General features: G+C 55.3%; 45 protein-coding genes. 18 read left to right on the forward strand and 27 right to left on the reverse strand.

Annotated elements, in window-relative coordinates; all coding sequences use genetic code 11:
- Positions 1 to 324: hypothetical protein (locus HQL52_09075; GenBank protein MBF0369592.1), on the reverse strand; the 324-nt coding region annotated here is incomplete at its 3' end.
- Positions 325 to 587: 263 nt separating this feature from the next.
- On the opposite strand from HQL52_09075, the gene HQL52_09080 reads away from it, so the two are divergent.
- From HQL52_09080 to HQL52_09095, 4 genes are all read left to right on the forward strand, one after another.
- Positions 588 to 1,241 (forward strand): HAD family hydrolase, encoded by a 654-nt coding sequence (locus tag HQL52_09080; GenBank protein MBF0369593.1) that lies wholly within the window; start codon positions 588 to 590, stop codon positions 1,239 to 1,241.
- A 551-nt stretch (positions 1,242 to 1,792) separates the two neighbouring features.
- Positions 1,793 to 2,233, forward strand: a complete 441-nt coding sequence (locus HQL52_09085) for an Hsp20/alpha crystallin family protein (protein ID MBF0369594.1) — start codon at positions 1,793 to 1,795, stop codon at positions 2,231 to 2,233.
- Positions 2,234 to 2,753: 520 nt separating this feature from the next.
- Complete coding sequence (locus tag HQL52_09090) at positions 2,754 to 5,201, forward strand: hypothetical protein (GenBank protein MBF0369595.1); 2,448 nt, start codon at positions 2,754 to 2,756, stop codon at positions 5,199 to 5,201.
- A 294-nt stretch (positions 5,202 to 5,495) separates the two neighbouring features.
- Entirely contained in the window at positions 5,496 to 8,645 is a 3,150-nt protein-coding gene (locus HQL52_09095) for a PAS domain S-box protein (protein MBF0369596.1), read from the forward strand.
- Between the two features lie 150 nt (positions 8,646 to 8,795).
- Here HQL52_09095 and HQL52_09100 read toward each other — a convergent pair whose 3' ends face one another.
- The 4 genes from HQL52_09100 to HQL52_09115 all read right to left on the reverse strand — a co-directional run bounded on the left by HQL52_09100 (position 8,796) and on the right by HQL52_09115 (position 13,982).
- Positions 8,796 to 9,773 (reverse strand): tyrosine-type recombinase/integrase, encoded by a 978-nt coding sequence (locus HQL52_09100; GenBank protein ID MBF0369597.1) that lies wholly within the window; start codon positions 9,771 to 9,773, stop codon positions 8,796 to 8,798.
- Positions 9,774 to 10,021: 248 nt separating this feature from the next.
- Complete coding sequence (locus tag HQL52_09105; GenBank protein ID MBF0369598.1) at positions 10,022 to 10,516, reverse strand: class I SAM-dependent methyltransferase; 495 nt, start codon at positions 10,514 to 10,516, stop codon at positions 10,022 to 10,024.
- 14 nt (positions 10,517 to 10,530) lie between these two features.
- Positions 10,531 to 12,126, reverse strand: coding sequence for an NAD(P)/FAD-dependent oxidoreductase (locus HQL52_09110; GenBank protein ID MBF0369599.1), 1,596 nt, complete (start codon positions 12,124 to 12,126; stop codon positions 10,531 to 10,533).
- Between the two features lie 302 nt (positions 12,127 to 12,428).
- Positions 12,429 to 13,982 (reverse strand): B12-binding domain-containing radical SAM protein, encoded by a 1,554-nt coding sequence (locus HQL52_09115; protein MBF0369600.1) that lies wholly within the window; start codon positions 13,980 to 13,982, stop codon positions 12,429 to 12,431.
- 755 nt (positions 13,983 to 14,737) lie between these two features.
- Here HQL52_09115 and HQL52_09120 point away from each other — a divergent pair.
- Positions 14,738 to 16,096, forward strand: a complete 1,359-nt coding sequence (locus HQL52_09120) for a metallophosphoesterase (protein ID MBF0369601.1) — start codon at positions 14,738 to 14,740, stop codon at positions 16,094 to 16,096.
- A 154-nt stretch (positions 16,097 to 16,250) separates the two neighbouring features.
- On the opposite strand, the gene mnmA is transcribed toward HQL52_09120, so the two are convergent.
- From mnmA to rpoE, 7 genes are all read right to left on the reverse strand, one after another.
- On the reverse strand, positions 16,251 to 17,330 hold the full coding sequence (gene mnmA / locus HQL52_09125) for a tRNA 2-thiouridine(34) synthase MnmA (GenBank protein MBF0369602.1): 1,080 nt from the start codon (positions 17,328 to 17,330) through the stop codon (positions 16,251 to 16,253).
- A gap of 16 nt (positions 17,331 to 17,346) precedes the next feature.
- On the reverse strand, positions 17,347 to 19,185 hold the full coding sequence (locus HQL52_09130) for a glycosyltransferase family 39 protein (protein MBF0369603.1): 1,839 nt from the start codon (positions 19,183 to 19,185) through the stop codon (positions 17,347 to 17,349).
- A 921-nt stretch (positions 19,186 to 20,106) separates the two neighbouring features.
- Positions 20,107 to 20,310, reverse strand: a complete 204-nt coding sequence (locus HQL52_09135; GenBank protein ID MBF0369604.1) for a 30S ribosomal protein S21 — start codon at positions 20,308 to 20,310, stop codon at positions 20,107 to 20,109.
- Between the two features lie 319 nt (positions 20,311 to 20,629).
- A complete protein-coding gene (locus tag HQL52_09140; protein MBF0369605.1) occupies positions 20,630 to 22,039 on the reverse strand; it encodes a DegQ family serine endoprotease in 1,410 nt (469 codons plus the stop codon).
- Positions 22,040 to 22,047: 8 nt separating this feature from the next.
- Positions 22,048 to 22,557, reverse strand: coding sequence for a SoxR reducing system RseC family protein (locus tag HQL52_09145; protein MBF0369606.1), 510 nt, complete (start codon positions 22,555 to 22,557; stop codon positions 22,048 to 22,050).
- A 68-nt stretch (positions 22,558 to 22,625) separates the two neighbouring features.
- The gene (locus HQL52_09150; protein MBF0369607.1) at positions 22,626 to 23,018 is read right to left on the reverse strand and encodes a hypothetical protein; all 393 of its coding nucleotides are present in this window, start codon (positions 23,016 to 23,018) and stop codon (positions 22,626 to 22,628) included.
- A 53-nt stretch (positions 23,019 to 23,071) separates the two neighbouring features.
- Positions 23,072 to 23,656 carry an RNA polymerase sigma factor RpoE gene (gene rpoE, locus HQL52_09155; protein ID MBF0369608.1) on the reverse strand — a complete coding sequence of 195 codons (585 nt, stop codon included), beginning with the start codon at positions 23,654 to 23,656 and terminating at the stop codon, positions 23,072 to 23,074.
- Between the two features lie 169 nt (positions 23,657 to 23,825).
- Between rpoE and nadB the strand changes: the two genes are divergently transcribed.
- On the forward strand, positions 23,826 to 25,442 hold the full coding sequence (gene nadB / locus HQL52_09160) for an L-aspartate oxidase (GenBank protein MBF0369609.1): 1,617 nt from the start codon (positions 23,826 to 23,828) through the stop codon (positions 25,440 to 25,442).
- A 26-nt stretch (positions 25,443 to 25,468) separates the two neighbouring features.
- Positions 25,469 to 25,759, forward strand: coding sequence for an acylphosphatase (locus HQL52_09165; protein ID MBF0369610.1), 291 nt, complete (start codon positions 25,469 to 25,471; stop codon positions 25,757 to 25,759).
- A 180-nt stretch (positions 25,760 to 25,939) separates the two neighbouring features.
- Here the strand turns inward: HQL52_09165 and HQL52_09170 are convergent, their stop codons facing one another.
- From HQL52_09170 to HQL52_09180, 3 genes are all read right to left on the reverse strand, one after another.
- Positions 25,940 to 26,800: a chemotaxis protein CheX gene (locus HQL52_09170; protein ID MBF0369611.1), complete on the reverse strand. Its 861-nt coding sequence runs from the start codon at positions 26,798 to 26,800 to the stop codon at positions 25,940 to 25,942.
- 621 nt (positions 26,801 to 27,421) lie between these two features.
- Positions 27,422 to 29,146: a proline--tRNA ligase gene (locus HQL52_09175; protein MBF0369612.1), complete on the reverse strand. Its 1,725-nt coding sequence runs from the start codon at positions 29,144 to 29,146 to the stop codon at positions 27,422 to 27,424.
- A gap of 6 nt (positions 29,147 to 29,152) precedes the next feature.
- Positions 29,153 to 29,989 carry a GTP cyclohydrolase I FolE2 gene (locus HQL52_09180; protein MBF0369613.1) on the reverse strand — a complete coding sequence of 279 codons (837 nt, stop codon included), beginning with the start codon at positions 29,987 to 29,989 and terminating at the stop codon, positions 29,153 to 29,155.
- A gap of 238 nt (positions 29,990 to 30,227) precedes the next feature.
- Between HQL52_09180 and HQL52_09185 the strand changes: the two genes are divergently transcribed.
- The 6 genes from HQL52_09185 to clpA all read left to right on the forward strand — a co-directional run bounded on the left by HQL52_09185 (position 30,228) and on the right by clpA (position 37,339).
- Positions 30,228 to 31,019, forward strand: coding sequence for an ATP-binding protein (locus tag HQL52_09185; GenBank protein MBF0369614.1), 792 nt, complete (start codon positions 30,228 to 30,230; stop codon positions 31,017 to 31,019).
- Positions 31,020 to 31,113: 94 nt separating this feature from the next.
- Positions 31,114 to 32,058 carry an NAD(+)/NADH kinase gene (locus HQL52_09190; protein MBF0369615.1) on the forward strand — a complete coding sequence of 315 codons (945 nt, stop codon included), beginning with the start codon at positions 31,114 to 31,116 and terminating at the stop codon, positions 32,056 to 32,058.
- A 300-nt stretch (positions 32,059 to 32,358) separates the two neighbouring features.
- Positions 32,359 to 32,781: a response regulator gene (locus HQL52_09195; protein ID MBF0369616.1), complete on the forward strand. Its 423-nt coding sequence runs from the start codon at positions 32,359 to 32,361 to the stop codon at positions 32,779 to 32,781.
- Between the two features lie 53 nt (positions 32,782 to 32,834).
- Positions 32,835 to 34,520 (forward strand): DNA repair protein RecN, encoded by a 1,686-nt coding sequence (gene recN / locus HQL52_09200; protein ID MBF0369617.1) that lies wholly within the window; start codon positions 32,835 to 32,837, stop codon positions 34,518 to 34,520.
- Positions 34,521 to 34,733: 213 nt separating this feature from the next.
- On the forward strand, positions 34,734 to 35,051 hold the full coding sequence (clpS, locus tag HQL52_09205) for an ATP-dependent Clp protease adapter ClpS (protein ID MBF0369618.1): 318 nt from the start codon (positions 34,734 to 34,736) through the stop codon (positions 35,049 to 35,051).
- A complete protein-coding gene (gene clpA / locus HQL52_09210) occupies positions 35,048 to 37,339 on the forward strand; it encodes an ATP-dependent Clp protease ATP-binding subunit ClpA (GenBank protein ID MBF0369619.1) in 2,292 nt (763 codons plus the stop codon). The genes clpS and clpA overlap by 4 nt, the downstream gene beginning before the upstream one ends.
- A 499-nt stretch (positions 37,340 to 37,838) precedes the next feature.
- Here clpA and HQL52_09215 read toward each other — a convergent pair whose 3' ends face one another.
- Positions 37,839 to 39,974, reverse strand: a complete 2,136-nt coding sequence (locus HQL52_09215) for an FAD-dependent oxidoreductase (protein MBF0369620.1) — start codon at positions 39,972 to 39,974, stop codon at positions 37,839 to 37,841.
- 478 nt (positions 39,975 to 40,452) lie between these two features.
- Between HQL52_09215 and HQL52_09220 the strand changes: the two genes are divergently transcribed.
- Complete coding sequence (locus HQL52_09220) at positions 40,453 to 41,040, forward strand: hypothetical protein (GenBank protein MBF0369621.1); 588 nt, start codon at positions 40,453 to 40,455, stop codon at positions 41,038 to 41,040.
- A 338-nt stretch (positions 41,041 to 41,378) separates the two neighbouring features.
- Here HQL52_09220 and HQL52_09225 read toward each other — a convergent pair whose 3' ends face one another.
- The 11 genes from HQL52_09225 to HQL52_09275 form a co-directional block, all read right to left on the reverse strand.
- Complete coding sequence (locus tag HQL52_09225) at positions 41,379 to 42,455, reverse strand: ParB/Srx family N-terminal domain-containing protein (GenBank protein ID MBF0369622.1); 1,077 nt, start codon at positions 42,453 to 42,455, stop codon at positions 41,379 to 41,381.
- A 272-nt stretch (positions 42,456 to 42,727) separates the two neighbouring features.
- Complete coding sequence (locus HQL52_09230; protein MBF0369623.1) at positions 42,728 to 43,735, reverse strand: hypothetical protein; 1,008 nt, start codon at positions 43,733 to 43,735, stop codon at positions 42,728 to 42,730.
- Positions 43,736 to 43,900: 165 nt separating this feature from the next.
- Positions 43,901 to 45,013, reverse strand: coding sequence for a TRAP transporter substrate-binding protein (locus HQL52_09235; protein ID MBF0369624.1), 1,113 nt, complete (start codon positions 45,011 to 45,013; stop codon positions 43,901 to 43,903).
- Positions 45,014 to 45,123: 110 nt separating this feature from the next.
- Positions 45,124 to 46,491, reverse strand: coding sequence for a Do family serine endopeptidase (locus HQL52_09240; protein ID MBF0369625.1), 1,368 nt, complete (start codon positions 46,489 to 46,491; stop codon positions 45,124 to 45,126).
- 1 nt (position 46,492) lies between these two features.
- Positions 46,493 to 46,936 carry an NUDIX hydrolase gene (locus tag HQL52_09245; protein MBF0369626.1) on the reverse strand — a complete coding sequence of 148 codons (444 nt, stop codon included), beginning with the start codon at positions 46,934 to 46,936 and terminating at the stop codon, positions 46,493 to 46,495.
- Between the two features lie 9 nt (positions 46,937 to 46,945).
- On the reverse strand, positions 46,946 to 47,308 hold the full coding sequence (locus HQL52_09250) for a nucleotidyltransferase family protein (protein MBF0369627.1): 363 nt from the start codon (positions 47,306 to 47,308) through the stop codon (positions 46,946 to 46,948).
- Between the two features lie 28 nt (positions 47,309 to 47,336).
- Positions 47,337 to 47,972: a lipoyl(octanoyl) transferase LipB gene (gene lipB / locus HQL52_09255; GenBank protein ID MBF0369628.1), complete on the reverse strand. Its 636-nt coding sequence runs from the start codon at positions 47,970 to 47,972 to the stop codon at positions 47,337 to 47,339.
- Positions 47,969 to 49,222 carry a tetratricopeptide repeat protein gene (locus HQL52_09260; GenBank protein ID MBF0369629.1) on the reverse strand — a complete coding sequence of 418 codons (1,254 nt, stop codon included), beginning with the start codon at positions 49,220 to 49,222 and terminating at the stop codon, positions 47,969 to 47,971. Before HQL52_09260 ends, lipB begins: the two co-directional genes overlap by 4 nt.
- On the reverse strand, positions 49,215 to 50,564 hold the full coding sequence (locus HQL52_09265) for a hypothetical protein (GenBank protein MBF0369630.1): 1,350 nt from the start codon (positions 50,562 to 50,564) through the stop codon (positions 49,215 to 49,217). Before HQL52_09265 ends, HQL52_09260 begins: the two co-directional genes overlap by 8 nt.
- A 75-nt stretch (positions 50,565 to 50,639) precedes the next feature.
- Entirely contained in the window at positions 50,640 to 51,530 is an 891-nt protein-coding gene (gene lipA / locus HQL52_09270) for a lipoyl synthase (GenBank protein ID MBF0369631.1), read from the reverse strand.
- Positions 51,531 to 52,640, reverse strand: coding sequence for a bifunctional oligoribonuclease/PAP phosphatase NrnA (locus HQL52_09275; protein ID MBF0369632.1), 1,110 nt, complete (start codon positions 52,638 to 52,640; stop codon positions 51,531 to 51,533).
- 183 nt (positions 52,641 to 52,823) lie between these two features.
- Between HQL52_09275 and HQL52_09280 the strand changes: the two genes are divergently transcribed.
- From HQL52_09280 to HQL52_09295, 4 genes are read left to right on the forward strand one after another with little or no spacing between them, the layout of a single operon-like run.
- Positions 52,824 to 53,249: an OsmC family protein gene (locus HQL52_09280; GenBank protein ID MBF0369633.1), complete on the forward strand. Its 426-nt coding sequence runs from the start codon at positions 52,824 to 52,826 to the stop codon at positions 53,247 to 53,249.
- A 34-nt stretch (positions 53,250 to 53,283) separates the two neighbouring features.
- On the forward strand, positions 53,284 to 53,916 hold the full coding sequence (locus HQL52_09285) for a thiol:disulfide interchange protein DsbA/DsbL (GenBank protein MBF0369634.1): 633 nt from the start codon (positions 53,284 to 53,286) through the stop codon (positions 53,914 to 53,916).
- Positions 53,913 to 54,671 (forward strand): electron transfer flavoprotein subunit beta/FixA family protein, encoded by a 759-nt coding sequence (locus tag HQL52_09290; GenBank protein ID MBF0369635.1) that lies wholly within the window; start codon positions 53,913 to 53,915, stop codon positions 54,669 to 54,671. Before HQL52_09285 ends, HQL52_09290 begins: the two co-directional genes overlap by 4 nt.
- Entirely contained in the window at positions 54,668 to 55,627 is a 960-nt protein-coding gene (locus tag HQL52_09295; GenBank protein ID MBF0369636.1) for an electron transfer flavoprotein subunit alpha/FixB family protein, read from the forward strand. Before HQL52_09290 ends, HQL52_09295 begins: the two co-directional genes overlap by 4 nt.
- The last annotated feature ends 153 nt before the right edge of the window (positions 55,628 to 55,780 follow it).

The following is a 55,780-nucleotide window of genomic DNA, read 5'->3' on the forward strand; positions in this document are numbered from 1 at the left end:
GGGGGGGGGGGCACTGGGGGGGCTCAGAGTGCCCACGGCTGGCTGTCCCCGATTCCGGGATACCGTTCCATTTTCGGGGGGGGGGGCCAGGGGCATACCGGGTGGGGGTGGCGCCTCCGGAGGGGGAGCCACTTCCTGCTCCTCCGACAGATTGCCCCGCACTGGGCGGTTGGCCGACTGTTCCTGCATCTCCTGCACCGGACGCTGTTCCAGCTGTTCCCCGTCGTTGGTCTTGATCTCCTGGGGGGCCTGGGTGTGAGCTGTTTGCTCCACCAGAGGATTGTTGAGACCGAGAACAGTGCCGGCTGGTATGGGATTGAGCATTTTCCATTCTCCACGGCGTTAATGAGGGCGTACGCACGCCTTCTTAATCTATCTATCGACAGTGGCAAGAAGAGAGTTAAGCATTTTTTTCGTTTTGGGTGATTTTTTTTGCGAAATCCTTTTCAAGGAGCGTCCAATTCCTTGAAAAACAATCTGTAACCCGCTTAAATAAAAGAAAATTCAGCTGATTTTTCTCTGGCCCGGCCCAGAAATCAAAAGCCACCTTCAACCCTCCCCTTTACCGTCCAACGACTGGAGCCACCATGTCCCTCGCCCTGTTTGACCTGGATGACACCTTGATCGCCGGAGACAGCGATTATCTCTGGGGCCGTTTTTTGGTGGATCACAAAGTAGTGGAAGAAGCCCACTATGAGCGGGAAAACAGGCGTTTCTATGACGATTATCTCCAGGGCAGCCTCGATATCCAGGCCTATCTACGTTTTCAGCTGGGTTATCTGGCAAAACACGACATGGAAACGCTCAACCGATGGCATACCGCCTTCATGGCAGATAAAATCACTCCCATCATGCTCCCCAAAGGGCGTGCTCTGCTGGAGCACCATCGTCAGCAAGGGGACACCCTGATGATCATCACTGCCACCAACCGCTTCGTCACCGGCCCCATTGCCCAAGCCTTTGGTGTCGATCATATTCTCGCAACCGAGCTGGAAGTAGCCGATAACCGCTTCACAGGCCACCCTCAAGGGATACCCTGCTTTCGGGAAGGCAAGGTGACCCGTCTGCAAGCCTGGCTGCAAGAGAGCGATCTCTCCCTGGCAGGCAGCCACTTTTACAGCGACTCCCACAACGACCTGCCCCTTCTGGAGATGGTAACCCACCCGATAGCAGTGGACCCGGACGACAAGCTCCGCAAGGTGGCCCAAGAACGGGGCTGGGAAATTCGCTCCCTGCGCTGACGCTCTCATCTGCTTCAGCTAAACCCTTCACACCACCTCTCGACCCGGATCATCCCATCAGGATCACCCCTCTTTTGGCCCACACATCACCGGCCAGATGAAGCGGGTATCGGCTGGGATGATCTCTCCTGTGGTGGCTTTATAAGGCAGGTTAACCCGTTTTTGTACCTCTGACAGCTTCTTGATCACATGGCTGCCAGCTGCGGCCCCTCCAGATAAAGCGCCAGGGGATGGATAGAACGGGCATAAGGGGGAAACATGGATGGATTCTCCTAAAAAACAGAAACGTCTTTTGGATGGCAATGAAGCCCCCATCATCCCCTACCCCAACCCGCTTCTGCAACAACCCGATGGCCCGATAAGCCGACCGCACCCATTTTTTTCTATCCGCCTCCCCCCCTCGGTTCACCTCTGACCTCCCCTGCCCTCTGAAAAAAAAATGGAATCCGTGGGGTTGCAAATTTCTGGAATCGATCCCATCTGTCAGGGTGAGCGGCCACTCACATCGACCAAAACGCCCAAGAGGCTTAATGACAGACAGGAGAAATGACATGGCACGCATCCACTACACCCCGTTTCAATCCGTTCGCGCCCTGCAAGGGGAACTGAATCGCTTTTTCGAGGCTTCCGCCAGTGGCTGCAACGCCCACCGGATGGCCACCGAACTCCCCCTGAAGGTGGATATCCTGGAAAATGAAAACCAGGTCATCCTCCAAGCGGATGTGCCGGGGTTGGAGCAGAAGGATATTCGCATCAACGTCGAAAATGGTCTCCTCACCATCAGTGGTGAGCGTCGACAGGAAGAGGAACAAAAATCTGCCGGGATGCATCGTCAGGAGCGGGCCTTCGGCCAATTCAGCCGCACCTTCCGGCTCCCCAATGTGACCGATCTGGATAATATTCGGGCCAGCTGTAAAAATGGCGAACTGCAAGTCATCCTGCCCAAGCGGGAAGAGGCCAAAGCCCGGGAAATTCCGGTAACCGTCCACTAAGTCCTCAGGCTTCGAGGAATCAAGATAGCCCTACATAAACCGGACGCCACCCCAACAAGATCCAAATATTCAAACAGATTTCTCCCTCCTCCGGCGCTTGCCTCTTGATGCTGAAATCAGGTCGGCAACTGCTGGAGAGGGGGAGAGAGGTCCCCTCCCCTTTCATACCTCACGTTGACACAACCCGCCCCAAGGCAGCTTCCAAACTCATCTTTTCCAGACACCAAAAAAACCAGATTGAAGCCACCCCTGGTCATCCCTTTCCCTCCCCCAGGGACGACTCTTCCCGCACCCCGTCAAGACCCCCTGTTTATTACCGGACAGATGGCTGGAAAACAGTATCTGGAGCTGGATTTACATGTTAGAATTCAAGTCGCTTTTCAAATTTGGGAGGGACGAATATTCATCTCCCGCCGGTGATGTGGATCCATGGGGGAAAAATCCCGGTTTTTCCCTGCACGGGGATGGTTTTCGTCACTCTGGCTTTCAGAGGAAGAAGGGGGGGAGGGTGGCATTTCCGATGACCATTCAAAAAAAATTGCTCACCAGTGGCATTTTGATGGGGTTTTTGCTGTTCTGTGTTCTGGGTCTCACCCTCTTTTTCTTTCATCGGCTCGAAGCAGGCTTTGAATCCATCGTTGAATCGTCCGGCATCGGCCTGAGAGATTCCGCCACCGCCGCTGCCACCATCGATACCGTGGATCAAGACCTGGCCGCCGCCACCAAACGAATGGTCAACATCTCGGATGAGATCGCCCGGACCAACATGACGGTGCGCATTACTGAACGAAAAGTGCGTGCCATCTCCAATACTCTGACGGAACTGACGGATGTCGTAGAAGATTTTTATGAGGATCTCCCCGATGGAGAGGCCCGCTACACCCTGGAGGATGTCGCCGACAGTGTGTCCGATCTTCAGGATTCCACCAAACGGGAAGCTTTGGTGGGCTTGGGAATATCGGTCAACCGGATGAAGCAATTTACTGAGGAGCTTGCCCTGGAAGCGGCCCGACTGGAAAAGCTCTCCAGCGAACTCAATCGTAGTGGCGCCCTCAGTCAAACCGTCAGCACCGCCAACACCCGAATCCGCGATCTTTCCCAGGATTTCGGTGGCCGTATTCAATCCAACCGCAACTTTATCGCCGGTATCCTGATTCTTTTTCTCATCGCTCTCATCTCGGTCACCGTCTATCTCACTCGCAGCGTTGTCCGCTCCACCAAGGCTTCCGCTCAAAGAACCTTCGATCTCAGCGAAGGAGAAGCAGACCTGACCAAGCGGATTCCCATCGAAAATGAAGACGAAATGGGTGTGGTCGCCCACAACGTCAACCGCTTCATCGAAAAACTCCTGGGTATCGTCTGGGAAATCACCTATCAGGTACACGCCATCGAAGCCGCCTCCGAAGAGTTGGACGAAACCAAGGACCGCTTCAAAAAAGGTATTCAAAAACTAAAAAACCAATTCGACACAGTCCAGGAGCATGCCAATCTGCTGATGGCAGAATTGCGGCAGATCGAACAGGCTGTGGAGAGCACCGTCGGCCAAACCCAAACCTTGGCTACATCAGCCCAGGAGTTGGACAACAACCTGGCCCAGATGGCCGCCGCCACCGAGGAGGCCTCCACCAACCTCTATTCCGTCGCCTCCTCTGCCGAGGGGATGACCGGCAACATTGCCGAGGTCAATGAAAGCCTGACCCACGTCCATTCAGCGGTTACCCGGGTATCCGGAGCGGTGGACGGCCTGACCAGTGGTCTGGACGGCACCCGACAACGGTGCGTCTCCGCCACCCAACAAGCATTGGAGGCTGAAGGCCATGCCCAGGAAACCCTGAACGTAATGGATCAATTGGCCGGCTCCGCCATGGAAATCGATGAGGTGATCCAACTGATCAACTCCATCGCCGATCAAACCAACATGCTCGCCTTGAACGCCTCCATCGAAGCGGCTGGCGCTGGAGAGGCGGGCAAGGGGTTTGCGGTGGTGGCCAACGAAGTAAAAGAGCTGGCCCAACAGACTGCTGACGCCACTCGGATGATCGAAAACAAAACCTCCGAGATCCAACAAAATGTCGGCCTGGCCGGGGAAGCCACCCGGCAGGTCTCAAGCCTGGTCAGCTCCATCAATATCGCCAACAACAACATCACCCAATCGGTCAACGAACAGATGGCCGCCGTGGAAGAGATTTCCCGCTCCATGGGAGAGGTCGCCCAAGCCACCGACAGCGTCACCACCAACTCCCACGACCTGGAACAGGCGGCAGGGGATGTCGCCCGGGCTGCTCGGGAAGTGGGACTCGGGGTGGAAGAGGTCTCCAAGGGGAACAATGCCGTAAAAAATGTCGCTTTGCAGGTCTCCGAAGCCGCTGTTCACGTCAAGGAGGAGACCGAAAAGGTCAACTATTCCTCCAAACAGGTCGGCAACCTCTCCTCCCGGGTGATGGATGAGATGAACATCGCCTCGGTCTCCACCAATCGCCTGACCACCAGCATCAATTTTTCCTTTGTGGAACTGGTCACAAGCATCGCCAACTCCATCGACGAGCTTAATCAGGCTGTCGCCCAGTTCAAGATCGGCACCGAGCCCTTCAATCTGGAAAACCTGATGCAAAACTATTTCCGTTCCATTCTAATCCTGCAACACGCCATCGACCGCTGTGAAGGAGAGCAGTTTCTGGACAGTATCGAACTCCCCCCCTTCGAAGAGTCGGAATTTTATCAATGGTGGGAGACAGATGGACGAAAACGTTTTTCCGATTTGGGGGGAGAGGAGTGTTTTGCCATGGAACAGATCCTCCACCAGGAAGCGGCGGCGGCTCTGGAACGGGCCAAAGCCTGCACCACTCGGGAGGATTACGGCAATCTAATCAAATCATTGGAAATTTTTGGTGGTGAGCTACGTCCGAAAATTTTTAATAATCTGAAAAATCTCTACATTCGGGCCGCCATGAAGGAGCCTGTTGAATAGTTGAATAATCGTCGTGCGCCTCATAAACGCCCTCCCCTTTGATAAACGCCCTGCCCAGGAGAAGAATAATCCCTGGGCAGGTTCGAAACACCACGCCCCCCTGCCCTCTATCTCTTAAAAACCGTTCCTCCCCCCTGAATTTGTCCCCCTCATCCCCCTGCTCTCCACTCCTTAAATCAGCCCTTTGATCCTGTCTGGTGCGTTTTTGGCTTGAGAATGGTAAAAAGAGCCTGGAACTGACAACCGACTGTTTAACCCAACTCAATCATCCCCGTCATGGGGAACAGGCAACCCATGAAACGTTTTCGCTACGGCGTTGGTTTTCGGATATTCATGAGCATTGCGGCGATGGCCTTTTTGACCATCATTGCCAGTGCCGTGGGTATCCATACTTTTCGAGTATTCCAGGATGGTCTCAAGCAGATCACTGTAGAAGAGATGGAAAAGATGGCTGCAGCCTATGAGGCTGCCCGACTGAGTGAAGCCATCGTCACCTCCTCCACCAACCTGGCCACTGCCAATAGCCAGTCAGCACGGCAAATCCGAATGCTCAGGCTCACCGATCAGGTGGCCGATATGAAGGCACTCACCCAGCGGCTGGTCAAGTTGGGCATCGGCCAGGAAAAGCTGGCTACCATCCGGGAAAACCGTCGGGATCTGGCCAAAAATCTGGAACGGCTCAACGCCCTCATTGAAGGCCGTCTCCAAAGCCGCGACCTCCACAAAAAGCAACTGGAGGAGGTGCTGGCCTTGAAAAACCGGCTTTTCGAGCTGGCCGGCCAATCCCTTTTTGCCCCATCCAGCCATTCCTTGCCTCCCGCTCTGGAAAACAGCTCCCAGGCCGATAGCGATTCCCTGAATTCCAGCAACACCCTCACCCCCTGGGGATCGGCCCTGGACCGGGTATTCGAACTGATTCTGGAGGGATTTACTGCCACCGATGTACAAAAAATCCGTGAGCTTTCCCTCTTGGCTGCACTGGCTCTGGAAGAGGTGGAACCTCTGCTGCAAAGCGCTCCAGGTGAGCAGGGGGCTGAACTTTGGACCTCTTTTCAGGATTTGCGCCAACTGGTGACCGGCAACAACAATGTTTTCCAGCTGGGCAAAAGCCAACTGCTTCTTGAAAGGCGAGGGCAGGCGGTCTTAAGCCGCAACAAGTTTTTTTCCGACCGCTTTGTCACCACCCTCCATCAATTTCGTGATGAAGTGCGCAATCAGATTGCCGGGCATAACCAATCCCTGGTTAAATTCGCCTCCTCCCGGGCCAATCTTCTGGCCTTGATCGCCCTGGCCTGTAGCGGCACCGCCATCTGGCTGCTTTTTTTCGTCACTCGCGGCATCATCAACCGCCTGGGAGAGTTGCAGGAGGCCATGAGCCGTCATGCCCGGGGTGAAGAGGCCCCCATGCCCCAGCTTGCTGAGGATGAAATTGGTGAGATGGCCCACTCTCTGGGCTGCTTTGTGGAGGCGATCCGCAAACGGGAGGCCGCACTCAGTCAGAGTGAACAACGCCTGCGCCTGGCGATGGAGGTGAGTGGGGCCGGGGTTTACGAGCACGCCATTCCCTTTACCAAGGCAGGTTATTTCAGCGATCGCTGGCAGGATATTTTGGGTTCACCTCCCAACCCCGACCAAGAGAGCCTGGAGGAGTGGACCACCAAAGTTCTTCATCCGGAAGATTGGGAAATTTTTTCCACCGCCTATGGGGCTTTGGTGAGTGGTCGTCAGGCCAGTATCAACATGGATCTTCGGTTTGGCCCATCAACTGACAACACCCACCACGTTCAGTGGCGAGCCATGGCGGTCACCCATCAAGAAGACGGCGAGGAGCGCGTCAAAGGGGTGGTGGGGCTCATCCTCGACATTACCGAACGCAAAAAAATTGAAAATGAACTCCGCCTGGGCCGTTTTTCCTTCGAAAACATTCACGATGCCGTCTTCTGGATCACTCCCGAGGGCAAGCTTTCCTTCGTCAACAAGGCAGCCTGCCGCCTTTTGGGTTATAGCCGAAAGGAGTTGATCGGCATGGGGATCTCGGAAATGGGGTCCAAACTGCCCAAAAGAATTTGGCCCAAGCACTGGCCGGAGATGGGTGGCCGGGAAAAAATATTTTTCGAGACCGTTGCCCGACGCAAAGATGGTTCGGTCTTTCCGGTGGAGGTGAACGCCAGCCTGTTGGAGCAACCCAACCAGGCGTTTCATCTGGCTTTTATCCGGGATATCAGCGAACGCAAACGCAACGAGGGATTGCGGGAGGCCAAACTGGAGGTGGAGGCCGCCAGCCAAGCCAAAACAGCCATTTTGGGAACCCTGGGCCACGAAATTCGCGCCCCCATGGATACCATTATCAATACCGGTCAGCTCCTTTCCGAAGCCAAGCTCCCCACCGCGCATAAAATGCTCGTCGAGCGCCTCATGCGCCACAGCGAGGTTCTCTTTTCACGCATCAACAACATTCTCGACTTTTCCAAGATTACCAGTGGTGAAATCTCCCTGGAACAGGTGCCTTTCGATCTCACCGAACTGGTCCGGGAGGTCAAAACCGGATTTCAGTTGATGGTCCGGGATTCCGGAGTCACCTTCAGTGAATCCATCGACCCGAATCTCAGGGCCATGCGCTTGGGGGATCCCAGCCGGTTGCGGCAGGTGCTCTTGAACCTGGTGAGTAACGGCATCAAGTTTGCCCCTGAAGGCCGTGTTGAGTTTCGGCTGGAGTCCGACCCCGGCTATCCCGACGGGGTGCGCTTTTCGGTGCTCGATTCAGGCCCCGGTATTCCCCAGGAGTTGCGGGGGACCATTTTTACCTCCTTTTCCCAGACTGGGCCGGAACTCACCCATCGATTGGAGGGTGGTTTGGGGTTGGTCATCTGCAAGGGGCTGGTAGAGCAGATGGGTGGACGGATTTGGGCGGAAAGCGAAGAGGGCAAGGGAAGTGGCTTTTTTGTCAGCCTGCCCCTGGAAACCATCGTGATCAAGGGCAAACGCAAAGAGGATCGCAAGGAAAAGGAGCGCGCTGAAAAAAAACTGAAGAGCCCCCCCATGCAAATTCTCATGGCGGAAGATTCCGAGGGGGATGCCCTGCTCTTTCAGAATCATCTCAAAAAAATTCACCACCATCTGGTATGGGTCGAAGATGGCATGCAGGCAGTGGAGCATTTTAAAACCCAGGCGTTTGATCTGATTTTGATGGACATTGAAATGCCCCAGATGGATGGTCTGGCCGCCGTGCAGGAGATCCGCCGTCTGGAGCAGGAGCTGGGTCGATCGCCTGCTCCCATTGCGGCAGTCACCGCCAACGCCACTGAGGCTGATCGAAAAAAATGTCTGGATGCGGGTTTTACCATGCACATGGCTAAACCCATCAAGAAAAAACAGTTTCTACGAAATCTGGGGCGCCTGACCCACCAGTTTCGCCGCAAGCGGACGCACAAAAAAGACAATTGAGTTGAGGTGGCGGGGAGTAATGGTATAGCCGTGCTGTTTAAAAAAATGGACACACTCTCCTGACTCGCCATCCTGGCAAAGATGGGAGTCTGGAGAGAAAAAGTTTGCACTCAAGAATAATTCATACCTGATCCCAATCGGTTATCTCTTTCAGGCAGTGGGAGAGTGCTCTCCATGCTGCTGCCTGGTATAGCGGGCCACCATGATGGGAGAACGCCAGCCTCCAGCTGCCATCACCCGGTCAAACTCCACCCCTTCACCCACCATGTCTTGAACCGCGCCTACCCGGCAAGAGAGACCTGAAATCCCCGCAGGATCGAGCCCAGCCTGACGAGCCAACCGTTGGAAAGCCCGTGCAACCCCCCGATCACTCAACCGCCCCCCTACCCGGCTCGCCTTGTCGATGGAACGAAACAGAGGACCGTTGTGGATGGCGCCATCCGCTATCCAGCGCTTGAGTAGCGAGACTGTTTTGGCATCCATGTGGCGGATGTTACCGGGCTCCTCGCCGGCAAAATCGAGAACCACCCAGGCGGTGCCGTCATCACGAAAATCGATGGCCTCCAGATCCAGATTGGCCAGTTCAGTGCGGCGCAACAGGGTATCGTAAGCCACGGTCACCATGGCCAGATCCCGACGATCCCGCAAATGACCGTGATCGTTGGCCAACATTTTATTGATGGTGTTGCGACGAATGGGCCGAACCCGCTGCACCTGGCTCCCTTTGACCCGTCCGGCATCCCGAAGAACCTGTTTGATTTCAGGGGAACGAACCGGATTTTCGACTCCGGCTTCCCGGTGGAGGGTAGAGATGGTGGAGACGTAGCGGCGTACCGTAGAGAGTGCCCGGATTTCCAGCATGGCTCGGATAAATGAGCGCACCGTCCCCACCGAAGCCGGAAGAGGAGTCAATTCCCGCTCCTGACACCATTTAAAAAAAAGCCCGGCATCCGCCTGTCTGGCCCGAAGAGTGGAAGGAGAGGATGGGGAGGTTTCCAGCAGCTTGTCTGAAATCGTGGAGCCTGAAGATGATTTCAGAGAGTTGTCCGGAATCGAGGGATCCAAAGTTGATTCCAAAAGATTGAGGGTGGTTTCCCCAGTCGATGATTCCGCGCTAAAAAAATCCATTTTAACCTCCACCCGGTGACGCACACTGTTGTCGATGGTGGGAGGATAAAATATATTTCAAACGAATTAGCGACTTTTATGTAAAGATTCGGTCACAATCAGGCCTTTCCATAAACAACAATCATTCGCAACAGCGATTCAAACGCCAATAGTGCCATGCATACACTTGAATTCAAAGGATATTACAAGGCAACAACTGGAAAGATGGCGGGAGGTAAATCGATTAAAACAGGGGTTCGGTGAGACATTTATTTGGTAAAGATGCCCCACTGGGAGAGAAAAGCGATCACGCGGATCTGTTTGTCAGTGAATTGGGAAACATGTTTGAAATAGACCAGATGATCGTGGGGGCTGGTGCGTTTTTGATTGAGGCCTGTTTTTTCCAGAAAGGCCATAAACCAGTCAAAATGGGGAACGGGAGAGGTGAGGAGCAGCTTGCCACCGGGTTTTAACAGGTCGTGACAGGCCTGAAAACAGTCCACATGCTCCACCACCTCAAAAGCCACGATCACATCGAAAGATTCAGCCGCCAGGCCCAGCTGCTGCCACTGGTTGATATCCCCCACCACCTGGGCCGGGGGAGAGATATCGAGGCCTGTGTGGTGAATAAAGCCATTCTCCCGCAGCCATTCTCCCACCCAGCCCGAGCCGCTTCCCACCTCCAAAATCCGGGCATCCCGAGGAAGATTTCTGAAAAAATAGTCGATTTTCTTTTTTTGGGCGATATCGCTCAACAGGGGCATGACCGCCCTCTCTTTTACTCTTCGGAGCCGCTCTCTTCGTGATAGTCGGTCTCGGTGTTGACGCTCCAGATCTCTCCCCGGGGATCCCGGCCCGCAGCGATGCCGTCCACAGCCACCATGGCGGTCAACATGGAGTGATCCATATTATTGTAGCGATGCAAGCCGTTACGGCCCAGAAGATAGAGATTTTCGAAGCTGTCCACGGTTTTGCGAATTTCACTAAACTGGTCGTAGGTGCCAAAATAGGCTGGATAGGCCTTGGGAACCCGGATGACGGTGGTGTCGAGCACATCCGCTGGATCCACCCAGCCGATCTGCCCCATCTCCCGAATGGCAAGGGCAGCCATCTCTTCATCAGGGAGGGTCCAAAGTTCGTCACCGACGTTGACAAAAAATTCAGTTCCGATCCAGATGGTATTGGGATCCCGCACCATGAAGGGGCTCCAGTTGTTGTAAACCTGAAACCGCCCCACCATGAGATCCGGCTCCTGGACATAGATCCAGTTGTCGGGGAGTTTTTCACGCAGGTTATCGCCGTTAACCCCCCCCCGCAGTGTGAGCCCCTTGAGCAGTATCCCCACAGTCAGAAAATCCCGAAAAACGAGGCCACCAGCCACATCACGAACCTCTTTTGGGGGAGGTGGGCTTAAACTGGCGATCAATTCGTTGACCGGAATGGTGGAAAAAAAGAGCTCTCCTGATATCTCTTCCCGCCCCTTTTCCACAGATTCCACAGTGACGCTCTGTACCTGCCCCTGATCGGTGGTGATGCCCACCACCCGGTGTTGCATGCGCACTTCCCCCCCATGTTCCGTAACCAGACGAGCGGCTTTTTCCCACAGCTGGCCGGGACCAAATTTAGGATAGAGAAATTGATTGATCAGAGAGGTCTCCCCCTCCTTTTGGGCGTCGAGTTCCTTGCTGCGCCAGAGGGAGCGGATGGCATGCTTGAAGATTTCAGTAAGGGAGAGCCCCTTGACCCGCTGAGCCCCCCATTTGGCGGGTATTTTTTCACAGGGGATACCCCACACCTTTTCGGTATATTTTTCAAAAAAGGTGGCATAAAGCTCCCGCCCAAAGCGGTTGACGAAAAACTCCTCCAGGGTATTTTCCGGCTTGATTTGGGAGAAGCGCGCTTTGAGAAAACTCAAGATAATCTTGACGGAGTTCCAAAGCCCCAGTTTGGCCAAGGTCTGGAGATTGGGGGAGATGGGATAGTCGAAGAGCTGCTGGCGATAGAGAATTCGGGAGACCCGGGGACGCAGCAACATCACCTCGTCCTCTGGGCTCGATACCGACTCCGGCAGTGGCTCCCCGTTCCGCCCCGCCTGACGGCGTTTTTCCAGCAGGGCTTCATCCGCCTGGGTCAGCTCTGCCAGGGGAAGCAGTTCCCCCCACCAATCCATCACCCGATCGGACTTGGAAAAAAAACGGTGTCCACCGATATCGATGCGATTGCCCTTGAAATTGACCGTGCGGGAGATTCCACCCACCTGGGTGGAAGCTTCCAGGACGATGGGGTGAATATCGGTGCGACGGGCGAGCTCCAGGGCTGCGGTCAAACCGGCGGGGCCTCCCCCCATGATGATGGCGGTGCGTTTTTTTTCCATCTTGCAATCAACCTCGGGATGGTTGGGTTCGGATACCTCTGCCCCCAACCGTGATCCATCTGAATGATGATGGTTTGCCCCTCAACCGTAGTCCATCAAGGGAAAGTGCAAAACCGGTTTAACGGATAAACGGTTTCATGTGCTTGAGCCGTCCGGGTTTATTTTTAAGATCCGATTCAGCCTAGCCAACTTTGCCCGGGATGTAAATCCACACCCCATCGGACTTTCCTGAAGAAATCCGAGCGGTTTGGATCCATATTCATTGGGCTCTCTTGGCATACCCAATATGCATGTTAGTGCCATCACCGCTGCTTTTTTCTGACCAGGATACGCAAACGCTGTTCCAGGGCCGTCTCCGCCCGGTTATTAAAATAGATATTGCGAATGGTGCGAACGATCCGGGAGGGATGGAACAGGTAGCCGATCACGATGCCCATGGACATGAAAAAAAACCGGTAGATTCCCAACTCCAGTCGATCAATATGCTTACTGACAGTAAAGGGTTTAAGGTCGGTAAAGGCGCTGTTCAAGGCGTTCAGGCGCAGGAGATAGGCATCGTCGATAATGATCTTTTTTTTCGCCAGCAGCCGGTTGAAAAATTCACTTCCCGGATAAGGGGAAAAGACCCCCACCAGCACCTCATCCACCCCTTTGGCAGCCATGCGCAAGCCATAGAGCAGGGTGCGCCACATCTCCTTCCGGCTTTCATCCGGAAAACCAATAATCAGATTGAGCCGGGAGATCATCCCCACATCCCGAGCCGTGAGAATGGCATCGTTGAGGTGGTCGAGATTGACCCGCTTGCGGACTTGATCAAGGGTCACCTGGGAGGCGCTTTCGGGAGCCAGGCAGATAAAATCGCAGCCGGTTTTTTTCAACAGTGTGAGCACCTCCCGGTCCAGGGATTCACAGCGGGTACCAGAGGGGATCGACCATTTGATATCGATGCCCTGCTCCAGCATCTTGGTGCAAAATTCCACCACCCACGACTTTTTAATGATGGCGGTGAGGTCGTAGAGCTGCACCGAAGTGATCTGCCAGGTTTTGATATAGTGGTGAATCTCCTCCAGCACCTCATCCACATCCCGCAAGGTGTAACGGGTCGTCCACATGTTGGGGTTGGAGCAAAAAGCACACTGGAACGGGCAGCCACGGGAGATCATCAGAGGCATGTCTCGACCGGTATATTGCCCACCATAAGAGCGCTCTGCATCCCAAAAACGTTGCAGATATCCTTCAGGCCAGTAAGGCCAGGGAATGTTATCGATATCCCGAATGCGGGTGACACTGCTGGTCTGGATAAAACGACTCCCCTCATCGAGCAGGGCGGTACCCGGCATATCCAGCAAGGATTCCTTGCGCCGCACCCGTTCCAAAATTTCATAAAACAGATGCTCCCCCTCCCCCAATACCGCCAGATCCAGGCTGCGGCAATCCCGCAATGAATATTCCGCCATGGCCGTGATGTGCTCGCCTCCGGCGACAATCACCGCCTGGGGGCAGTGTTGGCGAACGGCATCGATGAGATCCCGATAGAGAGGCCACTCCCCGGAAAACATGGCGTTGATCCCCACCACCCGACTCTCTTTGGGAATACGGCTCAAAAGCTCATTCAGGGTGAGGCCATGGCTCATATAGCCGGGATAGCGTTCCAGGGGAACGATCTGGTTGAGCCCCAGACCGATGGCGTCAATGATTTCGGGTCGATAGCCGAAGTGACGGGCATAACCGGCGATATAGGCCAGACCGATGGCAGGGGTTGCGGCGTTGTTGATGGACGTTTCAGAGAGAACGATAGGGCCTCGTACCAGGGTCACCACCATTTTGGCCCGATCAGCCGCCTCTTCAGGGGTCATCGGGGCAGTGGTCACAAGGGCTGCCCGTTGGGTATGGATGGGCTCCCCCTCCGACTCATGGATTTGACCGGCCTCCGGCGTTGGTGATGGTTTCATAACCCTTTGGTCCATGGCCGTTGGTTGGAATCCATTGTTCCTCGATCAAATGGTCATAAATACCTGATGGGAGAGAACAAACCGCCTCTTCCCTACACCCAGGTATCTGGTACTGGGAAGGATGATGGTGGCTGGATGAGGGCCTGACCAGGCCACTTAAGCTCCTGTTCAGACCCGTTATTCGGTCTTCTTACAACTCTATTGATGCAGGGGGCATACCACTTTGTACCGTCCCATCAGCAAAAAAGGTGGGCACACATTTTGCTCTTTTACTCTTAAGCAGCTCACAAGCAGCCCTCATGAGTGATCCCAACAAGGTGATCTCCGAGTGGTATTGCTCCCAGCTCCCCACTGAAGTGACTGGAGATCCTCACGGATGGAAGCCAGCCAAAGTGGGGCTCAACCTATCCCGGACAATGGAAAAAGGGATTGGCAGAAAAGGGGATAGCCACAGGCGGGCGGGCCAAAAAAGAGGGATAGGAGAGTCTCTCCCACTGTTTGGGAAATGGATGACTCTCCTGCCTTGGGGGAAGTCCCTGGGAAAGACGTATTTTTGACGGTGGATTTGGAAACACCCCTCAACGGTAGCATTGGATCAACCACCGGTTGAGCACCACCACCGGCAGATCTCCACATCAAGCTGAATAATGGTTCGTGACATGGACGACCAAATACAAGCAAGCCCGGGCAAAACCAAAACAGCGCCGCCCCCAACCAACCAAGGACTCGTCGGTTGGCTGGGTACCAAGGTGGGCAAAACCCTCGACCGGATTTTTGGCAGCGATGGACCCATCCCCACCAAGCCCCTGCCTGCTCCACACCGGGATCATCCAAACCTGGGCAAACCCAAACCACCCACCTTGACGGTGGTGCCCCCATCACCCCCGGTGGCTGTGGCAGAGCCCGGTTTACCCCTGGATGACGAGACCACGACGGATGAGAGTGACGTGGATCGCCCACTCTCCCCTGTTTCAGCAGATCAGGAAAAGGTTGCAAATCTGCCGACAGAATCAGCCCCCACCAAAGGCTTGAATCAAAAAAAACGCCCCAAAGAGCGGAAAGAGCGGACCCCCTGGACCTTGGTGATCTCCGATACCGACAACGACATCGAGACGGTCTGTCTGGTGCTGTGGCTAACCGGGCTCTGCGACCGCCGAGGATTTTGGAATCCCGGGATCGGCCCGGTCAAGGTGGTTCACACCGGTGATTGGCTCAATAAATTTGATCCCGACCCCCACGCCCTGGATTTTTTCAAACGCCTGCAAAACACCGCTCCCCCCGGGTGCAGCCTGGTGCTTTTAAATGGCAACCACGAGCTGGAAATCCTCAAGCGGGCCGAGGCTGGCGAACACACCCCCCTGACCCCTCAGGATCTCGATTTTATCCGCAGCCAGGATTTAATCCATGGGGACCAAGGTGTGCTCTATGTTCACGGCTATCCCAATTGCGACCTGCTCAAATCATTGCGGCAATTTTGTCGGGAAGGCAGCCCCCTCAACGATTTCAACAATCTCTTTCGCAAGGCCTTCTACGAAGGCAGCCACGCCCTCTTCCGGCAAAACCAGGGGCTCATGATGGTGGGAGACATCCCCAAACCCAAAGCCTATTTTGCCCGAATAAACCGCTTTGGCATCACCAATGGCGCCCACGTTGCGGAAATGTTGCAGGAGCTGGGTTTCGATCGGGTTATCCACGGTCACAAACCCTGTGAAAACAGCCTGCAGCAAGATTATGAACTCAAAAGTGAAATTCCCGGCATTCGGGTCATCAACAACGACAACCGCATCAAACGCAGTGGTCTGGGGGGACTTTTGATCAATACCAAAGGTCGCGTGTCATTTATCAATCCAGAGCAGATGCGGGAGGCTGGAGGGGAAAAGGAGTATCGCAAAAAGCTGCGGAAAATTCTTAAAACCCGCAAGAGGGATCTTCAAAAAGCCCGTAAGGAGGCTCTCCTCACCCCTGCTGCCCAAAAAATGCCCCGGTTGCAGGTGGTTCCCAGCCGAAAAGCGGCTTGAAGAGCTGAATCAACCAAACAGTGGCTTAAAACTCAATCCGGCAGTTGGGCGTGTGCATATGCCCAACTGCCGGATTTGGGTTAAATGCTCTCAACGGGATATTTCCAAATCGAGACATTTACTCATATAACCGTATATACGCATAGACAATATATTAGCAAATCCATCCCCCACCCAGCACCCGATCCCCCTGATAAAAAACACACGCCTGCCCCGGAGTGACCGCTCTTTGGGGGGTATCGAACACCACCCGAAGTGCGTCATCGGCCTGGGGCTCCAGACGGGCCGGGGTTGGCTCTGCGGCGTAACGGATGCGCACGGAAACCGAATCCCCGGCAGAGGGGGGGTGCTCACCGAGCCAGTTGAGATCCATCACCTCCAGGCTTGGCCGGTAGAGGCTTGAGGCGGGCCCTACCACCAGGCGATTTTGCTCAGGATCAATCCGGGTGACGTAGAGAGGCTCAGGGGCGGCGATGCCCAGCCCCTTGCGCTGGCCAATCGTGTAGAGCCCCACCCCCCGATGGCTTCCCAACGCCTGCCCTTGCTGATCGACTATCTCACCCGGGGTGAGCAGATGGGGACTTTGCCGGGCAAAAAAACCGGCCATATCCTGATCCGGAATAAAGCAGATATCCTGACTTTCCCGTTTGTCGGCCACATGCAGCCCAAACCGCTCCGCCAACTTGCGGGTCTCCTCTTTGGTAAGATCCCCCAGGGGAAAACGCAGATAGCCAAGCTGTGCCAGGGTAGTGGCAAAGAGAAAATAGGATTGATCCTTACTCCGATCCCGCCCCCGCCTGAGGAGAGGCTGGCCGTTGCGGCTCTCTTCCTGGATGGCATAGTGACCGGTGGCCAGAAAGGTCGCCTCCAAAGCCCGGGCCTTGGCCAAAAGATGGTTAAACTTGACCGTCTGGTTACAACGAACGCAGGGGTTGGGGGTGCGGCCAGAGGCATAAGCGGTGATAAAATCCGCCACCACCTCTTCCCGAAAAGTCTCCTCCAGATCCACCATGTAAAAAGGAATACCCAGGGTATCGGCCACCCGGCGGGCATCGTAGGCATCTTCCGGGGCGCAGCAGGCCCGGCTACCTGGAGGGGGCTCCCCCGGGCTTGGGGACCAGAGGGCCATGGTGAGCCCCACCACTTCATATCCCTGTTCCAGCAGCAGAGCCGCCACCGTGGCCGAATCCACCCCGCCGGACATGGCCACCGCCACCCGTTGCTTTTGTTTCATGTCAGCTGATTTTCCCTCAAGAGGATGGGGCGGGCGTCAGGGGCAGTGCTGCCAGCCCCTCCACCCGATAGAGATAGATCCCCTCCTGCCCAGCCAGCCTTTTCCAGCCAGGGGGAGGATGGTCCACAAAGGGGGGGACTTCCCAGCCATAAGCCCCGGCCAGAGGTTTCAGGCGATGGGGGTTGACCAAGATAAACAGCGGCGTATCGGGAGCCACTTTTGCAGGCTGCACCCAGCGCCCCTCCTGTCGCCACAATTCCCAAGCCACAAAACCCAGCCCCGAACGCTGGCCAAAGCCCAAATGATAGGCCGCTGCCAGAATGGTACGCCGATCCGACAAGACAATCCCCTGCTCCTCGTCAGAAAGCTGCTCTATCACCATCTCCCGCTCAAACCGCTGCCTCGGGGTCTCCCCCACCGCGCCGTTCATGATGGGCAGGGCTCCGGTGGCGGTCAAAACCAGCACCACGAGCCCCACAAAGCCCCCCCGGTAGAGCCATCGGGGGGTACGCTGGCGCCAAGGTGAAAAAGCCTGAAACAGAGCGAAAAAAACCGGAATCCCGGCAAACACCACCGCCCGCTTGTTATAACCCAGATATTTTAACAAAACCGCCAACACCACACAGCTGATGGAGACCACCAAAAGCTGCTTGCGAAGCCCTTGCCACTGCTCCGCCTCAGCCGAAAAGAGAGCGGCCAAAAACACCCCGGCCAAAATACACAGAGGGGGCAAAATGGGCAGCCACATCCGGGGCATCAGGTGCATGGGACTGTAGTGGGAATAGGAGCGGGTGCCAAACCAAAAAGCCAGGAGCACCAGCCAAAAATAGAGCCCCCAAAAATATCCCCCCGGCACCCCACGAACCCCCTCAGCATCCTCCTGAAGGCTTGCCCCTCCCTCACCTTCCCCAACTACCTTCTGATGGTCAACACCTCTCCAGCTCCGCCCCATCCTCCCTAAAACAGGCATAGAGAGCATCAGGACAGTCAGATAACCCGGCTCCCTCAAAAGCATTCTCAAAGGCTCCCAGGTCAAACGATCCACATAGGCCATCAAAGGCTTGCCCACAAAGTTCCAGCTATCCCCAGCCGTCACCGTGGCGTGGTTGACCCCGGCCAGCCGATAGAAAGGATTGCCGGTCACGAGATAATAGGGTAAGCCGTAAAGAATCCCTCCCACCACCCCAAGAGCCAAGGTCCACCCCCAAAAATAGGCGTGCCTGCCCCGACCCAGGTCGTGGATCATGAGCACCAAAGCAAAGGGAAGCAGCCACAAAATGGTCAGCTTGGTCAACGCCCCCAGCCAAAACGTCCCGGCAAAAACCAGAGCACCCAAACGCCAACACCCCCGGGTGGTGGCGACCTCCCGGGAAAACCAAAGCACCACCCCGCCCAAAAACATATAAGCGGAAATCACCACGTCGGGCATCAAAACCAGGGTATAGGTGATCTGGAAGGGATTGGTGGCCAGTAGCAAACCGGCAAAAAAGGCCGCCACAGCCCCATACATCCGCCAGGTCACCCAAAAAAGGGTGATGATGGTCAGTGTCGAAGCCAAAAGCGGCCAGAGGGTGGCGGCATAGCCATTGAAACCAAAGAGTTTAAAGCTGAGGGCCGTAGGGATGAACAGCCCGAATCGATTGACGAAATGGCCCGGGGTCAGCTGATAAGTATCGGTGAGTATCCGATTGGCCAGCTGGGCATAGGCCAGATCGTCACTGCCTTTAAAAACCGGATGGGCCCAAAAATAGAAGAGCAAATGGAGCCCCACGATACCGGCCAAAGCCCACAACCATTTGGCTGTCAGCTGGGGTTTGGTGGGCAACTCAGAAGTGGCCATATTTTGATTCAGCATGGAATCCGACCCGGGTTGGGGATTGTCAGGTGTGGATGGGACGCAACTCTGGGCAACTCAGCCTCTGGTCATTGATGGCCTGCCCCTTTGGTGGTGGGCACGAATATACCCCGGCATCCCCCCTGGGGGAAATGCGTGAAGGGTGAATCCAAAGGGGTATGGCTGAGGGTCAAACCCGGAGACAATGGCTGAGCAACAGAATTGGCCTGATGGGCTATACGTGGGAATAACGGCTGAAGAGCCTTTTATGGGGCTGGCAAATGTGGTCTGACGAACGAGCGGGAAAGGCTTTGGACCGGGCTCATGTAACGGCCCTGGAGGAGAATAAGAGAGGATAAGGAGAAGTCAGGTGGCCGATTTCCGGAGAGTTGAGCCGATTGCTCTTGGATGCGCAAACCACCAACTGAGGGATAGAAGCACCCTCTTTGCCTGAAGATTTCCCCTCGCAGCCATCCCCCTCGGATGGGTGGAAAAGGTTGGCAGAGTAGTGACGACCAGAGAGCCTGATATGGTCGTTCCAAACTAAAATGGCTCCTCACTCTTGATTGAGGTGGTTCCCACGACTCGCTACATCCCGCATCCTAACGGAACGGCAAGTTCCCCCCTGGAAAGGACATATCAGGATAAAGGGTGTACGCGCCCTTCTGAATGGGGCATGAGCTACACGAAGCAGGTCGACGCCCAGAAGAGTTGCCATAAAATTGGATGCCATGGGAGGTGGATTTCCCATGAGTAGACGCTCCGATAGCTGACCAGCCCTGGAGAGTATACGGGCTTGGTCCCATGACAGTCGGAAAGCCCTTGCATCGCAGCCGGAGAGCCCTTGTCCAGAGATCAGGGAACCCCATGCTTGGAGGGGAGTGCCTTTTTCGACTCCGGGCACTTCAGAGATGCGCTCCCGGAGGGGGGGGCAGGTCTCTTCTAGTTGAGACCGTTGCCAGCGCTACGGCGCAGTTTTTTGCGCAGACGCCGGACCGCCTCGGCTTTTTTCCGCCGTTTGCGCTCCGATGGCTTTTCGAAAAACTTACGCTTCTTCATTTCCCGAAACATACCTTCCCGGATCATCTTTTTCTTCAAAACTCGAATCGCTTGGTCCACATTGTTGTCGTATACGTCAATCCTCACGAAAACTCACTCCTCCACGCTCCTGTGTGAATACGGTTTGCCGATTCGTTCTTTCCGGGTACCACTGATATTTGGTCCGGGTCCGATCTGTTTCTCTGGCAAAAAATATACTTATATCCCAGCCCCTAGGGACAAGGCAGAGTTCTTTTATCCCATCTCCTGGAAAATAGCAAGATGGTAAAGGACAGATAACGACTACTTTTTTATCTTTTCGCCCGCTGTTTCAAGGAAAGGAAAAGCCATCCTGACATCTGAAAACAGCTTCCAAAGCGCCCCCTGGCGCTTAAACCTGAATTCGACAGTTGGGAACTCCAAGCTTCTATTTATTCCCCTGCAAGGCCAGGAACAGGGGCGCGCCATCCCTCTGGATCAACATCAATACCGGCTGCCCCTTGGTCACCTTGGAGACCGCCTTGCGGAAATCCCCCAGGGAACGAATGGGTTGGCGGTTGATTTCACTGATCAGGTCACCGGCACGCAGTCCGGCATCAAAAGCGCTGCTCTCCTTGTCCACCTCTGCCACCACCACCCCCTGGGTATCCGGTGCCAGATCCAGGCGCTCCCGCAAGAGATCTGAGAGCGGATGAACTGTCAGCCCCAGGGAACTCTCCCCCCCCTGTTCCGGATCTTTGGTGGACTTGGTCTTTTCGCTGAGTACGGCAATTTTAACACCAAGAGTGCGTTTTTGGCCGTCCCGGATCACCACCATCTGGACCTGTTTTCCCACTGGGGTGCCTGCGACGATGGCGGGCAATTCATTCATCCGGCCCACTTGGCGACCATCAAAGCGGATAATCACATCCCCTGGCTGCACCCCCGCAGCTTCAGCTGGGCTCGAACTCTCCACACTCGCCACCAACGCCCCATCCCGATTTTCCAACCCCAGGGCATCTGCCAGCTCCTCAGTGACTACCTGGATGCGCACTCCCAGCCAGCCCCGGGTCACCCGACCATTTTCCTTCAACTGGCCGACGATGGATTTGGCCATATTGACGGGAATGGCGAAACCGATTCCCATGGAGCCGCCGGAGCGGGAAAAAATGGCGGTGTTGATACCGATCACCTCACCGTCCAGGTTGAACAGCGGGCCGCCGGAGTTGCCGGGATTGATGGCGGCGTCGGTTTGTAAAAAATTGTCGTAGGGACCGTTGCCGATAATCCGCCCCTTGGCCGAAATAATTCCCGTCGTCACTGTGGCTTCCAGACCGAAAGGATTGCCGATGGCGATAACCCAGGAGCCCACCTCGGCTTGATCGGAATCCCCCAGTTTGGCGGCTGGCAGCTGACCATCAGCCTCAATGCGGATCAGGGCCAGATCGGTTTTGGCATCCCGCCCCACCACCTGGGCGGTAAACTCCCGCTCATCGGAGAGGCGCACCTGAATTTCGCTGGCATCCTCCACCACATGGTCGTTGGTGAGAATGTAGCCGTTACCGTCGATTATCACGCCGGAGCCCAAGCTGCGGGATTTTTGCTCTTCCTCGGGCATCTGCTCCAAAAAACGACGGAAAAATTCATCCAGGGGGGACATGCCGCCGAAAGGGCTCATCTGGGGTTGCCGACTGCTCTCCTTGACCTGGGTGGTACTGATGTTGACCACCACGGGCTTGAGCTTTTTGACCAGAGGCACCAAATTGGGAAAATTGTTTGCGCCGTGGGCGGTGGAGAAAGGAACCAGCAGGACAAAAGCGGCAACGAGCCACCAAGAGGAACGTTTTTGCAGGGACATGGAACGACCTATCCTTCACCTTCGATGGAACAGGAAACAGGGGAAATGGGAGAAATGGGGGAAATAGGATCGTACAGCACCCGGGTGATCACCGGGCGAATGCTATCGTCCCCTTCAAGACGGCGGTTGTAGCCACGTAGCCAGATAAAACTGGCGACAAAGGTAGCCAGCCCCGAAAGGGCCCCCACCAATTCGGCGTTGTCTCCCACAATCCCCATGGAAAGGGCCAGGGAGCGGGCCAGAGCCCCACCAAAAACCAAGCCCAAAACCGGCATGGCGTAAATCAAAAAAGAGGCTTTCAGAAAAAGCCCCTCGGAAACTTCCAGAACCACCCGCTCCCCCACTTCGGCACCCGCCCGGTTATGGGCGCGGATTTGATTTTCCCGCTGCCCCAGGCCGCCGGAGAGAGTCGCACAGCTGCTTTTGGCCTGGCAGGATCCACAGGCGCTCTGCCGATGGCTGCTCACCAGGGCAAAATCGCCGTCCAGAGCCACTACCCGCCCTTCTTCCCGTAACATGGCATTCTCCTCGTTGGGCGTTTATTCCGGGATTCTTTTGGCCTTATCTGCCTGATGGGTTTGCACTTTTATTTGGTGAATGATTGGCTCATTCCAGAGTCAGCCATAAAAGTGCTGGGATTAAAAGCGTCCCGCTCCTGGCCGATGGATTGTTGGATACTCCCGGCGATGGCAGCAGCGGCAATGGCAGCTGGCACCCCGAAGCGAATCAGACGCCTGCGCAGAATATCTTCGTTGGAGGTGATTTTTTCGTTGTTGATGGCGGCCATCACCGAGGCGGTAAGCCCCTCGGGGTCAGGCAGGGTAAATTTATCTGACACCACGTCCCGCACTTGTGCCAAACGGCTCATCATGTGGCAGCAGCTGTCACACTTGAGCAGATGTTTGGTGACCGAGTTGACAATGATGTTGTCCAACTCCCCGTCGATAAACGCTGATACCAGTTCTGGATTGCACGACATCGCCTTTATTCCCCCTTTCCCTTCATCCCTTGTCTAGCCTGTTCGGATACGCTCTACGGCGTTTCATCCACCCCTTGCTGCAGGTAACCCTTCATGTGACTGATGATCTCCTGCCGGCCTCTGAAAATCCGCGAGCGCACAGTCCCGATGGGACAATCCATGATTTCAGATATTTCATCATAGGACATCCCTTCCAGGTCCCTCAGGACGATGGCTTTTTTCATTGCTGGGGCCAAAGTTTCAATGGCCACTTCCAGCCTTTTTACCATCTCATCACGGAGAACTCTCCGCTCGGGTGTATCGTGGTCACGCAATTGTGGTGCCACCCGATCGGCGTTTTCCAGCTCCATATCATCCAAGGGTACGGTTCGATCCTTGGAGAGTAAAAAATTTTTAGCGGTGTTGACCGCAATTCGATAAAGCCAGGTATAGAAAGCCGCTTCACCCCGAAAATTGGCCAGGGCACGGTAGGCCTTCAGAAAGGCCTCCTGGGTCAGATCCTGAACTTTCTGGGGATCCGACACAAAACGGGAGATAACCGAGCCAATCTTTCCCTGATACTTGCGCACCAGCAGCTCGAAGGCTTTATTGTCCCCCTTTTTCGCCTTCTCGACCAGCAGTTGGTCAGCTGACACCACCGGCCCGGCTCACTTCGGAGGTGGCGTCTAATGGCATTGTCATCAATTACCCCTTAACCTAAAGGACATGATCGTTGTGGAAAAGTTCACGTTTTCTTTTTTGTGAGGCACCCTGTTGCACATCTTGACAGCCCCTTAATAGGGGGACAATAGTACAATCATGAACAACATGCCACCCAACACGAACCCAATCACCTCTGATTTCCTCATCATCGGCAGCGGTATTGCCGGTCTGGATCTGGCTTTGCGCCTGGCCGAATATGGTGAAGTCATCGTCCTGAGCAAGACTCAGGCAGAGGAATCCAACAGCCTCTATGCCCAAGGAGGCATCGCTGCGGTGCTTGATCCGAAAGATCGCAACGAAGCCCACATTGAGGACACCTTAAACGCCGGGGTGGGTCTCTGCCATCTGGACACCGCACAGTTTGTGGTGGAAAACGGCAGCCCCGCCATCGAGCATCTGATCCAACTCGGGGTTCCCTTCACCCGGGATCGGAAAGGCTATCACCTGACGCTGGAGGGGGGCCACTCAGCCCGTCGGGTCATCCATACCGACGACGCCACCGGTAAGGCGGTGGTGCAGACCCTGCTACAAAAAACCAACGCCCACCCTCGAATCAACGTGCTCCCCCACCAGATCGCCATTGATCTGGTGACCGCCCACAAGCTGGGACAATTCATCCCCGGGCAGCCCAACCGCTGCTTCGGTTGTTATGCCCTGGATATTGGAACCCGTAAGGTTAATACCTTTCAAGCCCGTTTTACCATCCTTGCCACCGGTGGGGCGGGCAAGGTCTATCTTTATACCTCAAATCCCGACACCGCCACCGGAGACGGCATTGCCATGGCCTACCGGGCAGGATGCCGGGTGGCCAACATGGAATTCATCCAGTTTCACCCCACCTGCCTCTATCACCCCCAGGCCAAATCATTCCTCATTTCCGAGGCGGTACGGGGCGAAGGGGGGGTGCTGATCCTGAAAAACGGCAAACCCTTCATGAAGCGCCACCATCCCAAAAAAGAGCTGGCCCCCCGGGACATCGTCGCCCGGGCCATCGACTTTGAGATGAAGCGCACTGGGGATGATTGCGTTTTTCTGGACATTACCCACCAGGGTAAAAAATTTCTTCAGACCCGCTTTCCGACCATTTTTGAAAAATGCCGTGATCTGGGCATCAACATGGCCAAGGATCCGATTCCGGTGGTGCCTGCCGCCCACTATTCCTGTGGCGGGGTCATTTCAGACTTGAACGGCAAGACCGATCTGGATGGCCTGTTCGTTGTGGGTGAAGCAGGCCATACCGGCCTCCACGGCGCCAATCGACTCGCTTCCAACTCCATCCTGGAGTGCCTGGTTTTTGCCATCGCCGCAGAAAAACGCATTCATCAGGAGATGAGCCAGCCCCTTCCCTATCCCCCCCCCAAAATTCCTTCCTGGGACAATTTTGATACCGGCCTGTGCGAAGAGGAAGTCCTCATCTCCCACAATTGGGACGAAATCCGTCGTTTCATGTGGAATTATGTGGGCATCGTCCGTTCAGATCAGCGCTTGGCTCGGGCCAAGCGGCGAGTGGAAATGCTCTCCCGGGAGATCAACGAATATTACTGGAACTGTCAGATATCCCGGGATTTGATTGAGCTACGCAATCTCACCCTGGTGGCCTCTTTGATTATTCGCTCTGCCATCCATCGCAAAGAGAGCCGGGGCCTGCACTTCAATACCAACCATCCCGAGCGGGATGATGAAGCGTGGGGCAAGGATACAATCCTGCCCATCATGGGCTGAATCCCTGTATAAAAGGAACCTCACCGATGCCTCAGGAACAAAAAATCTGCCGCCATATTCAGGTTTTTGGCCGGGTACAGGGGGTGTGGTATCGGGGCAGCACCCAGAAGGAGGCGATCCGTCTGGGGCTTGTGGGATGGGTGCGCAATAGAGCTGACGGCTCTGTGGAGGGGGAGTTGATCGGCTTGGCTGGGGATATTGAAAAAATGATCGCCTGGTGCCGCCAGGGGCCTCCTCTGGCGTCGGTCACCCGGATGGAAGTGTCGGAACAGCCGGTTCCCCAGAAAATTCCTGGAAAATTTGAAGTCCGTTATTGATGATGGGACCTTGGGAGGAATAAACGGGCGCATGCTTCTGACTGAAAGCGCAGCCAAGTTGTCCGACAACCGCCCAGCCGGACCCTATCATCAGATTACCGCCAGGCTAAACAGAATCATCCAGTTACCGCCAGCTCAAAAAACCGATCTCTTTTTCAAAAAACAGGCCCTTCAAAAGCCTCAGCCCGCTTCCACTTTGATGCGTCTGATTTCGTCTTGAACCAACTTTTCGGCAATACCAGGCAGCAGATCCCGGGTCATCTCCCGGGCAGTGGTCTGGGCGATCTCAGTGACCTGGGGGGTGAAAGCTGATTCCACAGCTTTGGCCAAGCTTGCCTCGGAGAGGCCGTCGTCACCCTCCCTCTTGATCCGTTCGATCTCCTCTCGAACCAACCCTTCAGCCACCCGGGGCAGGGCTTCCCGAACAAGTTCCCCCACTGTTTCACTGGTGCTCTCCCGGATCACCTCCCGGATGCCCGGGGCCAGGGCTTTTTCGATGGTGTCGGAAATATCTTCAGCTGAGCCATTATTCCAATGATCCGAAGAAGCGGTCTCCTCCGCCAGAGCGGCTTTGTCGGGCTCCTCTTCGGAGATAAAAGTTTCCACAAAGAAGAGTTCACCATCCAGCTTGAACTGATGGCTGAGGCAGGCAAAATCCTTCTCCCGGGTTACCCCGTGACCTTCACCGGAAATCACCACCGGTGGGGACATGCGGATGGGCCCCAGGCGGCTCTCCAGATGGTTTTTGACCCCTCCACCAATCATATTGGCCAGTTCGGCAAAGGCATCCGACGCATCGGCATCCAGTTTTTCCGGTACATCCCCGAGGAGAGCTCCAGCCAGCTTAAGCACGGTCGAATCCGGACCAGCCAGGCGCAGGCTGCCTCTCAAAGCGCCACTGAAGCCGACAATGCTACTGTGGTTGACCGCCAGATCACAGGGTTCCATCCCCTCCTCACCCGGTTCGATTTGGATGAACAGCATGGTGTCGGCAAGCTCTGCGACCACCTCCCGGAGAACTGGAAAAAAATCATCGATCATCTCTTCAGGTCCTCTCCCAAAAAGGGAATATCCGATTCGACAACATATATTGCACTTGCAGGGTTCAAACTAGCAGGATTCAAACCAACAGGATTCAAACTAGCAGGATTCAAACTAGCAGGATTCAAACCAACAGGATTCAAACTAGCAGGATTCAAACCAACAGGATTCAAACCAGCGTGAACCAAACCAAATCAGAGCCTTTCACCTCCCCAAAAAAGTTCTGTCAGGGGGCTTGGGCTGGAGTGAATGATTTAAAAAACCAAGTCACCCGGGTGATGGTGACATCATGATACGTTGTAGGACAAAAAGACAAGCAAATTTTACCGAACTGAAAAGAAATTGAAAAAAACTTCAACTTATCAACTCTCTTGATTCACCTCAAAGAATAACGGCTTTGAGAGGTGCTCGTAACATGGATGAGTCGAAAGGATTTGGGACGAACAAAAGGGCAGGAAAAGGGGATCAGGTGTGATGCTTCAGCCTGGACCACTGAAGGAAAAAAATGGTCCAGGCTGAAAATTTTTTTAAAAGCCCGAAAGAGAGATCGGGAACGGCCAAGTGTCGGAAAAGTTACAGCTCTCGTCAAAATCAACGGTGAGGGGAGCGGCAAGAGGAAAATCAGCCCAGCTGATCGTCTCCACCCCCCTGAAGCTCCCGCAGCAAGGTTTGCACTCCCTCCAGGATGGGCACTTGTTGGGCCTCACCACCGGCCCGGGCCTGCACCTCCAGAGCCCCCTGTTTAAAGCTACGCCCCCCCACAACCACCCGCAGAGGAATGCCCAAAAGGTCGGCTTCCTTGAATTTAATCCCCGGGCGCTCATCCCGATCATCCAGCAGCACCTCCACCCCATGTCCGATCAGCCGTTGATAAAGCTCCAGGGCCACCTCCCGGGTTTCCGTCTGCTTGGGGTTCAGGAGTAATATCTGCAATTGATAGGGGGCCAATCCCATGGGCCAGATGATGCCGTTGTCGTCGTGGTTTTGCTCAATGGCCGCCGCCACGATCCGCGAAACCCCGATGCCGTAGCAGCCCATGAGAGGGGTCTGCTCCCGACCCTGGTCGTTGAGCACTACCACCCCCATGGCCTGGGAATATTTATCCCCCAGCTTGAAGACGTGGCCCACCTCGATCCCGCGATCCATCTTGAGGCTGCCGGCGGAACATTTTGGACAGGGATCCCCCGCCTCGACGTTGCGAATGTCGGCAAAACGGGGTTTTTCCAGATCCCGCCCCCAGTTGACGCCGGTCAGATGCCAGCCGTCGTCGTTGGCTCCGCAGATAAAATTGCCCATCTCTTCGAGGGCTGAATCAGCCAGGATCGGCAATGCACTCCCCACCGGCCCCATGGAGCCCACAGGCAGATCGGCCAACTGTGCGGCTTTGGCGGGTTCGGGAATGATCAGCTCCCCTGTCAGCAGGTTACCCGCCTTGATTTCGTTCAGGGTGTGATCTCCCCGTAAAAGAAGCATATGGGGCTTGCCATCCGCCAGCACCACCAGGCTCTTGACGGTCTGGGTGAGGGGAACCTTTAAAAATCCAGCCACCTGATCGATGGTTTTTTGCCCGGGGGTTTCCACTCGGGTGAGGGGCTCCCGGGAGGTGGTCGGGGTGATATCGGCAGAGGCTCTGGCTGTCGCTTTTTCCAGATTGGCCCCATAGTCACACTCAGCACAGGAGGCGATGAGATCCTCCCCGGAGTCGGCCAAAACGTGAAATTCATGGGACGAAGCGCCGCCAATGGTCCCGGTATCCGCCTCCACCGCCCGAAAGCCCAGCCCACAGCGCCGGAAAATCTGGCCATAGGCGTCATACATCTCCTGATAGGTTTGATCCAGGCTCTCCTGATCGAGATTGAAGGAGTAGGCATCCTTCATCAAAAATTCCCGGCCCCGCATGATGCCGAAACGGGGGCGAATTTCATCGCGAAATTTGGTCTGAATTTGGTAAAGATTGATCGGCAGCTCTTTGTAGGAGCGGATCTCCCGGCGCACCAGATCGGTGATGACCTCTTCGTGGGTGGGACCGAAACAAAAATCCCGGTCGTGGCGATCCTGAAAGCGCAGCAGCTCTTTGCCATAGTGATCCCAGCGCCCGGACTCTTTCCAGAGTTCCGCTGGCTGCACCGCCGGCATCAGCACCTCCATGGCCCCGGCTGCGTCCATCTCTTCCCGGACGATTTGCTCCACCTTGCGCAACACCCGCAGCCCCAAAGGTAACCAGGTATAAATCCCTGCCCCCAACTGCCGGACGAGACCCGCCCGGAGCATGAGGCGGTGGGAGGCGACCTTGGCCTCCTGAGGGGTTTCCTTGAGGGTGGGAATCAGGGTTTTGGTAAAACGCATGGTCGATCAGTCCTTGGGGCCACCTTCGATGAAAGCGTAGGCCGAATGGTTGTGAATGGATTCAAAATTTTCCGACTCGACAGTATACCACTCCACACGGGAATCCGCTTCCAGATCAGCGGCAACCCCACGCACCATATCTTCCACAAAACGGGGATTGGCATAGGCGCGCTCGGTGACATATTTTTCATCCGAACGTTTGAGAATGGCGTAAAGTTCACAGGAGGCGTTTTTTTCGACGATGTCGATCACCTCCTCCACCCAGAGAAACTTATTAAACCGAAGGGCCACCGTCACCTTGGAGCGCTGATTGTGGGCACCTTGGTCGGAAAGTTCCTTGGAACAGGGGCACAAGGAGGTCACCGGCACCTCTACTGCCAAGGTCATCTGGTAGGCATCGCCCCGCACCACACCGGAAAAACGCACCCGATAGTCCATCATCGACTCAAGGCCAGACACCGGGGCTTTTTTGTGGATAAAATAGGGAAATTCCAGATCGATGTGGGCCTCCTGGGCGGCCAGGCGTTCCTGAATTTTCCCTAAAATCACCGGCAGGTTTTTAACTGAAATGGCCCGGTCGTGCTCCGTCAGCACCTCCAAAAATCGGGACATGTGCGTCCCTTTGAAGTGGTGTGGCAGGTTGACGTACATGTTGACCGAGGCGATGGTGTGTTGTGTCCCTTGGCGACGATCCCGGACTTCAATGGGATAGCGGATATCCTTGACCCCCACCTTGTCGATGGAGAGCTGGCGATTATCGGTCTGGGACTGAACATCTGCCAGGGGATCCTCTTCAGAACAATCGAGGGGCGGAGGGGCATTGCCGGTACTGTTCAGAGTCATGGGGCGCTATCCTGGAGAAAAGTCTCAAAAATTTCGGCTACGGGAAAATAGTACCCCCGAATCCAAAGTAATCGGTCACTATATCGGCATTCCTCAAATAACGCAAAGCAAGGGTGGGAACCTTCCCGCTGACAAGATAGGGTTTTCCATGCATTTTCAGACTGGTTGGATCTCTCAAAGGCGACTGAAACGACTCCTCACAGGGCTCGAAACTTTTTTAACCCGAGGGGCTCCTGCCATGCCCCTCTCCCGGGAAATATTCCAACAATACAGCGCCTTTCGCTGGCAGGTACCTCTGGAGGGGGAAGCAAGCCTGCGACCGGTAGCCCATCCCCATCGACTGGATCCGGATGAACTCCTGGGCATCGACCGGGCCAAGGCGGTTCTCACCCGCAACACCCGCTGTTTTGTCGATGGCCTGCCCGCCAACGATGCCCTGCTCTGGGGCAGCCGTGGCACGGGTAAATCATCTTTGGTCAAAGCCCTGGCCACCCGGTTTGCCGACAAGGGGCTCAAAATTGTCGAAATCAACAAAGGGGATCTGCTGCATCTGCCGGATATTTTGGAGCAATTGCGCCCCCTGCCCCATCCTTTTCTACTCTTTTGTGATGAACTCTCCTTCGAAGCGGGAGATCCGGCACACAAAACCCTGAAAGGGGTGCTGGAAGGAGGGGTGGAAGCCCGACCCGCCAATGTCCTGCTCTACGCCACCTCCAACCGCCGACACCTGATGCCGAGAGCTTTTGAGGCCGACCCCACCGCAGCCCAGGGAGAGATTCATCCCCATGAGAGCGCCGAGGAGGAGATCAGCCTTTCGGACCGCTTCGGGCTCTGGCTCGGTTTTCACCCTTTCGACCAGGAGACCTATCTGGCCATTGTCATGGCCCATGCCAGGCGGTTAGATTTAGGGGTCTCGTCCGAGACATTGCGCCGGGAAGCTCTGGACTGGGCGCGCCTTCGGGGGGCCAGAAGTGGCCGGGTTGCCCGCCAATTCATGATTGACATGCGTGGACGGGGGAGCCAAAAGTAACCGATGGACCAAAAGCAACCGATTGGATCAAAAGCCCTGCTCCTGAATGGGGATGGAAACATGCAGACCAAAACACCACTTGGGAACCCTCATCTTGACTGATCCCACCCCTATTCCCCTGGAAACGCCAGACCCTTCCTCCATGAAACAGATCGGCATCATCACCAAACGCTCCGACCCCCGGGCGATTGAAGCCAGCCGCGATCTGGCTATCTGGCTGGAACAACGGGGCCGCGGGGTGACGATCTGTGAAGAGGTCGCCAAGCGCCCCGGCCTGCCCTCTGCCATTCAGATTGAAACCACCCCGGAAGGATTGACCCAGGGGCAGGATCTGGTGGTGGTGATCGGGGGAGATGGCACCTTCATCGGTGCAGCCCGGGCGGTGGGTGATCGCAACGTCCCCCTTCTGGGGATCAATATGGGCAGGCTCGGATTTCTCACCGAGGTGGCCCACGACGACATATATGCGGCATTTGAAGCCATCCTGGCGGGCCACCATAAAACCGAAACCCGGATGATATTGGAAATTTCGGTGGTTCGGGATGACGTAGAGGTACTCTCCCGACGGGTGTTGAACGATGTGGTGATTCACAAGGGTGAGCTGGCCCGGATGATTGAATTTGAAGTGGCCATTGACGACCAGTTTGTCTTTTCCAGCCGGGCCGATGGCTTGATCGTCTCTACCCCTACCGGCTCCACCGCCTATTCCCTCTCTGCCGGTGGCCCGATTATTCACCCCTCGTTGGATGCGATTTTGCTGGTACCCATTTGCCCCCATACCCTCACCAATCGCCCCATTGCCGTGCCGGGTCAGGGAACCGCCACCATCACCCTGACACCAGATGGGCAGGACCGGTTACTGACCCTGGATGGCCAGAGCGGCTTTCCCCTGCTCCACCGGGATCGAATCCTCATTCGTCAATCTGAACGTCGTTTACGGATTTTACACCGAGCGGATCGGAACTATTATGATGTCTTGCGCAATAAATTGCGTTGGGGGGAGCAGGTGGGTGACATTTATCTACCTGAAACAGAATAGGCTGATTTTCCAAGGGTCCAAGCGCTCCCCTCTTAGTGGATGATGGGTGATTCATCTTCTTTTTGAAGGAGTGGATGATGCACCCGTCTGTTTGCGGAGGAAAGATAGCACCGACATTCCCTGATGAGGGGTGTAGCGGTGTGTTTCATCCCCTGGGCCACCGGTTGAATTGATCCTGAAAATGAAGAGGTTTCACTTTAATATTAATTGATTTTTTCCTTTCATTGGTTAATCTTAATACTGAACACTCTATTGTTTTAGATGCGCTTTTGGATGCGCTGCCAATGGGAGCATGACCCGATGAAGGTGCTGATCGTTGATGATGAATTTCCCAATCGCATGCTTCTCAAAACCATTTTGGGTTCCATGGCCGATTGCGACTTGGCCATCAATGGCGCTGAAGCGGTGGAAATCTTTGAAATGGAACTCATGAACGGCGAGCCCTATGATCTGGTGCTGCTGGATATCATGATGCCCGAGATGGACGGTGAGCAGGCGCTGGTGGGCATTCGGCAGATGGAAGAGAGCGCCTACGGCCCCAAACCGGAACCTGGGCAAGGAGCCATCATCATCATGGTGACCGCCCTGGATGCCGGACAGGAACATATCAACGCCTGCTTCCGCAGTGGCTGCAACGACTATCTGGCCAAACCGGTACTGCGCAACGTTCTGCTGAATAAACTTCGGGAGCATAAACTCCTCCCCTCCCAGCCCGGCTCTTGACCGGGTTCCCTGTCGATATTTTCCCTCGCATCTGATCAGGAATCCTCCCGCTCATGCTTTGTCAGCTCACGGTGGAAAATATCGCCCTTGTGGAGCGTCTGGAAATCGCCTTCGATGGGGGACTGACCATCATTTCCGGGGAGACCGGGGCGGGTAAATCGATCCTGATCGACGCCTTGACCCTGGCCCTGGGGGAGCGGGCCACCGGCGGTTTGATCCGTACCGGGGCTGACCAGGCCACGGTTTCCGCCCGCTTCGACCCCCCTGTTGAGCATCCCGTACACGCTTGGCTTGAGGAGCTTGCTCTGGGTAGCGGGGATGGCAGCCTGTTTTTGCGCCGGACCCTCTCCCGCACTGGCCGCAGTCGCGCCTTTTTGAACGACCATGCTGTCCCCCTCTCCACCCTGGCCCAGGCCGGGGAGCTGCTGGTGGATCTCCACGGCCAGCATCAGCACCAATCCCTGCTCCACGCATCGGCTCATCTGGCGATTTTGGACGCCTATGCCGCCCACACGCCGCTGGTGGAGGCGACTGCCACCTGTTTTGATCGATGGGATGGCATTCGTCGGGAGTTGGCCGCTTTGCAGGTGCAGGCCAGGGAAGCTTCCGAGCGGCGGGCTTTTTTGGCCTTTCAGCTGGAAGAGCTGGAAAATGCCGGGGTGGAGCCGGGTGAAATGGAGGCTTTGGAAGGACGCCGGGGGCGGCTGGCCCATGCGGGGCGGTTGGGAGAAGCGGCCAGAGAGGCGGTGGAACTTTTGGCTGATAGTGGCGACTCGGCCATGGATCTGGCTGGACGCTCTGCCGGGCTCCTGGAGGGGGTGGCCGATCTTGATCCGGTCCTGCCCCCCATGTTGGAGCGGGTCCAATCCCTGCACTATGAGCTACAAGATGCCGCAGACGCTTTGCGTCACTATGGGGAGGGTCTGGAAACCGATCCGGAAGCGTTGGCTGCCTTGGAGGAGCGCCTCGACCTGATTCGCAGGCTGGCCAGAAAGCACCACTGCGAAGCGGATGCATTGCCCCAAAAGGCCAAAACCTGGCGGGATGAGCTGGATGGTCTGGATAATCTCGATGAAACCGAAGCGGCTCTGAGCGAGGAACTTTCCCGGGCCCAGGCGGCCTATTTTAAAAAGGCCAAGGGGCTCAGCGACTCCCGCCGCAAGGCAGCCAAACGCCTGACATCGGAGGTAGAGGGGCAACTCAAGGCGCTCTACATGAACCAAACCCGCTTTGGTGTCTCCTTTGGTGAGCGTGCTGATACTCCCAGGCGTCAGGGGCAGGACCAAATCGATTTTCAGGTGAGCGCCAACCCCGGAGAACCCCTGAAACCCTTGCGGCAGGTCGCTTCGGGGGGAGAAATTTCCCGTATCATGTTGGCCTTGAAAACCGTCCTCGCCGATGCGGTAACCGTGCCAACATTGATCTTCGACGAGGTGGATGTGGGGGTCGGTGGACGGGTTGCGGCAGCCATCGGGGCCAAACTCGCCCAAGTCGCCGCCACCCCCCGGCAGGTGCTCGCCATCACCCATCTGCCCCAAGTGGCTGCCTGGGGAACGGGACATCTCAAGGTGGCCAAAAAAACCCAGGGTGGCAGGGTCCGGGTGGGGGTACAGCCTCTGGACGAATCCGCCCGGGTGGAAGAGATCGCCCGGATGCTGGCGGGGGAAGAGATCACCGAAACCACACGACACAATGCCCGGGAGCTTCTACAATCAGCGGCGGCGACCCAGGGGAGTTGATGGCGTGGCACGCCTATCGGGCTGTTGGTGATTCACCTGTATAAACACCTGCCTGGGGGATTTTTCAGGTTAGATGCCCGGGAGCTGTTTTCTTTTCTGTTATAATTGTTTCGGGTTCGGGTAAAATAGACCCTCAAGGTTGGAAAGTCAGGCGTTGGGAATCGAGCCCTTTGGACGGCTTTCCCTTTCGCACCACCATCAGAATGAGGTTTCATGAGCATCAACAACCATTCGTCGGATACGGAAGTCCTGAACAAGTCCCACTCCGATGTCAGGGAGCCTGTTTTTTTTAAGGTGGTTTTGTTAAACGACGACTTCACTCCCATGGATTTTGTCGTGGATCTCCTGATGCGCTTTTTCCGAAAATCAAGGGAACAAGCAACTCAGATCATGTTGGACGTACATCAGCAGGGACAAGGAACCTGTGGGCTCTATCCCCGGGAAATCGCTGAAACCAAGGTCGTACAGGTCAATCAGCACGCCCGCAACAGTGGCCACCCACTTCAGTGCCGAATGGAAAAAGACGCATGATCAGCAAACAGCTGGAATCCTCCCTGAATCGGGCCTTACGCTCCGCCCAAAAACAGGGTCACCAATACGCCACCGTTGAGCATCTACTCCTGGCCTTGACCGATAATCCGGAGGTCTCCGACGTGTTGATCGCCTGCGGTTGCGATCTGCAAAAGCTGTCGAACGATCTCGCCACCCACCTTTCCAGCCACATCCCCACCGGCAGCGAAGAGGATGAGGAGCTGGAAATCACCCCTACCGTGGGGTTCCAACGGGTCATCCAGCGGGCGGTCTATCAGGTGCAGGCTGCGGGGCAAAACACCGTCACCGGGGCTTATGTGCTGGTGGCGATGTTCAGCGAAAAAGAGTCCCATGCGGTCTTTTTTCTGGAGCGGCAAAACATTTCCCGGCTGGATGTCCAGACCGTTCTTTCCCACGGCATGGGGGTTGACAGCGAAGAGGGGAACGAAGAAGAACAGGCTGAAGGCAACCCCCAGGCCCCGGGTCAAAACCCAACCAAGCCCAAGGCCAACCCCCTGGAGCTTTATACCGTCAACCTCAACAAAAATGCCGAAGAAGGGGAAATCGACCCCCTCATCGGGCGCGGTGAGGAGATCACCCGGACCTTGCAGGTGCTCTGTCGCCGCCGTAAAAACAACCCCCTCTTCGTAGGGGATGCCGGGGTGGGCAAAACCCATCTCGCCGAAGGGCTGGCTCTGAAAATCGTCAAGGGAGAAGTGCCGGAAGTGGTGGCCAACAGCGTCATCTACTCCCTCGACATGGGCTCACTGCTGGCAGGCACCAAATTTCGCGGCGATTTTGAAGGGCGGCTCAAGGGGGTGTTGAAGGAGCTGCAAAACCGTGAAGGAGCCATCCTCTTTATCGATGAAATCCACACCATCATCGGGGCAGGCTCCACCAGTGGCTCCACCATGGACGCTTCCAATCTTTTGAAGCCGCTCCTCGCTTCCGGAACCGTTCGCTGCATCGGTTCCACCACCCACGAGGAGTATCGGGGCATTTTTGAAAAAGATCGGGCGCTGGCCAGACGATTTCAAAAAATCGATCTTCCCGAACCCTCCCTGGAAGAGACCATTCAGATTCTGAAAGGGCTCAAAAGCCGTTACGAAGAGCACCACGGCATCCGCTACACAGCCCCGGCCATCCGGGTGGCGGCAGAGCTTTCCGGCAGGCATATCAACGACCGCCACCATCCCGACTCCGCCATCGATGTCATCGACGAAGCCGGTGCCGCAGTCCACCTGCTCCCCCTCTCCCGTCGCAAAAAATCCATCGGCGTCAAAGAGGTCGAAGGGGTTGTGGCCCGCATGGCCCGAATCCCCCCCCGCACCGTCAGTCGGGATGATCGGGAAACCCTGCAAAGTCTTGATAAAAACCTCCAAATCACCATCTTTGGCCAAAACCCGGCCATCGAGCAGGTGTGTGAAGCCATCAAGCTCTCTCGGGCAGGGCTCGGCAACCCGGAAAAACCCCTGGGTAATTTCCTCTTTTCCGGCCCCACAGGGGTGGGCAAAACCGAACTGGCCCGGCAGCTCTCCATGGAGATGGCGGTGGAGTTGATTCGCTTCGATATGAGCGAATATATGGAACGCCATACCGTCTCCCGACTGATCGGCGCCCCTCCGGGTTATGTGGGATTCGACCAGGCTGGACTCTTGACCGAAGCCGTCACCAAAAATCCCCACGCAGTGCTGCTGCTGGACGAAATAGAAAAAGCCCACCCGGATCTGTTCAATATTCTGCTCCAGGTGATGGATCACGGCACACTCACCGACAACAATGGCCGCAAAGCCGATTTTCGCAATGTGATCCTGATCATGACCACCAACGCCGGAGCCCAGGATATGGAGCGCAACACCCTGGGTTTTGTCGCCCAGGGACACAAGGGAGACGACCTGAAGGAGATCAAACGACTCTTTTCCCCGGAATTCCGCAACCGGCTGGATGCCATCGTCTCCTTCAACCACCTGGATCGAAGCTCCATCGTGCGGGTGGTGGATAAATGCCTGCTAGTGCTGGAAGCTGACCTGGAGCGCCAAAACGTCTCCCTGGTGGCACACCCTTCAGCTCGGGAGTGGCTGGCAGACAAAGGCCACAACCGGGAGCAGGGAGCCCGACCCATGGAGCGGCTTATCAAAGATAAAATCCGCAGGCCCCTGGCAGACGATATTCTCTTCGGCGTGCTGCGCCAGGGAGGATCGGTTACTATTCGGGAGAAGGATGGCGAGTTGGATCTGGCTTGCCAGGCGACCGCTCCAGCCGGGAAAGAGGCGGTTACTGCCAGCTAGGCGTTGATTCCGTTATCAGTTAAAAAAGGCAAAATCAAAACCGTGGGGGCTCGCCTCCACACCTCCAGGGGTATGTATAGACATACCAAACCAAAATCAGACACATGACAAAATCACAACGTGATTTTGTCGGGATTCCAAAGGGTCTGGACCCTTTGGCGGGTTTGGGCGGAGCCCAAGGTTTTAGGCCGTTGACCTTGTCTTTCCCCCCCGGGGAGTTTGAGGGCGGAGCCCTCAAGGTTTTGGCCTTGTCTTTGACTCTTGGAGGATCTTGTCCGATTTTGGTTTGGATTGACTATAAATCAAGATCAAAAACAAGATCAAAACCGTGGGGGCTCGCCCCCACACCCCCGGGGGGGTGTAAATCAAGATCAAAAGATTAAGATCAAAAGATGTAAATCAAGATCAAGATCAAGATCAAGATCAAAGGACAAACCTTGGGGAGGACGAATCCTCCCCAAACCCCACCTCTTTTTTTTTAATAGTATAAGATCAAAAGCTAACCCCTCTGCCACGTGTGATACTTTTTCAGCCAACTGAGAACCCCCTCAGACACATGGGCCTTTTTCCAATTGCCAGCAACATACTTATTCGCCTCAGCCATCGTCGGATAGATGTGAATGGTGCCTAAAATCTTGTTCAAACCCAAACCATGACGCATCGCCAATACAAACTCCGCAATCAAATCCCCCCCATGCTCCCCAACAATCGTCACACCCAACAATTTATCCCGACCCGGGACCGTCAACACCTTCACCAAACCATGCGCCTCTTCATCCGCAATCGCCCGATCCAAATCATCAATGCCATAAGTAGTGACCTCATAAGCAATCCCCCGCTCCTTGGCCTCAATCTCATTCAACCCCACCCGCGCCACCTCAGGCTCAGTAAAGGTACACCAGGGAATCACCGAATAATCCACCTTGAATTTTTTAAACCGACCAAACAACGCATTCACCGAGGTATACCAAGCCTGATGCGCCGCCGTGTGGGTAAATTGATAGGGGCCAGCCACATCGCCACAAGCATAAATATGAGGAAAACGCGTCGCCAAAAAATCGTTCACCTCCACCGTGCCCTTGGAAGTCACCGGAATACCCAACTCCTCCAAACCAAACCCCGATGTATTGGCACGCCGCCCCATTGCCAGCAACAGCTGATCGAACTCAATGGCAACCTCCTCCCCACCCGCTACGCAAATCAACGTTTTCACCCCATCCACCCATCGAAATGCCTTCGGCGTGTACCCCAAGCGAAGATCAATCCCCTCCCCCCGAAACCGTGCCGCCACCATCTCGGAAATCTCCACATCCTCCCGCACCATCAAACGATCCCGCCGCTGTACTAAAATCACCTCACTCCCCAAGCGGGAAAAAGCCTGAGCCAACTCACAGCCGATAGGGCCGCCACCCATCACGAGCAGTCTCTTGGGTTGCTCCCGAATGTCCCAGATCGTGTCAGAGGTGAGATAGTCCATCTCCTCCAAACCCGGAATGTCCGGCACCAGTGGCCGAGCACCTGTGGCAATCACGATATTACGGGTAGAAAGCGTCTTGCCATTCACTTCCACATGATAAGGAGAGGTAATTCGGGCAGCCCCCTGCAAGCACTCCACCCCGAGTTCGGTATAACGCTCTACCGAATCGTGAGGCTCGATGGTCTTGATCACCCGCTGCACCCGTTCCATCACCTGGACAAAATCAAAATCAACACTCACCGGCTTGAGTCCCAGCTCAGAGGCCCGCTTGGCGTGGGAGAGAAACTTGGCCGTGCGGATAATCGCTTTGGAAGGAACACAACCGGTATTGAGACAATCCCCCCCCATACGGTGCTTTTCAATAAGAGTGACTTCCGCTTTGACCGCCGCCGCGATATAGGAGGTCACAAGCCCTGCTGCGCCTGCCCCAATCACGATCAGATTGCGGTCAAATTTTTTCGGTCGGGAATAGCCTGCCAACACCTTGCGCGCCTGGACCAGGGCGACCATTTTTTTGGCGATCAACGGAAAAATCCCCAACAGCACAAACGATCCCATCAAGGCTGGAGATAAAATACCCGAGATCGAATCAATCTGAGCCAGTTGCGTACCCGCATTCACAAAAACCAGAGTCCCCGGCAGCATGCCGATCTGGCTCACCAAAAAATAGGTCGGAGTCGAAAGGGCCGTCAGCCCCATGGCCAGGTTGATCAGGAAAAAAGGAAAGGCAGGCACCAAACGCAGGGTGAAGAGATAAAAAGCCCCCTCCTTCTGGACCCCCCGATCAATCGCACCGATCCGATTCCCAAAACGAGTGCGAATGGTCTCCCGAAAAAGAAACCGGGAAGCCAGAAAAGCCAGAGTAGCCCCGATGGTGGAGGCAAAAGAGATGAGCACCGTCCCCCATCCAAGACCAAATATCGCCCCACCAATCAAGGTCATGGGCACCGCCCCCGGCAGGGAAAGTCCGGTCACCACCACATAGAGCAAAAAATAGATCCCAGCTGCCTTGAAGGGATGACTTTCATGGAATGCCTCAATGACAGCCCGCTGGGACTTGATGAATTCCAGGTTGAGATAATCCCCCAGCCCAAAAATAAAAAATCCCCCGATCAAACCGAAAATAACAATCAACAAAACAAACTTGGCTTTTTTCATAACCTCTCCGGCTTGTTAAAAAAGCAGTTGGCTGGATGGTGAAGGTATTTCTTGCCAATCCAAAAAAATCAAGCATCACACATCCTCAGACCATTGGGAATCGTTTATTCATAGGCAATCATTCCAATTGAAAATGGCACACATGGAAAAATAGTCATCACTCCTGCGCAAGCGGGAATCCAGAGTAGAGACAGCTTGCGACCTAAAGATGTGTAATCCCCAGAAAAACAGTGTGACTTTTTTTGGAAAAACGCATTGATTTTATCTATCTGTGCGTGTGGCCTACTGGATTCCCGATTACGTGGGAATGACAAGGGAGAGGCCATGCGCATGCCACTTTGGCCTAAAAAACAACACCGGCTCAGAAGCTGGCATGAGGCGTGCGAGAAAAAGATCACCTGGGCATGATTATTTCACGGCTATCGAAAAAATCGGGCTCAATATCCACCCTGCACTGTCAACCAGCCCGATAAAAACCATGTTTGATCTCCCACCCCTCGATTTTCAATCCCTGTCAGACAACCGTTTTTTCCTCATGGGGATGGCGGTGCTGCTGCTTCGGATCAAGAGCTTCTCCTCCAACAATCGCTTTGCCGTAGGGATCATCAATCTGTTTGGCACTTTTTTCCACGAACTCACCCACTGGCTGGTGGGGTGGCTGCTCAATGCCAAACCGGTGGGATTTACCGTCTGGCCCCGACGCAACATCGACGGCGCCATTGTATTGGGAGCGGTAACCCTGATGAACATCCGCTTCTACAATGCCCTGCCCACAGCCCTCTCTCCCCTGCTTCTGCTCCCCTTGGCTTTTGTGGTGGAGGGACGTTTTTTTGATTTTTTTCCTGCCACGTTGCCCGCTCTTTTCGGACTGGTCTTCGCCACCACCTTTCTGCTGGAAAACGCCATCCCCTCCCGAGCCGATTTCAGGATTGCCTTTGGCAACATCTGGGGCCTGCTTTTTTATTTGGCTGTGGGGGTGGGGGTATACGGTTGGCTGACAGGGAAGTGGCCTTGGGGGGGATCGATGCAGAGCTTGACCACTTTTGCCCCCCTCTCCATCCAGTAGATCCAAACCTGACCATCAGATCAATTCGTTTTGGAAGAGATGACCGTTGGCTTAAGCAGGCCATGGATACGGGATGTTTTGACTGGAAATTGAAATGGAAAAGCTGTGGGAGTGGCGACCGGAAGAGAGATGTCTGACAGGAATGGCCAACCTCAAGCTATCAGAAAAGGCCGTCAGACGGAGGGCGTCATAAAAAAATCAGGGTGGATGGAAAACCGGCGAGAAACAGCCTTAACCGCCGGTTTTCCATCTTTCCCAGATCATCTCAAGAAGAGACGAACACACCTTCTCAAGCTATCACATTGAAACAGACAACCAACTACCAACCGCACATCCATTTACGGCGTAATGATCATATCTGTTTCTTCTTCACAGATGTCCCCATCGAAGTTCAGGTAGAGGTAGAGGCCATCCCTGTGGTAACCGTAATCCTCTGCCTTGTATTTTTCAGGATTGGGGTTGTGGGTTTTGAGATATTCCAGAGCCTCCGGAGCACGCATCAGGCCCGGGGTTTGGCTGTAGAGGCTGAGGAATATACTGTCGTGGGCTTCGGTTTCGCTGGCGGGCCAGGGTAGTTTTTCCCGCAGATAGTTGGCCCAGACAAACTCCATGAAATCCACCGCCTTGGGGGTGACACCAATGCGATCATAGATATCCTTGCACTGGGTCTTGCCATCCTTCAGATAGAGGCAGTTTTCCCGTACCCACCGGGAGATGGAACGATATTTATCGTTATGGGCCTCCTCAAACACCACTCCAAAATCCCCGGGATAGGGACCATCTTCGCTGTTGAAGCGGCTATCAGCCAGAGGTTTGCCGTTATTGTCATAGGGCCAAGTGTAAAACTCAGCGATCATGGTGTCCCAAAAGCTGTCCCAGGATGCCTTGTCTTTGAGGTCATCTTTCACTGTGGCGATAAATTTGACTTTCTTCCTTTTTTTATCAGACAGATTCTGAAAACCTTCATAGTTCCACACCGCCGCTCCCAGATGGTGATGGTCGGTGGTATAGAAGGTTTTGTTGCCATCGTCCCCTTTGCGACCGCGCACCAGGGGAATGTGGCGATTGTCTGCATCCAGATAGTCGTTCAGAGCATCCACCATGCTGGAGGCGCTGACGGAAGAGAGCTGCCCTTTGTATTTTTTGTCATGTTTATCAAGATATTTCCGAACTTTACTGTCTACTTTTTTGATTTTGCACTCAACCGCTGCCTTACCGACGGCATATTGAGTCAGGTGAATATCGGTGATCGGGATCGTGCACTCTTTCCCCGTTGTTCCTGTTTTTGGATCGCCGTAATCACTGGTTTTCAAATCTTCACACGCCTTTTTTTTCGCCATGGCGGTGGTTGGAACCAGTGCCAGGCTCAACAAAAACACCCCACACACTATGCTGGTTTTAATTTTTCCATTCATAAACAATCCCCTCCCTCTTGGCTTGATTGAACGGCCTCACCGCTCATCATGGTGCTGTTTCGGCATTGATCACCCCCATCAACCAATCTCGCTGGAAAACAATACAACTGCGCAAAATTGTATACATCCAGTTATGATCGCACAAAAGATGACATAAACCGACACAGAAAAACCAAAAGGATACCTGTTTTCCCGAAAGAGGCAACCTTAAAAATTACCCCATATTGATGGTTATCCCCCTAAAAAACAAACTGATGCAATGGCGTGATTTATCAGGGATCCAGCAAATAGTTGCGTTCGAAGGGAATCTCTTCCCCCCGACCCACTTTAACCGTTAAGTTGAGTTGTAGCTGGAGGGGGCCATGAGAGGGGATTTTCAGCAAGCCACGACCAGCCGCTTCCACCCCATCACCGATGAGTTCGATGGAGTCGAAAACCACATCGCCATAGGAGGCGCGGCTCTGGAGAATCAGATGGTCGAAGGTGGGGGGAGCGGGTTCCTTGTGGGCCAGACGCCAGATATCCCGGAAAGGTTTCAGACCGGGTTGGGGGGTGGGGGTGGAGGTGAGGCCGATATCCTCCAAGGTGAGATCAAGGGTGGTTTCAGGGCGGCTGAGACTCCCGGCAGCTTTGGCCTTGGAATGGTCAGGCATTTTGCCGGTGGCCTTCAACCGTTTGGCGTAGCCGCCCCGCACATAAGGTTCTTCTATTTCCACCCGCCCCAGCTTGGGTGTGCCGTTGGCAGAGAGGGTTTTGAAGCCCATATCCGGGGAGAGTCTCGCCTCTGAGGTGGGAGAACGGGGCAAAACAACGCTCAATGATTTCGACTGCAACCACCAGAGCCCCCCATCCTGCTCAAAATAACCGGAAAGCGCTTGAATCCCCCCTTCAGGCACCCGCACCTCCCCGGCCTGAAACTGAACCTTGCCGGGCAAAACAGTAATATCCGTCTCTTTGAGGGCCAGATCGTTGATATCGAGGCGGGTATTGGCCAATCCCGGCAGCCGATCCCACAGCGCCGCCAAAATCGCCACCCGCTTGGGATTGCCGTGAAATTCTCGAATGTGCAGCTCGGCAAAGAGGGGGGAGAGTGAACGCAGAACCAGCTTGCCCAACAGGGTGATATCCGCTTCCACCCGATTGAACTGCTTGACCATCAACTCGGAGCGGGGAATGGGGGATGGCTCGGAACCGAAGGCCAACACCCTTCCGGCTCCGATCAAAACCAGAGAAACCGCCATCAGTCGCCACCAATAGCGCTGTTGGAATCTCGGTTTCATAACCGGACTTCCCCCCTTGCCTGTTTTTGAATGAATCACGCCCGATAGCCTGAGGCAAAAAGATCCCAGCCACAGACTATCGAGCATTTCTCATTCACAAAACATGCCACAATCCGAAAAACACACCTCCTTTGTCTCTTTATTCCGATTTATTGTCCCAAAAAATCACGCTTTACGGGCATTCAGATAGGCCTGCTCTGATACCGCATGCCAGGAGACCGCCTGATCCCGGAATTTTTTGAATGATTCGTAGACCTCCTTGGAGAGAGGATCCTTGCCGGCAATCTCGGCGACCACCTCATCGGAGAGGGATTTCAACTTGGAGATCACCTCATCAGGGAAACGGCGCAGGTCCACCTTGTGGGTATCCACCAAAATGGAGAGGGCGTTGTTGTTGCGGGCGGTAAAGTCAGCCAACATATCCTGGTTGGCCACCTTACAGGCGTTCAAGACGATGGATTGCAGATCTTTCGGCAGGGCGTGGAGGGCCTTTTTGTTGATCATGCACTCCAGGGTGGTGCCGGGCTCGTGCCAGCCGGGAAAGTAGTAATATTTGGCGGCCTTGTGGAGACCGAAAGCCAGGTCATTATAGGGGCCGACCCATTCGGTGGCGTCGATGGAGCCCGATTGCAGGGAAGGAAAAATTTCCCCGCCCGGGAGGCTGACAGGCGTCCCCCCAGCGCGTTTGAGCACCTCCCCCCCCAGCCCCGGAATACGCATTTTGAGGCCTTTGAGGTCATCAACAGTGTTGATCTGCTTGTTAAACCATCCCCCCATCTGCACGCCGGTATTGCCGATGGCGGTGGGCACCATGCCGAACTGATCGTAGAGCTTGCTCCAGAGTTCCATGCCGCCGCCGTGATAGAGCCAGCCGTTCATCTCCTGGGCGGTCAAGCCAAAGGGCACTGCTGCAAAAAACTGGGTGGCAGGGTGCTTGCCCTTCCAATAATAGGCTGCGCCATGACCCATTTGGGCGGTGCCCCGGGAGACCGCATCGAACACCTCAAAAGCCCCCACCAGCTCCTTGGCGCCATAGACCTTGACCTTCAAACGGCCACCGCTCATCTCACCGATGGTTTTGGCTAAAAAGTTGGCCCCCATTCCCAAACCAGGAAAGTTTTTCGGCCAGGTGGTGACCATTTTCCAACGAATTTTTTTGCCGGCAATAGCGATGTTGGGTGCAGAAACAGCCGCAGCAGCAGCCCCGGTGGCGGCAACAGCGCCCTTTAAAAATCCACGACGGGTTTTAGGCTCGGCAGTTGACTCTTTTTTGCTCATTATTTCCCTCCAAACAATGAATGAAAGGCATCGCACACGGGGCTCCCCTCCTCTCCCCTCGATTCGGCACGATTCCCATTTTTTAAACAGGATCAGGGTAATTCATCCCACTAGCGCACCAGGATAAAAAACCCCTCCCCCCCGCGTTCGATGTTCAGCAACATTTTATGCTTTTTCTTGCGTACCGCACGGGAAAGCTCCTTGAAGGTTTTCACCGGGATGCGGTTGGCGGAAATAATCCGGTCTCCCGGGCGCAATCCCGTTTGCCAGGCAGGGCTCTCCCGCTCCAAATCGACAATGCTGATACCGGTAGCGCCATCTTCATCCGGAATTTCCAGAAGTGCCCCTTCCAAACGGGGATCCACCTCCGAGCCATCCAGGCGCAACTGTTCAGGCTCCGCCACATGGGCATTCACCCGCTTGGTGCGGCCATCCCGGATAAACTCGATTTTGACCTGCTCACCAATCCGGGCAAGCCCGATGAGGTTTCTCAGATCAGAGACCCCATCGATCTTTTTACCGTTGGCTTTGGTGATCACATCCCCGGCTTTAAGCCCGGCCCGCTCAGCAGCAGTCCCTGGAGTGACCCGGGTAATCACCGCCCCCTTGGTGTCGTTATGAATACCGAAGGCAAGGGCCAACTCCGGGGTCAGGCTCTGGGCTTGCACCCCCAGCAATCCCCGGCGCACCTCGCCATATTCCACCAGCTGGGACATCACCCGCTGGGCCATATCCACCGGGATGGCAAAGCCGATGCCGACATTCCCCCCCCCCTTGGCCAGGATGGCGGTATTGATTCCCACCAGCTTGCCGTCGAGATCCACCAGCGCCCCACCGGAGTTGCCGGGGTTGATGGAGGCGTCGGTCTGGATAAAATCTTCATACCCTTCGATACCGAGCCCCGTGCGCCCCAACGCACTGATGATACCGGAGGTGACGGTTTGACCCAGACCAAAGGGATTGCCGATGGCGACCACAAAGTCTCCCACCCGCAGATCGTCCGAATCTCCCATTTCGATCTCTTGCAAGCCCTTGGCGGGGACTCGTATGACTGCAATATCGGTTTCCGGATCAACCCCCACCAGGTGGGCGCTGAGAATTTTGCCATCCTGGGAGGTGACGGTAATCTGGTCGGCATCTTTGATGACGTGGTGGTTGGTGAGGATAAATCCTTTGCGGGCATCCACTACTACCCCTGAGCCCAGGCTTCGTTCCACCTTGTCCTTTTGTCGGCCCTGGCGGGGAAATTCAAAAAAACGACGGAAGAAGGGATCGGAGAGGATGGGGTGTTCCGGGGTTTCGATGGTGGTGGAGGTGGCGATATTGACCACCGATGGAATGACTTTTTCCACCATGGGAGCGAGGCTGGGCAGGCGTTTACCCCCCACAGCCATGGGCAGCCCGGCTGTAGCGGCCACAGCGACAAACAGAATGAAAATGCTCCCAATCCAGACGCTTTTTTTCCAAGCTCGGTTCATTTTATGCCTCACGTAGTGGTGCAACCTGGCCGCTCTCCCGATAGCGGACATAATCGGCCAAAATCAATCCATGATCAAATGCCAGGGTGACGGGGATTTTTTTTGGATCGACGATCATGACATTTTTGGCGTCGTCAGCGGCGACCGGATCCCCATGGGCTTCGGCGATGTAGACCGGGGTGGTGGTGTGCATGCGGGGATCCCGGTTGGGATCGGAATAGACCCCGAGCAAGGTCTTGAGCTTGACCTTGAGCCCAGTCTCCTCCAGCGCCTCCCGAACCGCCGCCACCTCCACCCGCTCCCCCCGATCCACAAATCCCCCAGGCAGCGCCCAGCCAGGGGGCGGATTTTTCCGCTCAATCAAGACGATTGGACGGTTGGGGTGGTCCAAAAGTTCAATGATGATGTCAGCGGTGAGGAAGGGGGTTTCGGGGATCCAGGCCATGGGGATTCCTTATGGATGATTGTCCAGTGTGGAAAGCAATTGTTGTGATGCTTGGTTTCCAGGAGATGAGGGCGAGACATAACACACTTTGGCGTCAGAGATGACCTGATCCCGGAAACGGGCGCTCAAAAAGCCGGGGGTGTTGAGATCGACCTTGCGGCCTAGAAGGTTGGAGAGTTCCATTTCCATGGTGAAAAAGGCGAGGCCTGGGGTATGGCCGGGTTGGAACTCCACCAAAACGTCGATATCGCTATCAGGGCCGAATTCATCCCCCAGGATGGAGCCGAAGAGGGAGAGGCGTTGGATATGGTGGCGTTGGCAAAAATGGCTAATCTGCTCTTCGATGAGATTGATGCCGTGGAAAATCGCCATGATTCAACCTCCCTGCCCAAAACGATATTTACCCTTCAAACACCTCTCGAAAAGCCGCCAGATAGCGCTCTTCCAGCTCTTCCCGGGTGATATCGACCCCGAGCTTTGCCAGGGATGTCACCGGGCGGCCTTGGAGCCCGCAAGGAATGATGCCATCGAAGTGGCTTAAATCCGGGTCCCGGTTGAGAGCTACCCCATGATAGGCCACTCCCCTGGTGATGCGCACCCCCAATGCCGCGATTTTGGCTCGGTCCACCCACACACCGGGGTTGTCGGGTTCTCTGGTTGCTGTGATTCCGAGGCTGGAGAGGGTTTTCAGGATCGACTCTTCCAGCCGGGTGACGTGCTTTCGCACCATACGGCTGTGGGGCCGCAAATCCCACACCACATAGGCGATCATCTGCCCGGGCCCATGGTAGGTCACACGCCCCCCCCGATCGGTTTCAACCAGGGGGATTTTTTCCCGGGTGGAATCATCCAACACCTCCTCCACCTTCCCCGATCTCCCCAGGGTATAGACGGGCGAGTGTTCCAACAGATAGAGGGTATGCCCCGCCCTCCCGGCAACCACCTCCCCCACCCGCTTCTGCTGCATCTCCCAAGCGGCTTCATAGTCGATCCGGTGGTGGCGGATAATCTCGAAGGATAGTGCTGCTTGGGTCACCCTTCCTCCAGTTCGGCCAGTCGCTTGCGAGCCTCCTCAGCCCATTTCCGATGCTCCGCTTGTTGCGGATAGCTTTCAGCCAATTTTTCCCACAGTTGCAGGGATTCCTGGAAATATTCTCTGGCAGCCGCTGTTTTCCCCAATGATTTGGCAGAATCAGCACACTTCCAGTTGGATGTTGCCACTCCCCACAAGGCTTGCGGAGTATCGCCTAAATTGGTGTGTAGTCGGCCAAAAACTTCCAGCGACCTGCCAAACATCTCTTCAGCACCCTCTAGTTGCCCCAAAGCCTGGCGGATATCGCCCACCTTTTCCAGTGAAACAGCCAGATCCCGCAAAGCCTGTGGAGATTCACCCACGCTTTGAAGCAGGCGGCGGCTAATTTCCAAGGACTCCCCAAAGGCTTTCTCCGCCCCTTCCAGTTCTCCCAATTGTTCCTGGATTGCCCCCGCCTTGTTGAGGGAGATACTCAGATCACGCAAGGCTTCCGGGGTTTCGGTTTTCGCAGCAGCTCTGGCCAGCTCCAGAACCCTTTCGGCAATCTCCTTCCCCCTTTCCCCTTGACCCATTTCGAGAGTGACATCCACCGCATGAAAACCCGCCTGAATCACCCCGGGACCGCTGCGATCCTTCACCCGCTGCCACTCCCGGAGCATCGCTTCAGCCAGTTCCGGATGGAAAATGGTAGGTTCCTTCCCAGGATCACGACTCCCCACATCAAAAAATTGGGCTGGGGGCGTGGTGGAGAGGAGGCTGGAATCGAGGATAAAATTGTGGGTGCGGACCGACCAAAAGTCCGGGGCTATTTCGCGGATGTGGGGGCGGTAATCACCGGGAAGAACCAGGATAAATGGACGGGAGAGACGGCTGCGCAGGAGATCCCGCTGGAGGTTTAAGCGGTGGAGAAGGGCCACACGGGCTTTTTCCCAGCTATCCCGGTCGGTTTCATCCCCCCTTTCCCAAAACTCCACCCAGAGAGGAGCGCGCATCTCCCGCAACCCCGGTTTTTCTTCCCGAATCAGGGCGAGGAGGTGATCAGGCAGATCCAGGGGCTCTTCGGTGCGCACCGGTTGCAGCCGGTTTACCTGAAACTGAAGCTGCAACTCCAGCCGCTCACGAAAAAGATTGATCAAGCCGGGAAAAGAAGAAAAAATAACGAAAAGACCAAACCCTCCAGAGAATTGCATATGGGTGGAAAAACGGGTCCAGATCTCCTCCCCCTCCTCGGTCAGGTGTAGGGTCTCAGCCACCCCCCTCCCCCTCGGCTGCCTTTTTGCGCTCCCTCTCCTGTTCGATCTCAATCATCTCCAGGATTTCATTTTTCAGCAGTGGATGCACATCATACCAGCTGTCCCCATTGCGATAGTTGAGAACGAGCTTGGTGTCGAAAAAACGAGCCAGATCAAACAGACTTTCAAGCTCGTTCAACTCCGCCTTTTTGGTTTCAATGATGCCCCATAGCCACCAGGCATCTTGCTTGGCAATGGGGAGCATGCCCGCCTTCAGATCCACTTCAGCGGATTTGATGATGGAATCCCCAACCGGGAGTTCCACTTTTTTGCGGCTGGCAACGGTGATCAAGACGTGTTGGATCAAGCGGAAAAAATCCCGCAAATCCCCACCCGATGAGACCGCTAATCGTCCCAACCCTTCCGGAGTAAATATTTTTTGCCAGCCGGAAAGTCGTTTGTCGACGATTTTCCGCATGATCTCCACCCCACCCTCATCCACTCCCCCATTCCGCAAGGAAACATGGACGCTGGGTAATCTATTCAGGGTCGCCCCTGCCAACAGTCCAGCGAGATTGGGAACCAGCGAGGGAAGATAAGGGGGAATGGTGTAGAGGATGCTCAGTTTGGGAATCATCAGGGATTTGGAGTGACCGGAAAAAAGGTCGGCCACCGAATGATAGATCTTGAGTGCGTTCTCCCTGCTGCCCGATCCCATTTTTTCCAGGGAATCCACCAGCACCACCACTTTTTTGTCCGGGTCGTTGCGCTCAAAACGCACCCGGTCCACCATCTTGGCCGCAAAAGCCCAAGCTTGGTTTTTTACCAGTTCGGAATAGGGTCCCAATTTTTCCCTGAGTTTGTCTTTAAAATCGTGATTTTCCTTCAAAGCCAGCCGAAGATTGTCGCCACCAACCTTCAAAGAGGCGTGATCGAGTTTAATCTCCTGGCTTAAAAATTGGGTCGTGCGTTCCCAATAGCTGGTTTCGGTTTCATCCACCTTGAAACGTTTGTTGACCTCATCATTGAAAGCCCCCATCAGGGTGATCATAAAATCCCCCTCTTCGACGGGCTGGGTGGTGTTCAGATAATCTTCCAGATCGCACAAAAAAACCTCACACCCCTGCTCCTCCAACAACCCCTTGAGTCGTCGCAGTTCCGTGCTTTTGCCGCTTCCCCGTTGACCAAAAAGAAGATCGACGCTGGCAGATGCCTGCATGCTGATGTTGGCCACCAGCCTTTGGATCGGGTCGTCATCAAACCGTTTGTGGATGGGGACGTATACGGGATCCTTCGGCTCCAGAGGCCGGTCATCAAGTGCACGGAAAAATTTTTTCAGCTCCAGTTTATCTTCCGGGGTCATGGCGTGCTGGCTTCCCTGGTGGCGTTACTGATAGCGGTCAAAGGGCGATCTTGGTTGGGCATATGCCAATGATACCTACAATATAGTGCCATTTTCTGATTTTTCCACCCTCACACCCCTCTCTTCCACTTTGAGGGAAGAGCGGGCCAGTGGGTGGCTTTCCACCTGGGTGAAATGCATCTTCCGAGCCAGCTCTCCCAGCTCTTCAAACTCTTCCGGCTTCCAGTAGCGAATCACCGGATGGTGGCTGGAACTGGGAGCCAAGTATTGACCGATGGTGAGGGATTGTACACGAGCCTCTCGCAAATCCCTCAACACCCCTTCCACCTCCTCCCGACTCTCCCCCAACCCCAGCATGATGCCGGATTTGGTGATAACCTGATCGGAAAGCTCCGCCGCCTGCTTCAACACCCCCAATGAATATTCATAATCCGCTGCCGGACGCACATGGGCATAGAGCCGGGGAACGGTTTCGACGTTGTGGTTGAAAATCGTCGGTGCTGCCGCAACCACCCGCTCAAGCGCTCCCGCCTTACCTCTAAAGTCAGGGGTCAGCACCTCCACGCTGGGGGCGGGTTCAAGGGTGGCCAGTTTTTCCAGACACGCGACAAATTGACCCGCCCCCCCATCAGCCAGATCATCCCGATCCACCGAAGTGATCACCACATGTTTCAGCTTCAGGATTCGAACCGCCCGCAAAAGCCGCTCAGGTTCATCCGGATCAACGGGTAGGGGCTTGCCGGTGGTGACATCACAAAAGGCGCAATTACGGGTGCAGACTGAACCCAAAATCATGAAAGCCGCATGCCCCCCCTGCCAGCACGCACCAATATTGGGGCAGGTCGCTTCGCTACAGACCGTATTGAGCTGATGTTTTTTCAGCAGCCCCCGCATGGTGAGATATTCTTTGGAGGCGGGAAGGGGAACCTTGAGCCAGCGGGGTTTTCTGCCGGTGACCCCAACCACTCACCGCTCCCGGGGATTGATGCGGGTGAAAAACTTTCGGCGGATTTTGGCGTTAAAGGCTTCCCACTTCACCTTGGCCAGCTCCGGGTCGTCCTCCCCGGAGAGAAAGCCCAAGGGAATCTCAAACCCCCCCGCCATCGCCTTCCCTCCCCCATAAAAATGCCCATCCTCAGCCTTGCCCAGGGTCTCCTTGAGGAAGGAGTCCGGCCCCAGGGTGTGCTTGATGGTTCTGAGAGAGCCCTGAATCGACTCCCCCCGGCGCTCGTGGCTGACGATGCCGTAGACCACCACCGTGTGGACATTTTCCTCCGTGAGCAAAAAATCTGCCGCCTGGGGAATGGCGTCCCGCTCTTCGGATCTTAAAAACCCCACCCCAGCCAGACAAAAACCATCCCGCACCATCCGATCCTTCAAGGCAGTACGAATCACCTCCATCACCCGATGGCTGCGCTGCTGGTGGAGAATTTCCACCAAAAGATCGTTATCGGAAAAAGGCTGCAGATAAGCCGCCGAGTTAAAATCCAACGCCTGGGCGTGGATCATGGAACCGGTATCGGAAAGAATGCCATGCATGAGAGCGGTAGCCAGACGCCGATGCTCAGAGCGACCCGGGCGCAGGGTGAGAATGCCGCTGGCGAGATAATCAGCAAAGATAGCCGCACAGGAGCCGGTGGTGCGCAAATCCTTGAACTGGGGAACCAGGCGCTCCTGATCGACGTGATGATCCACCATCACCGTAATCGGCACCTCAGCCCGCTCCACGGCATCGGTCAGGTTGGAGGTGGTGCCCTGGTTATCCACAAACACCGATCCCTGGTAGCGATCTTTGGGAATATCATCTCGCTGCCAGCGAACGATGTTGATGTCGAGCAGGTGAATCAGGGCGATATTTTCCTGATGGCTGATGCGACCACCATAGAGCAGATCGGTCTCAATGCCGAATTGATCGCTGATCAGGCGATAGGCAAAGGCGCAGGAGATGGCGTCCGGATCAGGAAAATCCTGAATGATAACAGCATGGCGCTCCCCATCCCGATCCTTGAGGAGGTTGTATAGCTCCAGGGTCTTTTCGTTCTTGATTTCACTCTCCACAGCCGATCCCTTTCCCAACGCCAAAGATGCAACCTGCTTCGATAGATGAAACCCACCTCAAAAGTTTACAAAAATTCCGCCCCCAGCACCAGACACGCACGCCAACTTGACGAAAATGGGTTTACACCGGCACCATGATGAAACATTTTGTCGGTTTTTCCTACTTATCAATTGTCCATCACCTAGGGAAGGAGGGTTTTCATGGCCGAGGTCAAGGCACGGGTCAAGCTGATTGAAGGCATTCAAATGTTGGGAGAGTCGGGCTCCGGGCACACCGTGGTGATGGATGCCGGAGAGGCGGTCGGCGGGCGCAACATGGGGGTGAGACCCATGGAGTTGCTGCTCATCGGCATGGGAGGCTGCGCTTCCATCGATGTACTCTCCATCCTCAGAAAAGGCCGCCATCAGGTTAACGACTGCGAGGTGGCCATCACAGGCATCCGGGCTGAAACCGAACCCAAGGTCTATGTAGAGATCGAAGCGCACTTTATCGTCACCGGAATGAATCTTCCCGAAAAGGCTGTTATTCGCGCCATCGACCTCTCCAAGGAAAAATATTGCTCCGCCTCCATCATGCTGGGCAAAACCGCCAAGCTCAAAACCACCTTCGAGATCGTCGAAGGTTAATTTATCCATATGCACCCCCTGGAGTATCCGCACCATGATGCCAGCTCGCCGTCTTGTCACCCTCGCATTTTTTTTCCTACTCTCCTTAACCCTGACACCCGGCCAAGCCCTGGCGTTGGATCTGGTGGAAGGGAAACATTATGAGGTGATTGCCGCCCCCATCACCCCCAAAGGGAGTAAGCCGGAGGTGGTGGAGGTGTTTAACTTTAAATGTCCCCACTGCTTCAAACTCCACCCCCATATGACCAAATGGGCCTCGAAAAACCACGACAAATATGACATCAAAGCCCTGCCCATCTATTGGGGCAAGCAGACCGATGCCCCGGTGCGGGCCTACTATGCCGGGCTCTTCCTGAAAAAGGGGGAAGCGATGAAAAACGGCATCTTCCGGACCCAATTTAAGGATCAGGGCAACATTGAAGATATCGAAGAGCTGGCCTTTGTGGCAGAAGAAGCAGGGCTGGATCCGGTCAAGTTCAAAAAGCAGATGCGCGCCTTTGGAGTGACCGCCAAAGTCTCCCAAGCCAAATCCCTGCAACGCTCCTTCGGGGTCAACTCCACCCCCACCATTGTCATCAATGGCCGCTACAAAATTCATCCCGGCAAGCACGCCAAGGGTGATATGAAGCGGCTCTTTCAGATCGTGGAGGAACTGGCTGCCCGATGAATATTCTGGTCCCGGTCAAAACAGTCCCGGACCCGGCCTCCCCGGTCAGAATCAAAGCCGATGGCTCCGGGGTTGATCTTGACGGGGTCAAAGAAATCATCAACCCCTTCGATGAGATCGCTCTGGAGGCGGGGATTCGCCTGAAGGAAGCTGGTGTTGCCCGCCAAGTGGAAGCGATTTCGGTGGGGCCTGAGGGGTGGCTTGACGGCTTGCGAACTGCCCTTGCGTTGGGAGCGGATCGGGGGATTTTGGTGGAAGCACCTGGGGGATTGGAGCCTCTGCTCGTAGCCCATGCTCTGGCCGCACGGGTCAGGCAATCCCCGGTGGATCTGATCCTCACCGGCAGGCAATCGGTGGATGGGGATCATAATCAGGTAGGGCAGCTTTTGGCGGGATTGCTCGGCTGGGGGCAAGCCACCTTTGCCTCATCCATTGAGATCACCAACCACGAAGCAGTGGTCACCCGAGAGGTGGATGGGGGGCTTGAGCAGGTTGCGGTCACCCTCCCGGCGGTTATCACAGTGGATCTGCGTTTAAATGAACCCCGCTATCCATCCCTACCCAACATTATGAAAGCCCGAAAAAAACCTCTGGAGCGGATTCCTCTTGCCGAACTGGGGATCAACGCCACCCCCCGGCTCAAAACCCTGGAGATCCACCCCCCTCCCCCCCGCAAACCGGGTGTTCGGGTGGGGAGTGTTCGGGAATTAGCGGAGCAGCTTAAGATGATTGGCGTGCAAGGGTTGATGGGATGAAAAGCCGGGTGCTGGTGGTTTCAGATCAGGAAGGTCTTGATCTTAAGGCTGGGGTGGCCAATGCCGTGGCGGCTGGAGCGCTGCTGGGAGAAGTGACGCTGTTGCTGATAGGGAGGGTGTGTCAGCAAGCTATCCAGCAAGCTTCGGAGTTGGCTGGTGTTTCAGAACTGCTCCTGACCGGTTTTTCTGATAGCCGGGAGATCCCGGGGAGTGAAAGTTTGGCAGCTGGAATCGTCAACCTGATGGAGGGTTACAGCCATCTGCTCATGCCTGCCTCCTCCTTTGGTCGGGATATACTGCCTCGGGTGGCGGGTTTGATGGATCAACCACCGGTGACGGAGGTGGTGGGAATTCGGGACGACCACACCTTTATTCGTCCCCTCCACGCTGGTAATGCCTTGGCGACGGTGCAGCTTTCCGAGCTACCAGCCCTCCTCACCATTCGCACCACCGCCTTTGCCCCAGCCTCAACCAGCCCCACACCAGCCCCCATCCGGAAAATCACCCTCAACATTCCCCAAGAAAGCCATGGGCTCTCCCGACGCTTAGGGTTTACCCCCTCTCCCGGCGAACGCCCGGACCTCAACACGGCCCGCATCGTGGTGGCGGGGGGGCAAGGAGTAGCGGAGGCTGGTAGCTTTGAGTTGATCGAAGCGGTGGCGGATGGTTTGGGAGGAGCGGTGGGGGCGACGAGAGCGGCGGTGGATGGGGGGCTTGCTCCCAACGACTGGCAGATTGGTCAAACCGGCAGAATCATCGGGCCGGATATTTATATCGGGGCGGGTATTTCCGGGGCGATTCAACACCTGGCCGGAATCAAGGATGCCCGCTGCATTGTTGCCATCAACAGCGACCCCACCGCTCCCCTCCATTCGGTAGCAGATGTGAGCCTCACCATGGATCTCTTCGAAGCCCTACCCGCATTGATGGAAGCGTTGGATCGGCCCCTCGACTGATTCCCCGTTGATGCGGGAGATTATTTCTGACTTTCCGGAGCTTTCGCCCCCCCTTTCAGTTGCCTGGAACCAACAAACTGAAGTTTCACCGATTCATGTAGCTTTGGATCATGCGGCCAAGCCCAACAACACGGATACCAAAGGATTTCGTGA

It is taken from the genome of Magnetococcales bacterium (assembly GCA_015232395.1).
Classification (GTDB): Bacteria; Pseudomonadota; Magnetococcia; order Magnetococcales; family JADFZT01; genus JADFZT01.

What these genes read in the sequence shown, in the direction of transcription:
- HQL52_09080 (MBF0369593.1), top strand. Translation starts at nt 588, where the DNA reads ATGTCCCTCGCCCTGTTTGACCTGGATGACACCTTGATCGCCGGAGAC.
- HQL52_09085 (MBF0369594.1), top strand. Translation starts at nt 1,793, where the DNA reads ATGGCACGCATCCACTACACCCCGTTTCAATCCGTTCGCGCCCTGCAA.
- HQL52_09090 (MBF0369595.1), top strand. Translation starts at nt 2,754, where the DNA reads ATGACCATTCAAAAAAAATTGCTCACCAGTGGCATTTTGATGGGGTTT.
- HQL52_09095 (MBF0369596.1), top strand. Translation starts at nt 5,496, where the DNA reads ATGAAACGTTTTCGCTACGGCGTTGGTTTTCGGATATTCATGAGCATT.
- HQL52_09100 (MBF0369597.1), bottom strand. Translation starts at nt 9,773, where the DNA reads ATGGATTTTTTTAGCGCGGAATCATCGACTGGGGAAACCACCCTCAAT.
- HQL52_09105 (MBF0369598.1), bottom strand. Translation starts at nt 10,516, where the DNA reads ATGCCCCTGTTGAGCGATATCGCCCAAAAAAAGAAAATCGACTATTTT.
- HQL52_09110 (MBF0369599.1), bottom strand. Translation starts at nt 12,126, where the DNA reads ATGGAAAAAAAACGCACCGCCATCATCATGGGGGGAGGCCCCGCCGGT.
- HQL52_09115 (MBF0369600.1), bottom strand. Translation starts at nt 13,982, where the DNA reads ATGACCCCTGAAGAGGCGGCTGATCGGGCCAAAATGGTGGTGACCCTG.
- HQL52_09120 (MBF0369601.1), top strand. Translation starts at nt 14,738, where the DNA reads ATGGACGACCAAATACAAGCAAGCCCGGGCAAAACCAAAACAGCGCCG.
- mnmA (MBF0369602.1), bottom strand. Translation starts at nt 17,330, where the DNA reads ATGAAACAAAAGCAACGGGTGGCGGTGGCCATGTCCGGCGGGGTGGAT.
- HQL52_09130 (MBF0369603.1), bottom strand. Translation starts at nt 19,185, where the DNA reads ATGCTGAATCAAAATATGGCCACTTCTGAGTTGCCCACCAAACCCCAG.
- HQL52_09140 (MBF0369605.1), bottom strand. Translation starts at nt 22,039, where the DNA reads ATGTCCCTGCAAAAACGTTCCTCTTGGTGGCTCGTTGCCGCTTTTGTC.
- HQL52_09145 (MBF0369606.1), bottom strand. Translation starts at nt 22,557, where the DNA reads ATGTTACGGGAAGAAGGGCGGGTAGTGGCTCTGGACGGCGATTTTGCC.
- HQL52_09150 (MBF0369607.1), bottom strand. Translation starts at nt 23,018, where the DNA reads ATGTCGTGCAATCCAGAACTGGTATCAGCGTTTATCGACGGGGAGTTG.
- nadB (MBF0369609.1), top strand. Translation starts at nt 23,826, where the DNA reads ATGCCACCCAACACGAACCCAATCACCTCTGATTTCCTCATCATCGGC.
- HQL52_09165 (MBF0369610.1), top strand. Translation starts at nt 25,469, where the DNA reads ATGCCTCAGGAACAAAAAATCTGCCGCCATATTCAGGTTTTTGGCCGG.
- HQL52_09170 (MBF0369611.1), bottom strand. Translation starts at nt 26,800, where the DNA reads ATGATCGATGATTTTTTTCCAGTTCTCCGGGAGGTGGTCGCAGAGCTT.
- HQL52_09175 (MBF0369612.1), bottom strand. Translation starts at nt 29,146, where the DNA reads ATGCGTTTTACCAAAACCCTGATTCCCACCCTCAAGGAAACCCCTCAG.
- HQL52_09180 (MBF0369613.1), bottom strand. Translation starts at nt 29,989, where the DNA reads ATGACTCTGAACAGTACCGGCAATGCCCCTCCGCCCCTCGATTGTTCT.
- HQL52_09185 (MBF0369614.1), top strand. Translation starts at nt 30,228, where the DNA reads ATGCCCCTCTCCCGGGAAATATTCCAACAATACAGCGCCTTTCGCTGG.
- HQL52_09195 (MBF0369616.1), top strand. Translation starts at nt 32,359, where the DNA reads ATGAAGGTGCTGATCGTTGATGATGAATTTCCCAATCGCATGCTTCTC.
- recN (MBF0369617.1), top strand. Translation starts at nt 32,835, where the DNA reads ATGCTTTGTCAGCTCACGGTGGAAAATATCGCCCTTGTGGAGCGTCTG.
- clpS (MBF0369618.1), top strand. Translation starts at nt 34,734, where the DNA reads ATGAGCATCAACAACCATTCGTCGGATACGGAAGTCCTGAACAAGTCC.
- clpA (MBF0369619.1), top strand. Translation starts at nt 35,048, where the DNA reads ATGATCAGCAAACAGCTGGAATCCTCCCTGAATCGGGCCTTACGCTCC.
- HQL52_09215 (MBF0369620.1), bottom strand. Translation starts at nt 39,974, where the DNA reads ATGAAAAAAGCCAAGTTTGTTTTGTTGATTGTTATTTTCGGTTTGATC.
- HQL52_09220 (MBF0369621.1), top strand. Translation starts at nt 40,453, where the DNA reads ATGTTTGATCTCCCACCCCTCGATTTTCAATCCCTGTCAGACAACCGT.
- HQL52_09225 (MBF0369622.1), bottom strand. Translation starts at nt 42,455, where the DNA reads ATGAATGGAAAAATTAAAACCAGCATAGTGTGTGGGGTGTTTTTGTTG.
- HQL52_09230 (MBF0369623.1), bottom strand. Translation starts at nt 43,735, where the DNA reads ATGAAACCGAGATTCCAACAGCGCTATTGGTGGCGACTGATGGCGGTT.
- HQL52_09235 (MBF0369624.1), bottom strand. Translation starts at nt 45,013, where the DNA reads ATGAGCAAAAAAGAGTCAACTGCCGAGCCTAAAACCCGTCGTGGATTT.
- HQL52_09240 (MBF0369625.1), bottom strand. Translation starts at nt 46,491, where the DNA reads ATGAACCGAGCTTGGAAAAAAAGCGTCTGGATTGGGAGCATTTTCATT.
- HQL52_09245 (MBF0369626.1), bottom strand. Translation starts at nt 46,936, where the DNA reads ATGGCCTGGATCCCCGAAACCCCCTTCCTCACCGCTGACATCATCATT.
- HQL52_09250 (MBF0369627.1), bottom strand. Translation starts at nt 47,308, where the DNA reads ATGGCGATTTTCCACGGCATCAATCTCATCGAAGAGCAGATTAGCCAT.
- HQL52_09265 (MBF0369630.1), bottom strand. Translation starts at nt 50,564, where the DNA reads ATGACCCCGGAAGATAAACTGGAGCTGAAAAAATTTTTCCGTGCACTT.
- HQL52_09280 (MBF0369633.1), top strand. Translation starts at nt 52,824, where the DNA reads ATGGCCGAGGTCAAGGCACGGGTCAAGCTGATTGAAGGCATTCAAATG.
- HQL52_09285 (MBF0369634.1), top strand. Translation starts at nt 53,284, where the DNA reads ATGATGCCAGCTCGCCGTCTTGTCACCCTCGCATTTTTTTTCCTACTC.
- HQL52_09290 (MBF0369635.1), top strand. Translation starts at nt 53,913, where the DNA reads ATGAATATTCTGGTCCCGGTCAAAACAGTCCCGGACCCGGCCTCCCCG.
- HQL52_09295 (MBF0369636.1), top strand. Translation starts at nt 54,668, where the DNA reads ATGAAAAGCCGGGTGCTGGTGGTTTCAGATCAGGAAGGTCTTGATCTT.